At 42.4% G+C, this 51,206-nt stretch carries 48 protein-coding genes (1 of these 48 cut by a window edge); 7 read left to right on the top strand and 41 right to left on the bottom strand.

The window, feature by feature from the left end; genetic code table 11:
• Positions 1–66: 66 nt before the first annotated feature.
• From FU659_RS03545 to FU659_RS03475, 16 genes are all read right to left on the bottom strand, one after another.
• Positions 67–210, bottom strand: a complete 144-nt coding sequence (locus FU659_RS03545) for a glycosyltransferase (protein ID WP_147946272.1) — start codon at positions 208–210, stop codon at positions 67–69.
• Positions 211–214: 4 nt separating this feature from the next.
• Positions 215–1,405 carry a glycosyltransferase family protein gene (locus FU659_RS03540; RefSeq protein WP_147946271.1) on the bottom strand — a complete coding sequence of 397 codons (1,191 nt, stop codon included), beginning with the start codon at positions 1,403–1,405 and terminating at the stop codon, positions 215–217.
• A gap of 55 nt (positions 1,406–1,460) precedes the next feature.
• Entirely contained in the window at positions 1,461–2,600 is a 1,140-nt protein-coding gene (locus FU659_RS03535; RefSeq protein ID WP_187273875.1) for a glycosyltransferase family 4 protein, read from the bottom strand.
• A 104-nt stretch (positions 2,601–2,704) separates the two neighbouring features.
• Positions 2,705–3,046, bottom strand: coding sequence for a glycosyltransferase (locus FU659_RS36790; RefSeq protein WP_261807585.1), 342 nt, complete (start codon positions 3,044–3,046; stop codon positions 2,705–2,707).
• A gap of 2 nt (positions 3,047–3,048) precedes the next feature.
• A complete protein-coding gene (locus FU659_RS03530; protein WP_261807584.1) occupies positions 3,049–3,792 on the bottom strand; it encodes a glycosyltransferase in 744 nt (247 codons plus the stop codon).
• 15 nt (positions 3,793–3,807) lie between these two features.
• Entirely contained in the window at positions 3,808–4,407 is a 600-nt protein-coding gene (locus FU659_RS03525) for a sugar transferase (protein WP_147946291.1), read from the bottom strand.
• A 72-nt stretch (positions 4,408–4,479) separates the two neighbouring features.
• Positions 4,480–6,132 carry a polysaccharide biosynthesis protein gene (locus tag FU659_RS03520; RefSeq protein ID WP_397354982.1) on the bottom strand — a complete coding sequence of 551 codons (1,653 nt, stop codon included), beginning with the start codon at positions 6,130–6,132 and terminating at the stop codon, positions 4,480–4,482.
• Positions 6,133–6,325: 193 nt separating this feature from the next.
• Positions 6,326–7,015, bottom strand: a complete 690-nt coding sequence (locus FU659_RS03515) for a CpsD/CapB family tyrosine-protein kinase (protein ID WP_147946269.1) — start codon at positions 7,013–7,015, stop codon at positions 6,326–6,328.
• 126 nt (positions 7,016–7,141) lie between these two features.
• On the bottom strand, positions 7,142–7,699 hold the full coding sequence (locus FU659_RS03510; RefSeq protein WP_261807583.1) for a YveK family protein: 558 nt from the start codon (positions 7,697–7,699) through the stop codon (positions 7,142–7,144).
• Between the two features lie 141 nt (positions 7,700–7,840).
• Positions 7,841–10,258 carry an S-layer homology domain-containing protein gene (locus FU659_RS03505; RefSeq protein ID WP_187273874.1) on the bottom strand — a complete coding sequence of 806 codons (2,418 nt, stop codon included), beginning with the start codon at positions 10,256–10,258 and terminating at the stop codon, positions 7,841–7,843.
• A 31-nt stretch (positions 10,259–10,289) separates the two neighbouring features.
• Positions 10,290–11,060: a tyrosine-protein phosphatase gene (locus FU659_RS03500; RefSeq protein ID WP_147946267.1), complete on the bottom strand. Its 771-nt coding sequence runs from the start codon at positions 11,058–11,060 to the stop codon at positions 10,290–10,292.
• A gap of 386 nt (positions 11,061–11,446) precedes the next feature.
• The gene (locus FU659_RS35090; RefSeq protein WP_187273873.1) at positions 11,447–11,788 is read right to left on the bottom strand and encodes a hypothetical protein; all 342 of its coding nucleotides are present in this window, start codon (positions 11,786–11,788) and stop codon (positions 11,447–11,449) included.
• 82 nt (positions 11,789–11,870) lie between these two features.
• On the bottom strand, positions 11,871–12,203 hold the full coding sequence (locus tag FU659_RS03490; protein WP_147946266.1) for a hypothetical protein: 333 nt from the start codon (positions 12,201–12,203) through the stop codon (positions 11,871–11,873).
• Positions 12,175–12,396 (bottom strand): hypothetical protein, encoded by a 222-nt coding sequence (locus FU659_RS03485; protein ID WP_147946265.1) that lies wholly within the window; start codon positions 12,394–12,396, stop codon positions 12,175–12,177. Before FU659_RS03485 ends, FU659_RS03490 begins: the two co-directional genes overlap by 29 nt.
• A gap of 151 nt (positions 12,397–12,547) precedes the next feature.
• A complete protein-coding gene (locus FU659_RS03480) occupies positions 12,548–14,443 on the bottom strand; it encodes a PrkA family serine protein kinase (RefSeq protein WP_147946264.1) in 1,896 nt (631 codons plus the stop codon).
• A gap of 114 nt (positions 14,444–14,557) precedes the next feature.
• Positions 14,558–15,868, bottom strand: coding sequence for a sn-glycerol-1-phosphate dehydrogenase (locus FU659_RS03475; RefSeq protein WP_147946263.1), 1,311 nt, complete (start codon positions 15,866–15,868; stop codon positions 14,558–14,560).
• A gap of 174 nt (positions 15,869–16,042) precedes the next feature.
• Between FU659_RS03475 and FU659_RS03470 the strand changes: the two genes are divergently transcribed.
• On the top strand, positions 16,043–16,828 hold the full coding sequence (locus FU659_RS03470; RefSeq protein ID WP_315971266.1) for a DUF2161 domain-containing phosphodiesterase: 786 nt from the start codon (positions 16,043–16,045) through the stop codon (positions 16,826–16,828).
• Between the two features lie 15 nt (positions 16,829–16,843).
• Here FU659_RS03470 and FU659_RS03465 read toward each other — a convergent pair whose 3' ends face one another.
• From FU659_RS03465 to FU659_RS03445, 5 genes are all read right to left on the bottom strand, one after another.
• Positions 16,844–17,791: an NAD(P)/FAD-dependent oxidoreductase gene (locus FU659_RS03465; protein WP_147946261.1), complete on the bottom strand. Its 948-nt coding sequence runs from the start codon at positions 17,789–17,791 to the stop codon at positions 16,844–16,846.
• Between the two features lie 70 nt (positions 17,792–17,861).
• Positions 17,862–19,091, bottom strand: a complete 1,230-nt coding sequence (locus FU659_RS03460) for an MFS transporter (protein ID WP_147946260.1) — start codon at positions 19,089–19,091, stop codon at positions 17,862–17,864.
• A 105-nt stretch (positions 19,092–19,196) separates the two neighbouring features.
• Entirely contained in the window at positions 19,197–20,513 is a 1,317-nt protein-coding gene (locus FU659_RS03455; RefSeq protein WP_147946259.1) for an ABC transporter substrate-binding protein, read from the bottom strand.
• Between the two features lie 172 nt (positions 20,514–20,685).
• A complete protein-coding gene (locus tag FU659_RS03450; protein ID WP_147946258.1) occupies positions 20,686–21,522 on the bottom strand; it encodes a carbohydrate ABC transporter permease in 837 nt (278 codons plus the stop codon).
• Entirely contained in the window at positions 21,522–22,406 is an 885-nt protein-coding gene (locus FU659_RS03445; protein ID WP_147946257.1) for a carbohydrate ABC transporter permease, read from the bottom strand. The genes FU659_RS03450 and FU659_RS03445 overlap by 1 nt, the downstream gene beginning before the upstream one ends.
• A 173-nt stretch (positions 22,407–22,579) precedes the next feature.
• On the opposite strand from FU659_RS03445, the gene FU659_RS03440 reads away from it, so the two are divergent.
• From FU659_RS03440 to FU659_RS03425, 4 genes are read left to right on the top strand one after another with little or no spacing between them, the layout of a single operon-like run.
• Complete coding sequence (locus FU659_RS03440; protein WP_187273872.1) at positions 22,580–24,388, top strand: cache domain-containing sensor histidine kinase; 1,809 nt, start codon at positions 22,580–22,582, stop codon at positions 24,386–24,388.
• On the top strand, positions 24,385–26,013 hold the full coding sequence (locus FU659_RS03435; protein ID WP_147946255.1) for a response regulator: 1,629 nt from the start codon (positions 24,385–24,387) through the stop codon (positions 26,011–26,013). Before FU659_RS03440 ends, FU659_RS03435 begins: the two co-directional genes overlap by 4 nt.
• A 52-nt stretch (positions 26,014–26,065) precedes the next feature.
• Positions 26,066–26,497, top strand: a complete 432-nt coding sequence (locus FU659_RS03430; protein WP_147946254.1) for a hypothetical protein — start codon at positions 26,066–26,068, stop codon at positions 26,495–26,497.
• Complete coding sequence (locus tag FU659_RS03425; protein WP_147946253.1) at positions 26,497–27,564, top strand: phosphodiester glycosidase family protein; 1,068 nt, start codon at positions 26,497–26,499, stop codon at positions 27,562–27,564. The genes FU659_RS03430 and FU659_RS03425 overlap by 1 nt, the downstream gene beginning before the upstream one ends.
• Positions 27,565–27,846: 282 nt before the next feature.
• On the opposite strand, the gene FU659_RS03420 is transcribed toward FU659_RS03425, so the two are convergent.
• Both FU659_RS03420 and trmL read right to left on the bottom strand, forming a co-directional pair.
• Positions 27,847–28,101, bottom strand: a complete 255-nt coding sequence (locus FU659_RS03420; protein WP_147946289.1) for an AbrB/MazE/SpoVT family DNA-binding domain-containing protein — start codon at positions 28,099–28,101, stop codon at positions 27,847–27,849.
• A gap of 183 nt (positions 28,102–28,284) precedes the next feature.
• Positions 28,285–28,749 carry a tRNA (uridine(34)/cytosine(34)/5-carboxymethylaminomethyluridine(34)-2'-O)-methyltransferase TrmL gene (gene trmL / locus FU659_RS03415; protein ID WP_147946288.1) on the bottom strand — a complete coding sequence of 155 codons (465 nt, stop codon included), beginning with the start codon at positions 28,747–28,749 and terminating at the stop codon, positions 28,285–28,287.
• Between the two features lie 144 nt (positions 28,750–28,893).
• Between trmL and FU659_RS03410 the strand changes: the two genes are divergently transcribed.
• A complete protein-coding gene (locus tag FU659_RS03410; RefSeq protein WP_147946252.1) occupies positions 28,894–29,607 on the top strand; it encodes a response regulator transcription factor in 714 nt (237 codons plus the stop codon).
• Between the two features lie 373 nt (positions 29,608–29,980).
• Here the strand turns inward: FU659_RS03410 and nrdF are convergent, their stop codons facing one another.
• The 18 genes from nrdF to liaF all read right to left on the bottom strand — a co-directional run bounded on the left by nrdF (position 29,981) and on the right by liaF (position 50,475).
• The gene (gene nrdF / locus FU659_RS03405; protein WP_147946251.1) at positions 29,981–30,967 is read right to left on the bottom strand and encodes a class 1b ribonucleoside-diphosphate reductase subunit beta; all 987 of its coding nucleotides are present in this window, start codon (positions 30,965–30,967) and stop codon (positions 29,981–29,983) included.
• 22 nt (positions 30,968–30,989) lie between these two features.
• Entirely contained in the window at positions 30,990–33,074 is a 2,085-nt protein-coding gene (gene nrdE, locus FU659_RS03400) for a class 1b ribonucleoside-diphosphate reductase subunit alpha (RefSeq protein WP_147946250.1), read from the bottom strand.
• Complete coding sequence (gene nrdI / locus FU659_RS03395; RefSeq protein ID WP_147946287.1) at positions 33,061–33,420, bottom strand: class Ib ribonucleoside-diphosphate reductase assembly flavoprotein NrdI; 360 nt, start codon at positions 33,418–33,420, stop codon at positions 33,061–33,063. The genes nrdE and nrdI overlap by 14 nt, the downstream gene beginning before the upstream one ends.
• A gap of 595 nt (positions 33,421–34,015) precedes the next feature.
• Entirely contained in the window at positions 34,016–35,104 is a 1,089-nt protein-coding gene (gene serC / locus FU659_RS03390; protein ID WP_147946249.1) for a 3-phosphoserine/phosphohydroxythreonine transaminase, read from the bottom strand.
• Between the two features lie 114 nt (positions 35,105–35,218).
• Positions 35,219–35,743: a mismatch-specific DNA-glycosylase gene (locus FU659_RS03385; protein ID WP_147946248.1), complete on the bottom strand. Its 525-nt coding sequence runs from the start codon at positions 35,741–35,743 to the stop codon at positions 35,219–35,221.
• Between the two features lie 104 nt (positions 35,744–35,847).
• Entirely contained in the window at positions 35,848–37,083 is a 1,236-nt protein-coding gene (locus tag FU659_RS03380; protein ID WP_147946247.1) for a DUF1501 domain-containing protein, read from the bottom strand.
• A gap of 19 nt (positions 37,084–37,102) precedes the next feature.
• The gene (locus FU659_RS03375) at positions 37,103–38,428 is read right to left on the bottom strand and encodes a DUF1800 domain-containing protein (RefSeq protein WP_147946246.1); all 1,326 of its coding nucleotides are present in this window, start codon (positions 38,426–38,428) and stop codon (positions 37,103–37,105) included.
• A gap of 188 nt (positions 38,429–38,616) precedes the next feature.
• The gene (gene glnA / locus FU659_RS03370; protein ID WP_147946245.1) at positions 38,617–40,041 is read right to left on the bottom strand and encodes a type I glutamate--ammonia ligase; all 1,425 of its coding nucleotides are present in this window, start codon (positions 40,039–40,041) and stop codon (positions 38,617–38,619) included.
• Between the two features lie 241 nt (positions 40,042–40,282).
• On the bottom strand, positions 40,283–41,326 hold the full coding sequence (gene aroF / locus FU659_RS03365; RefSeq protein WP_147946244.1) for a 3-deoxy-7-phosphoheptulonate synthase: 1,044 nt from the start codon (positions 41,324–41,326) through the stop codon (positions 40,283–40,285).
• A gap of 144 nt (positions 41,327–41,470) precedes the next feature.
• A complete protein-coding gene (locus FU659_RS03360) occupies positions 41,471–41,983 on the bottom strand; it encodes a DUF2062 domain-containing protein (RefSeq protein ID WP_147946243.1) in 513 nt (170 codons plus the stop codon).
• Positions 41,984–42,048: 65 nt separating this feature from the next.
• Positions 42,049–43,005 (bottom strand): 4-hydroxy-3-methylbut-2-enyl diphosphate reductase, encoded by a 957-nt coding sequence (locus FU659_RS03355; protein WP_147946242.1) that lies wholly within the window; start codon positions 43,003–43,005, stop codon positions 42,049–42,051.
• A 46-nt stretch (positions 43,006–43,051) separates the two neighbouring features.
• On the bottom strand, positions 43,052–44,545 hold the full coding sequence (locus FU659_RS03350; protein WP_147946241.1) for a sensor histidine kinase: 1,494 nt from the start codon (positions 44,543–44,545) through the stop codon (positions 43,052–43,054).
• A 2-nt stretch (positions 44,546–44,547) separates the two neighbouring features.
• Positions 44,548–45,237, bottom strand: a complete 690-nt coding sequence (locus FU659_RS03345; RefSeq protein WP_147946240.1) for a response regulator transcription factor — start codon at positions 45,235–45,237, stop codon at positions 44,548–44,550.
• A gap of 157 nt (positions 45,238–45,394) precedes the next feature.
• Positions 45,395–47,014 (bottom strand): S1C family serine protease, encoded by a 1,620-nt coding sequence (locus FU659_RS03340; RefSeq protein WP_147946239.1) that lies wholly within the window; start codon positions 47,012–47,014, stop codon positions 45,395–45,397.
• Between the two features lie 142 nt (positions 47,015–47,156).
• Positions 47,157–47,570, bottom strand: coding sequence for a YugN family protein (locus FU659_RS03335; RefSeq protein WP_147946238.1), 414 nt, complete (start codon positions 47,568–47,570; stop codon positions 47,157–47,159).
• 65 nt (positions 47,571–47,635) lie between these two features.
• Positions 47,636–48,310 (bottom strand): response regulator transcription factor, encoded by a 675-nt coding sequence (locus tag FU659_RS03330; protein ID WP_147946237.1) that lies wholly within the window; start codon positions 48,308–48,310, stop codon positions 47,636–47,638.
• 14 nt (positions 48,311–48,324) lie between these two features.
• Positions 48,325–49,368, bottom strand: coding sequence for a HAMP domain-containing sensor histidine kinase (locus FU659_RS03325; protein ID WP_147946236.1), 1,044 nt, complete (start codon positions 49,366–49,368; stop codon positions 48,325–48,327).
• Between the two features lie 9 nt (positions 49,369–49,377).
• Entirely contained in the window at positions 49,378–50,475 is a 1,098-nt protein-coding gene (gene liaF / locus FU659_RS03320) for a cell wall-active antibiotics response protein LiaF (protein WP_187273871.1), read from the bottom strand.
• Between the two features lie 271 nt (positions 50,476–50,746).
• Here liaF and FU659_RS03315 point away from each other — a divergent pair, with 271 nt between their 5' ends.
• Positions 50,747–51,206 carry the 5' portion of an ammonium transporter gene (locus FU659_RS03315; RefSeq protein WP_147946234.1) on the top strand. The gene runs 827 nt beyond the window's last position, so 460 of the gene's 1,287 nt are visible here — the first part of the coding sequence; the start codon lies at positions 50,747–50,749; its stop codon lies off the right edge, out of view.

Raw genomic sequence — 51,206 nt, 5'->3', positions numbered from 1 at the left:
AAAATTATAGTACTTAGGTATATCTAATAATGAGGTGAAATACTTGAGGATTCTTTTTATAGCTGCTCAAGCAATAAGATCCAACTCATCAGTAACAATTATTTCTATATTTTCAAGGGTTTGTTTTTTTATACTATAAAGACATCTCTCAATATATTTTTCCAAGTTATATACTGGTACAATAACACTTACTTTAATTTCTTTATTCATAAAGTTATACCCTGATTTTCTTAAGTAAGTCTGCCGCTATTGCAGCAGGTGATAATTCTTCTACAATACGTGTTACATTACTACCATATTCTGAAAAACGAATTCTATTAATTGCATTTTGTATATCTTCTTTTTTGTTTTCGCAAAAAAAATAACGATCAAATTTTTCAAAAAATATCTTTATTTTTTCAGTTTCACCATCTAAAATAAACAATATTGGTTTTTTTGTTCCCGAATAGTAATATACTTTTGCTGGTATTTGAGTACCCTTTGAATTACACAAATGAATAAATACATCAGTTTTTTTCTCAACTTCTTCTAATTCATCTATTGCAACCCTACTTTTTACATCAATTAATGCTTTACTTTTAAAGGGTTTGTCAGAGTTGCCTCTTATTAATAATCTCAACTTTGATTCTACAGCCGCATCATATAATGGTTTTAAATTTCTAATTTCTGTATTGTAATCACCATAATATCCAAAGACCAAATTTTCACCGTGTGTTTGATTTGGTAGAGACTCATCTTTTTTAAAGTAGGGAATAAGTACGTAGTCAATTTTCTCTGCATATTTTGGAAAGATCTTTCTTTGTTCAGTTGCCGTAAATGGAGAAACATAAATAACATTATTTGCCTTACTAATTAAACGTTCCTCTTCTTTATGAAGTCTTCTCCTAAATATCACATCTTGTCGTGTTATATCAAGATACATTGGGTCTCCCCATAATTGCAGCCACTTACCACAGCTCACCTTTTTACTTTTTAATAACTTTTCAGCAAATAAATGTGAGTGTTTAGGATCAGAGGAAGAGATTACAAGGTCATATACTTCCTTATTAGACTTTATATTTTCTACATTTTTTATCCAACTTTTTTGACTATCATAAATTGAATATTTATAAAATGATTTTCGTATTAATCCCTTTATCGCTGAAACAACAGTGTATCTAAGTTCCCTCTTTTTTTGCTTACTACTTAATATGTTAAAAGTGTTGCTAAGAGGATATTCATCTAATTTTATTCCTATTGGCACCTTGAATCCTGTATCTATTGCTACATGCTCATTAGGTAATTTAGCTGTAATTACTTCTACTTCATGCCCCAATTCTATTAGACCATTAATAAATGCCAAATTCATCATTGTTACTGATGAGTTGGATCTTATTGCTTGAGCAGCTATAAAAAGAATCCTCAAGTATTTCACCTCATTATTAGATATACCTAAGTACTATAATTTTGTATAGATTTTTCTATAAATGTACATATAAATCCGTCAATCGTTTATTCATAATTTTCCAAGCAAAGTATTCATCATAAATCACTTGAGTACGTATCTTCATATTACTCCAATCTTCTATATTTTTTATCAACTCCGATACAGCATGCTCAAAAGACTTTCCATTATATTCAATAGATATACCTATCTTAAATCTTTCAACAGTCTCATCAATCCCAGTTCCCTTTGCTACGATTATCGGTTTACCTAGAAGCATAGCCTCATATAGTTTATTAGGTGATGCATATCGGTGATTGGGGATATCAGGATCATATATCGCAAATAGAACATGACATTTTTGTTCTATTTTTATTACTTTTTCATATGAAATCCTTCCGTAGAAAATAATATTAATACTATTTTCTGCTAAAGCTTTTATATGTTCTTCATACGGACCAAATCCACCTATATGCAATTCCCATTCTTGATGTTCTTGAAATACCTCAAGTATTTCTTTAAGTAGACGACCATCGCTTAATATACCTATATAGGCAAATTTTATTTTATTAACATTAAAAATACTTCTTTCATTTTCAATTACTTTTTCAAACGGAATCTCAAAATCTGGTGAATTATGTATAACACATAATTTCTTAGGTCTACTTTTTGATATTTGTAATTCACGACTTTCATTTACAATAATCACAGCATTTGCTGAATTTATCATGAATATATCAATTTTTTCGATTAATGGTTTTAAAAATCTTGGTACATGGAAAGCATCTACATAGTAATCAAATATATCATATACATACTTTTTATTAAGAAGTTTTGAACAAAACCAAGCAGGTATTACTGTGTCAAAATCACAAGCGTGAATGATTTCATACTCTTTTCGATGTTTAATTAGCCAACTCAACAAACATAATTGAAAAAATAAGAGAGGTAAAAGATTTTTCAATCCACTCCCAAAAGAGGAATCTATGTTAAACCATCTTATCGGCAATGATCCATTCTTAACTTTTATTTCACCATAAACTTCCTTCTTATTCACAGCTAATCTATTCCAAGCTAATATTCTAACTTGATATCCGAGCCCAATTAATGTATTGGCTTCTTTTTCAACACGAGGATCTGGTAAAATAGGGTTAGAACGTAAAAAAACGATATTCATATATTCTCCTGACCTACTATGCATCTATAGTTAATTTTATCTTTTCAAAATAAAATTTCGTCGTTGATATTGTTTTACAAGACATTATATCTTACTTACTTTTTTTATATTTGACTCTTATATAATGTAAATGTCTTGTTAAGCATTTTCTCTATAGTAAACATCTCATTGTAGCGTTCATAACTAGCCTTACCCATTTCTTCTCTTAAAGATTTATTATCTATTAATTTTTGTAAGCAATCCACAAGTGCTGAAACATCACCACGATTAATTAAGAAACCATTTTCATTGTCCTGAACTAGTTCATTAACACCACCTACATCAGATGCAACTATTGGCAATTTAGTTTCCATAGCTTCAATAATACTGATTGGCAGACCTTCATAATTTGAGGAAAGCACAAATATATCGGAACTTATTAATAAGTCTCTTACGTCTCTTCTCATACCTAAAACTCTACAAAGTTATCTAGGTTTAAGTCAGATACTTTCTTTTTGGATTCTTCTAATAACTCCCCATCACCAACTAGTAAAACTTTTATAGAGCCTGTTATTTTTTTCAATGCTAAAAACAATGTATTATAATCCTTTTGAGCAGAAAACCTTGCCACCATGATAATTTTTACAGTATTCTCTTTAGTTACCGTTTTAAATGAAATCTCTTCCTTCTTTACTCCATTATGTATTGTTAATAATTTATTTTTATTACCAACCTTGTTTCTCAATGCTAGATTTCTATCGAAATCTGAAACACAAATAATCATGTTTGTGCAGACAGCTCCTAATTTTTCAATTAAAGTAAAAAGGACTCTCTTAGATTTGGATACTCCTTCTGTAAAAGCCCATCCATGAGCTGTAAAAATTACAGGCACTTTACTTATTTTACACGCAACTCTTCCGATTATTCCCATCTTGGAAGAATGTAAATGTACTAAATTAGGCTTTTCTTTATTTATAATCTGCATAAACCTGGTTACTGCCTTTAGATCCTTAATAACATGTATATCACGTATCAATGTATCCAATATTACGACTTTAACTCCAATTTCTCTAACTCGTTCGGTTAACTCTCCTTCTTCCCCTGATACTAGAATACATTCGTATCTTTTCTCTAATGCATGTTTAATTAAATCAAACACATGAACCTGTGCTCCGCCCCATTCTGCTCTTGTTATAGCATAAAGTATTCTCATAAAAACCCCTCTTAATTATTTTATTGATTCTTCGGTGAATCCTTCCTTCACCCCATTGGTTGCTATGACACTAAATATTGTCAAGAAAAAAATCTTAATATCTATCATGTAATTCATTTTTCGATAATAAAATCCATCTAACTCCACTTTTTTAGATATGGCTAGTTCGTCACGACCATTAATCTGAGCCCAGCCGGTAAGTCCAGGGCGTATATCATTTACTTGAAGAAGATCCCTTGCAGAAATTAAATCATATTGATTCCAAAGTGCAGGTCTAGGTCCGACAATACTCATTTCACCCTTTAGAATATTTAATATTTGTGGTAATTCGTCCATGCTTGATTTTCTAAGAAATTTTCCTACCTTAGTAATAAAAGCATCTGGATTTTTCAAAATGTGCGTCGGCATATCCTTTGGTGTATCTATCTTCATAGTTCTAAACTTCAGTATATAAAAATACTTTTTATTTCTCCCCATACGTTTTTGCCTGAAAAATACAGGACCTTTAGAGTCAATTCTAATGAGTATTGCTATTATTAAAAATATAGGCCATAGGATAACTATAGCAAAAAAAGAAAATACAAAATCTATAATTCGTTTTATTATTGGATACAGATTCACACAAACACCCTTCCAAATTATTCATATAAACATGCATAGTTAAAATATACATATTCTTAATACTCTTCACCCAACATTACTAAAACTAGGAACCAAAACCTTCACAGCCTCCCGAACAGTCCCCTGTTCCTCACCAATCGCCTTCTCCAAGCGTTTTATCTCTATCGCTAATTCACTCTGACTTATCTTCAAAGGACTACCTACAAAAATGCGATCATGCGTCGTATTTTGAATGGCTTCTTCATTAAGAAGCAGTTCCTCATATAACTTCTCACCCGGACGAATTCCCGAGAATTCGATTTCCATATCAATACCTGGTTCAAACCCAGACAAGCGAATGAGGTCAATCGCTAGATCTACGATCTTCACAGGCTCGCCCATATCAAGAATGAATATTTCCCCACCCTTAGCAAAAGCGCCAGCTTGAATAACTAGCTGAACAGCCTCAGGAATGGTCATAAAGTACCTCACCATCTCAGGGTGGGTAACGGTTACGGGACCACCTAATGCAATTTGCTCTTTGAAGTGCGGGATGACACTCCCACGACTGCCCAATACATTGCCGAAACGGACAGCGACGAATTTGGTCTCGCTGACACGGTCCAAACTTTGAATAATAAGCTCAGCAATTCGTTTGGTCGCTCCCATAATACTTGTTGGATTGACTGCTTTATCGGATGAGACGAGTACAAATCTTTCTGCTTGAAATTGATTTGCGCATTCTGCAACATTTTTGGTGCCAAATACATTGTTTTTAATAGCTTCAGCAGGATTGCGTTCCATCAAAGGGACATGTTTATGCGCTGCCGCGTGGAAAATAACCTTCGGTTGAAAAATAAGGAAGACTTCTTCCATACGTATTTTATCTTGAACGTCTGCAATCACAGGTTCAATGATCAAACTCGGATATAGTCTTTTCATTTCTTTTTCAATCAAATAAATACTGTTTTCTCCATGCCCGAGCAAAATTAGTTTAGTAGGCTTGAAAGGAGCAATTTGTCTGCACAGCTCGGAACCAATGGAGCCTCCAGCTCCTGTAACTAGTACAACTTTATCTTTGACATAATTGGCAATGCCCTCTAAATCAACGTTTATTGGATCTCTTCCCAACAAGTCTTCTACTTGAACATCTCGAATTGCATTTATTGTAACTTTTCCCTCAATCAAATCGTTAATCCGGGGGATGATTTTCATTCTTGCTTTGGTATGCTTGCATATATCAATAATTTCAGAAATTTCGATTTTGGGTACAGATGGCATAGCTATGATGATTTCATCAATATGATATTGTTCAACAGCTCTAATAATCTCATTACGCCCGCCAAGAACAGGAGTCCCTATAACTTGATGGTTAATTTTGCCCAGGTCGTCATCAATAAAAGCAACCGGATAAATCGGAGAGTTTGGATTAAATTTCAATTCCTTGGCAATCAGTATGCCGCAATCTCCTGCGCCAATAATAAGTGCCTGCTGTTGATTCGTTTTCTTCTTATAATACTTGTCTCTAAACATTCTCCAAACAAATCGGCTTGCTCCGATAATAAGAACCATGTTCTCCAGTATGCGAACAAAGATGGAAATAGGCATTCTTTGTTGAAGAACCAAAGAGACAATAATAAAGGATATTGCACAGGTCACAATTACGGCTTTAACAATCGAGATAACCTCGCCTATACTGGCATACTCCCATATGCGCTTGTACATCTTGAAATAAGACATGCTTGCGGCTCCTACGATCATGGAGATTGCTGCATATTTGAAGCAATTATTCAAATAGACCTGCGGAATATGCCCATCAAACCTCAATAGGTACGCAATGAATACGCTCATCCATATTAATATCATATCAAGTAGAACGAGTATAGACTTTCTGCTGAACAAATTCATCATGATCCCTCACTAGCTGTTCATTCTATTGACTCTCACCATAATAATAGTAGTAGTAGGCCTCTTTATTTTTACGGTCTACGTTATTCAGGACGACGCCGAGTATTCTTGCTCTTACATTTTCTAAGTTTTGCTTTGCTTTAAGCGCTGCATCTCTTTTTACTTTGTCAGAATCGACAACCAAGATAACGCCATCTACACGAGTCGCTATAATTTGTGAATCGGTGACCGCAATAGCTGGCGGAGTATCAATAAGGATGATATCAAACTGCTCTTTAAGCTCATCTAAAGTGCTGATCATTTTCTTGGATGCCAGTATTTCAGACGGATTAGGCGGGATAGGACCAGATGAAATGATTGTCAAATTCGGAATAAATGTCTCTTGCAGCACTTCACGGATGGTTAGTTGATTCGTCAGTAAATTCGTTAATCCCCAGCGGTTAGAAACAATAAAGGTATGATGCATTGTCGGTTTTCTGAGATCAGCGTCAATAACCAATACCTTCTTGTCTGCTTGTGCATAGGCAACCGCAAGGTTGGTAAGTGTTGTTGACTTTCCTTCTCCAGGACCCGCTGAAGTAACCATAATTACTCTCAATTCTTCGTCTATCGAGGAAAATTGAATATTGGTTCTGAGCGTCCTATAAGCCTCGGATATGGGAGACTTGGGATTTTGGTGGGTAATAATCGGCCTTCTATTAGTTGAATTTGACATGCGATGTCTCTCCTACCCTTTGCTCTTGTGTTTGTTTACTCTGATGTTGATAATCTTCCAATCTAATCTTCGTTATCATCGTTAACGTTGGAAGCCCTAAGTATTCCTGAACATCTGCTTCTGTTTTCAACTTATCATTAAATATTCAAGCAAGAAACTAATGCCTAAAGCAATCATCAATGACACAACAAAGCTAATCGCAATATTTAAATTTTTATTCGGCTTCACCGGAACAGGTTTGCTTATTACCTTGGCTTCATTTAATAAGGAAATATTATCCACTTTCATGATCTTCGGAATTTCACTTTGGAACACTTTGGATACCGCATTTACAATGTCGGCCGCTCGATCATATGATTGATCTTGCACAATAAGTGTCATAACTTGTGTATTGTTAACCGAGCTTACTTTGACCTTCTGGACTAACTGCTCAGCAGTAATATTCAAATCCGGGAAATCTACAACCACTTTATCCATAATTCTAGGTGTCTTGATAATTTCCTTATAGGTATCAATTAATCTGATATTCAAGTTAACCGTATTTAAGTCTACTTGCGTTGCGCCTATCTGATCATTAGATTTAATGACAATTAATTTTGTAGAAGCTTCATAAATGGGTTGCAAAAACATGTAACTAACAACGGCTGTTAATCCTGTTGCAAGTAAAACTATGGTCGTTATCATCCACACCCTTTTACGTAATATTCTTAGGTAATCTCTTAAATCCAGTTCCATTACTTTCCCTCCGTATCTATGCTGTCACTAGAAAATATAAGGAATCCCCCCCGATGAAGAGAGGAGGATTCCTCCTGCTTGCTGCTTTTCTTATTTATTCAGCAGACGATAGATCACAACCGCTGCTTGAGCACGCGTGGAGTTGGCATTCGGATTAAACAAATCGCCTTCTTCACCAACAATAATACCTTGGCTCGCTGCAAGAGCAACACCATTTTTCAAAGAAGCATTAATTGTTCCTACATCTTTAAATCCTTTTAGAACATCGTCAATCTTAGTGACTTCAAGTGATGCACCTTTAAGTGCCAGAGCACGGGATGACATAACAGCCATCTCAGCACGTGTAATTTGTCCATTTGGATCAAATGTAGTTGCTGTTTTGCCATTTACAATTCCGCTCTTCACGGCAGAAGCCACATAAGGTTTGAACCAATCGGAATCATTCACATCATCGAAGCTTTGAGTCGCGCTAGCGTTCTCCAAATTGAAAGTTTTTACAATTAATTTAGCGAATTCCGCACGAGTGACAAGTCCATTCGGATCAAATTTTTGCTCACCACGGCCTTCCAGAATTCCTTTGGCTGCGGCTACTTGAATTTGTCTGCCAGCCCATGCTTTAACGGAAGCTGTATCACCGAAGGATACTTGGTTTTCAACGACAGTATACGTGGAGAAGGAGTTACGAACACCTGTTAGAACACCATTTGTATACTTACCACCGTAGAATTCCAATTTTCCATCTACGATTTTGGCAAGAGACAATAACTCAGTATCGAATTGTGTGCCATTTGGAATCGGAATCTTCACTTCAACTGGTGTATTGAAGCTACCTACTTTATTACCACCTGAAGTAAATTCGAATTCGTATACGCCCGACGCTAAAGCAAGCTTAGTGATACTCGATGCAACAGTTGCATCTTGGTTCGTCACTTTTAATGTTGTATCTGAACTGAACTCTGATGGATTTACACTTAATGTCAGTCCGTTTAATCCAACTGCGACTTTTTCGATTCTGCCTGCTACAGCTGCTGCAAGTAAATCTTTAGGGAAAGGAATCTCCGTTGTTTTGGCACTGATTGTTCCAAAATCAAGTGTAAGCTGAACTTTTTCCGTTTTTAAGCTTGAGTTTAAAGCTACTAATTTATCATTGATTAATTTAGTTTGATCAACAATGTCTTTTACTTTAGCTACAAGTCCAGTAACATCTAAATTCGGCTTAGCGGTTCCATTATCAGTCGTCACAATAGATGCAAGATCTAGTGTAGATAATTTGGTAATAGCTGTATTCGCTTTATCTTGAGCATCTTTAAGTATCTCTTGTTTTTTCTCTTCCGTTGCTCCGGCGAAATCTTTGAATAGATTTGTTAATTCGGAGATAGCTTTGTCAGCTACGCTTTGAACGCCGCCTCCACCGCCTCCGCCACCAACATTTGACGAGCTTTCAGTAGATAATGTTATTTTGCTAGGTGAGATATATAGAAGCATTCCGAACTTGAAATCTTTAGCTTGGACGACGCTGCTGCCTGATGTGGTGCTGTTTAGTACGAAAGAATTTCCGTTATAGGAGATAGATGGATCTTGTGCACTCCATGTAATAAAGGTATTAGGTACTAAAAATCCGAAGACCTTTAGACCAGGAGTTACTGAACTCAAAGTACTTGCTGTAGCAGCATATACGATATCATCTTTAAGAAGATAACGAACAGCAGCTGATTCAAGTGCAGTTCTGGCAGTTTTTGCATCTACCGTTGAGTTAGTATCATCATTAATATAGTTCGCAATTCTATTTTGAACGGCATCCAAATCATTTAATGAAATTTTATAGTAGTCCAATAGCTTGCTGATAAGTAACGTATCGGATGTGATAACATCTTTTTTCACGATTGTATTCACTGCATTCTTGATAACTTGCGAATCCACGGAAGTTCCTGTTAGTGCAGCTACTAACGCTTCCTTAAGTGTTGATTTATTTTCAGGCTTATTTAATGCAGCGAGTGCTGCATTTTGGAAATCAACTACATCACTTTTTTTCAATCCATTTGCTTCATCAATCCCAGCAAGACCAGCAGCTGTAAATAAATCATTCAATACTTGACGCTTAGTTGGGTCATTTATCAATGCAGCAAGTGCATCACTAGAGCCGTCATAAAATAAATTTAGACCATTAATAAGATCAAAAAGCGTGCTAGCGGCAATACCAGGTGCTTTGGCATGAACTCGGTCTACAATTTCTTGAGCTAACTCTTCTTTTTTAGAGTCGCCTAGTAAATCTAAATTTAAAGCTACATAATCTCTAACCGCAGCTACCTGCGCAGCGCCTTGTGTATCTCTTGCAAGTTCAGCTTTCAAAGCATTCAATTGATCGAAAGCAGATGAAGCAGAAGCGACACCAGCCGTGATTCCTAGTTTGCCAGCCAGACCTTTCTCGCTTAATGGAAGTCCTGCAATAGATGCAAACAGCATGCTAGCTGCCAGCGTTGTTACGGTTAATTTTTTCTTCATCGTCATGCTAACTTTCACCTCATTCAATTTAGTTTCTTTATTTTGATTTCCAAAACTGAAACCATTTTGGTTTCGTCCAAACAGGCTCGTAAGTTTCGATAGGTAAATCATGGATGATGCTGTTGGCATGGTTTTGGAAAGAATCCACAATGTCGGTTCCAAGTCTTTTCTGCAAAAGCTCATAGGCTTCTGCGAGTGCGAAAGCTCGGGTTGTTGAGTTATGGGCATCAGAAGCTACGAAATGGGCCAGATGATTATTACACATATCAAGAGAAATTTGCTGAATTTGTTTACCGAAGTCACCAAGTAGAGAATGGGCTGTTATCTGAGACAAGGCTCCCAAGTTAACTAACTCTATGAGTTTTGTCGGATTTTCGTAAATTTCACTATTTCGCTCAGGATGAGCGATAATAGGCACCAAATTTAATAAACGGAGTTCATGCACCATATCCTTCATCCCAGAAGGAATGCGATCGGATGGAAATTCCAACAAAATATACCGAGATTTATGTAAGGTGGATGACTTGTTTGCTTCAATATCTTCAATTAACCTGCGATACACGCGAATTTCCTGTCCCGTATGTATGCTGAGAGGGATGTTCCTATTATCCAATTCTTGTTGGAAAGCTTTAACGCGCTCCTTGACGAACTCTGTCTCATTAGAAAATCTTCCATTCTCATGATGAGGGGTTGCTATAACTTTCTGTATGCCCTGTCTTACAGCCTGACGTGCCATTTCTAAGGATTTCTCTAAATCAATAGCCCCGTCATCAATCCCTGGCAGTATATGACTGTGAATATCAATCATGGGAAACTCCATTTCTCATTCTTATGACGCTGACACCATACTACGATTTTCAGCAATTTTTGCATATGTGTTCCCTTGAAGTTTAGCATATATGTAAAATCTTGCCTACGTCCCAACCTACTAAATGAGCAAATATACCTAAATTTAATCAGAACTTTATGAAAAAAGTGTGAACGTAATAATTCTATTTTTTCAGAAAATTCATAACACATAATTTGTTAGTTCATCATATATAATTTCCAGCAAATATTCTGTTTGTTTAGACACAAAACGTGAAATTTCGACTATATTTCTCATCAAAAACAAAAGCCTCCTTTTCAAAAATAGAAAAGAGGCTTGTATATAAACTCACTTGGTTTATCTGACTGGTATCATCCTGTTGTTATTTAAATACCATCAACCGGTGAATAATAAGGACATGGATATGGGTAATCCTGGTAAGGATAAGGATAAGGATAGGGATAGGGATATGGATATGGATAATACGGTTGCGTTGCACCTATCAAGTAAGGAGCTACAACCCATGGAAACAAATTATTTACTCCTCCGAAGCCAGGGCCAAATCCATGACCATGACCATGCTCGAAGCCGTGGCCAAATCCATGACCATGACCATGCTCGAACCCGGGACCGCCATGACCTATGCCTCCTCCACCATGGCCAAACCCACCGCCACCATGACCCCCTCCAACAGGTGGTCGAAATTGTTGTTCTTCTTGTTCTGTCATCTTCTAGATCACTCACATTCTGTATGGTTTATTTACCTACCATACTCTATGTGTGCGAATGCCTAGTTGGTGATTATTTCTCCTATATATAGGCGGTATTTATTTTTTTTCTGTCTTTCCAAACCTCACAAAGACCGACGAAAAAAACAACAATCGTAGTCATGACAATAAATCGAAAATCCCACGGATTAGGAAAATCATTAACCTGCGTATCCGATACTCGTAAAACAAGAACGAACAAGAGCAAGACCAGATCAAAAAACATACAGTATGCCATACGAGCTGAAAGTTTATAGAGAGGCAGCTTATCCATCATTTTTCCAAAACCAAAAATATCTGACCATTTTTCATTAGGTTTTTTCTGGGGGGATTTGTCCTCTTCTCGATCAGTGATCGATTTCTGCTCGTTTTGCATGTTGGTTGACTGCTCTCTGTAGGGACTCATTGAAATCTAGCCACATTAATATGGCTCCTCCGAAGCTGATTCCCACAATGAATATCCCCCCCAACGGTGACAACAGCTTCACCTCCCAAGTCATCATAAAAGCTAGAAAACTCATTGTAAATAAAAAAATCGAACCTGCCTTCTTCATCGAATTTACTACCATGATCGCCTGCACCTCCCTCGCACTTTGATAACACAGTATATGAGAGTTTGCTAGATTCGGCATGGACAAAAGATCAGGTTGACAAGCACAATGAAAAGGACTGGAGGCTATGTCCTAGTCCTCTAGTCCTTTGGTTTTATCCTTACTGCACTTACCGATTGAGCAAGCTTCCGACATAACGCAGCAGTTCATTAGCGCATACTGGACAATAACCATGCTCATCAATTAATTGTTTGGTCACGTCATTGATTTTCTTTAATTGCTTCTCATCCGGCGTTTTGGATGACGTCGTGATCTTGACGATATCCTTAAGATCGGCAAATAGCTTTTTCTCTATAGCTTCCCGGAGCCGTTCATGGCTGCTGTAATCGAATTTCCGCCCTTTGCGGGAGTAGGAGGATATGCGAATAAGAATCTCTTCTCGGAATGCTTTTTTGGCATTTTCCGAAATGCCAATTTGCTCTTCAATGGAACGCATCAGACGCTCATCGGGATCCATTTCTTCCCCTGTCAGAGGATCCTTAATTTTAGCCCAATTGCAGTAAGCTTCAATGTTGTCGAGATAGTTATCGAAAATCGTTTTAGCCGATTCCTCGAAGGAATAAACAAAGGCTTTCTGCACTTCTTTCTTCGCAATATCATCATACTCTTTGCGGGCTACGGAAATGAAGTTGAGGAAGCGCTCGCGTTCATCCTTAGTAATAGACGGATGTTGATCGAGGCCGTCTTTCAATGCACGCAGCACATCCAACGCATTAATGCATTGAAGATCTTGACGAATTAATGCACTTGATATGCGGTTAATGACATATCGCGGATCAATGCCGCTCATGCCTTCTTCCAGGAATTCATTTTGCATTTCTTTTAAATCAGCTTCTTTGTAGCCCTCCACAACTTCACCATCGTACATTCGCATTTTTTTCACAAGGTCCATACCCTGTTTCTTTGTTTCTTTAAGTCTTGTTAGGATAGAGAAAATAGCGGCCACTCGAAGGGCATGAGGGGCTATATGCACATGCGACATGTCGCTTTGACCGATAAGTTTATAATAAATTTTCTCTTCATCCGACACGCGAAGGTTATACGGGATGGGCATGACAATCATCCGTGATTGCAAAGCCTCATTTTTCTTATTGGCAATGAATGACTTATATTCTGTTTCATTCGTGTGAGCGATGATAAGCTCATCCGCGCTAATTAATGCGAATCTGCCCGCCTTGAAGTTGCCTTCTTGCGTAAGCGAAAGTAGGTTCCAAAGGAATTTCTCATCACATTTCAACATTTCTTGGAACTCCATAATGCCCCGATTCGCTTTATTCAATTCTCCGTCGAAACGGTAGGCGCGCGGATCCGATTCCGAGCCAAACTCCGTGATCGTAGAGAAATCAATACTTCCTGTCAAATCGGCAATATCCTGGGATTTCGGATCGGAAGGACTGAATGTACCAATACCTACACGCGCCTCTTCAGAAATGAACACACGCTCGACAAACACATCTTCGATACAGCCTTTATACTCCGTTTTCAGACGCATTTGGCAAGATGGGCATAATGTGCCTTCAATCTTCACTCCCAGCTCTCGCTCAATCTCAGGACGCAGCTCCATTGGAATGAGGTGAAGCGGGTCCTCATGCATCGGACACCCTTTAATCGCGTAAACAGCCCCTAGTTCAGTTTTGGCGAATTGCTCCAACCCACGTTTCAGCATGGTCACAATGGTGGATTTACCACCACTTACTGGGCCCATTAGCAGTAAAATGCGTTTGCGAACATCCAATCGACGAGCAGCGGAGTGAAAATATTCTTCTACCAGCTTTTCGATCGCACGATCTAAACCGAATATCTCCTGGTTGAAAAATTTGTAGGATTTATGCCCGCTTTGGTCATTAATTCCTTGCGAGGCAATCATATCATAGACTCTTGAATGCGCTGTTCTCGCAAGGCCGGGATTTTTGCGAAGCAATTCTATGTACTCCGCGAACGTACCGGTCCAGCTCAATGAATCCTTCTCCGTACGATGCTCTGTTATCCTCTTGAATATGTCCATGGGTACCTCCTTTCACTGCTGCCGTTCAAAATCAGGTCAGCTCGTGATGGTGAATTGTGTATTACAATCCTATGCGCCCATGAAGGATAACTTGCCCGAAATTTTAAAGACAGTTCAATTTCCCAACTGCCGCTGTAAGCGCAAGATCGTGAAACGGTTGCGCACAAAAAGCGCATCCTGCAGGGACGCCTCTACGAGCGCTGGCTCAACGCCGAGCTGCTCAGGCGTTACCGGTCCCTGCACCGCCTTGAGCCAGGCCATCAGCTGCTCAGGTGTAGGAACTGCTCGGGCGGTGGCCTGCACATCGCCCCATTTCTCGACGATGCGAGCCTTCAAGGCGTACGCATCAAGGGCAGTGCCACTCGCCGGAAAATTCTCGGCGATGACCTGCTCCGCCATGTCCCCATAGGCTTGCCGGATGCGTTCCGCATCCGTAAGCCGACTGGGGACCTCGCTTTGCGCGAGGCGCACAGCGGCCTCGTCGGCCGTGATGCCCAGCAGCGCCTGATAGCGCTGTGCCATGAGCACGGTCGCGACGCCGACCTTCGCGCCGTGCAGCAGCGCCCGGCGGCGCTGCTGCAGAAGCACCATCTCCCAGTAGTGGGAGAGATGGTGCTCAGCCCCGGAGGCCGGCCGTGAGTGGCCGACCAGGAGCATGGAAAGGCCTGACAGGATCAGGCCTTCCATTAGCCTAAGCAAGCCGAGATCGGTGCGCTGCGCGATCTCGGAAAGATGGGCTGTGCACAGTTCCACAGCCTCCAGTGTCAAACGAGCGCTCAGCTCGCAGTAATGCTCGCTGAGCAGAACGCGGCCGAGCGACCAGTCGGCCAGCGAGGTATGCTTGCCGAGCATGTCGCCAAGCCCGGCCGCGATCATCGCTTGCGGCGCCTCCGCCAGCAGCGCAAGATCGGCGAAGATCGCCTGCGGTGCGCTAGCAGGGATCGTCTGCTTGAAGCCGCGGACGATAAGCGGCGCCCCAACAGACGCGAAACCGTCGACGGACGGCGCTGTCGGCACAGATAAAAACGGCCGCTTCGTGCGGTGCGCGACGAAACGTACGATATCGTGCACCGTGCCGGCGCCAACAGCCACCAACATCTGCGACGAAAGCGGCGTATCGAGCAGTACCTGCACGATAGCCTCTTCATCCGCAGCCACTTCACCCATCGCATTCTCACGAATGACGCTGACGGATACCTTCACCTGCGCGGCTTTCAGCAGCGCGCACAATTTTTCTCCCGCCGCATGATTTGTCCTATCGTCCGCAACCAGCGTCACTTCTCCATAGCCGGCCTCCTTCACATAACCGGCAACCTGATCTATAGCTCCCCGTTCAATAACGATACGCCGTATAGGCACCTCATGCCGATTTCCACACTCGCATTCAAAGCTTTTTCTAAGCCATGCATTCAACTTATCACTCATCTTCTTTTCCTCCTTAGATTCTGCCACTGGCCTTTACTATTTCCGTATCTTTTTCTATGATCAAGGGATGTTGAACACCTTGCCGTTAATCCATTTAACGGTCTTATCTGCCTGTCTCATTTAACATGTACGTACAAGTTACTTCTCCCCTATTCTAGCAAAACCTATGCTATAATGAAACACATTCTGACTATGCTCATCGCCAAGGAGACGGAGGACGCTTATCTCATGCCCATCCACACAGAAACCGAGCTATACGCACCGATTAAACAGTATTTTGAACAACGTGGCTACACCGTTAAAGGCGAAGTCAAACATTGTGACTTGGTGGCTATTCGCGGTGAAGAGCCCCCCGTTGTTGTCGAGCTGAAGAAGAGTTTCAACATACCGCTTCTCGTACAAGGAATCGATCGTCTGCGCTTAACACAAGAGGTGTATGTGGCATTCGAGCTTCCAAACAAAGGCCGTGCTCCTCACAGGCTGCAGTGGGAGGAAATTCGACGACTCTGCCGCATGCTGGGCTTAGGCGTCATTACTGTACAATTTTACCAACGCAAACAACCCGCAGTAAATATCGTCTGCGAGCCCACACCTTATGTCTTACGTGCTAATAAACGAGCTGCCTTGCAAGTCGTTCATGAGTTTCATGAACGCAGCGGCGACTATAATGTCGGTGGAAGTACCCAGCAGAAGCTGATGACCGCCTATCGTGAAAAATCACTTCATTGTGCCTACCTACTGCGTGAGCATGGCCCCTTGAGCCCTCGTCGGCTTCGCGAGTTCACTAGCAATAAAGCCGTTAGCTCGCTTTTGCAAAAAAATTATTACCGCTGGTTTATACGACAAAGCCGCGGCATTTATTATCTTACTCCAAGCGGTGAGCAAGCATTAACGGAATATGCCCATGTACTTACGGCTTTCACATTCCAAACATCCTCCGAACAACTCGTTGATGTTTAGATTATCATTCCCTTCTTAAATGCGAACGGCGACCTCACGGATGTTGGCTTCTTTCATCAATATCAACGCCTTATTCATCCAGATGGCCGCTTGCGCCCCTTCGCCCATGGCAATGGTCACTTGTTCAGCATGAACGCCTACATCCCCAGCTGCCCATACGAACGGAACACTCGTCATTTTACTTCGCGAATCGGTCATAATATGACGATTCTCCATGCGTTCAGCGCCCAGCTGGCGCGCCAAATCTGACTTAACTTCATTCCTACCGAAGGCAATGAACCCCCGTTCCGCATCGATTTGTTGGCCATTCGTTAAATAAACGCCGCCGAAACGACCAAGACTTTGAGTAATAACTTCATGAATATCTTCCGCTATGTAAGTAATTCCTGATTTCATGATATCGGCAAGAAGCTCGCTGCCGATCGCTTGCTGCTGATGGTTTATATAAATCAGCCTATTGGTTCTATTCCTAAGCAATAAGGCCATCCTCGCCCCAGCTTCTCCAGAACCCATGACAATGGTTTGCTTGTCTTTAATTTCATAGCCGTCACAATCGGGACAAACATAAACCGTAAGTCCTAGACAATCCTTCAGCCCCGGCAGCTCAGGCATACGATCAAGCAGTCCTGTTGCGAGGAGAAGCGTAGAGGCTTCATACCCATTTCCTGACTTCCCCCACAGCTCAAAGCCATGACCAGGCTTCCCCTTGCTGGCCGCATGGACAACTTCATCGCTCACAAAACGAATACCTAGCTTCTCTGCTTGTTGTCTCCCTACTCGGCGCAGTTCTTCGCCTGAGATGCCTTCTGGCCACCCCAATATATTATGATAGCTTTTGCAGAGCGTAGATCGCCCATAGCCCCTATCAATGACAAGTACATGGTGCTCGTATCTTCCCAACTGGATCGCTGCTTGCAACCCAGCAATGCCGCCCCCAATAATGATGCTGTCAAACTGCTCCATTTGCTTTTGGCCCTCTTTTCCTAAGATCCTCTTCCTAGGATAACCGGGTTATTGCTCATTCATGCTCATATTACTTATTCTTGACGGACCATACTAAAGCGATCTGTGTCAAGGAAGCCGACATTAGAATCCAAGGAATCCATCCACCGTCTAAATCACTCCCAAACGTAATTAAACAAATAATAGAAATAATCCTTCCCACGTTTAGAAAAAACTCTCTGACAACAACGCTCTCTACTTTCAGTTCTCCTTTTAACGGCAGCTTGGAAATGAGTCCATAATAATAGCCGGTCATCGTATTCCCTTGTAGAGGTGAAAAGATCGAGTACAGAATCATAAAACCTACAACAGACCATACATTAATGCTCCCTAATAAGAGAGACACACCGACTAAATAACCAAGCGTCGAGAAGGCCAAATATTTTCTGGCTTTGCTGGAGTCCGCATATTTGGATATAAAAATACCTGTCACGATGCTTAAACTGGAGTACAGAACGCCCAAATAACCGACGATATCTTCTCGGGGCATGACCTTAAATAAAAGGATGTTAGGCAAAAACAACATCGTCCCCTGAAGCAATCCGATCCCCAAAAAACCAAAAAGCGCTTTCAACCAATCGCGTTCTTTCTTCATGAGAAGACCGGTTAATTTCAAGTAGTATACTTTGTGATGGCCACTTGAAGCCTTGATTTTCAATGAAATGATAGCAGCTAGCAAAAACATACAGAAAGCAATGGAAAAGACGATCGTATATCCGCGAAGTCCCTCTTGCAAACGAATAATGAACCCTGCCAAAGCAGGTCCCGCTAACGTTGCCGCAGTGAAAAAGATCATATTAAATGCCAAATACCGAATCCGATTTTGCTCTGTGGAAACGTCATACATCAACGTTAAATAACCGACCCAATAGAAGGCGGCTGCAAGTCCGTTGAAGATGGCAAAAAGGAAATAATATTCGACCAATCTTTCTTGGGCGATAATAACGCTCAAATAAAATAGACCAACCAGCATAATCCCTAGTCTATATGAGACCATCCGATCTTTCTTCTTAATCATCAAACCGCCAATAGCAAAGCCAATCGGAGTTAATATGTAAACAATCATACTGTAAATCCCATTTACAGCGACACTGTGTGTCAGACGCCATAAATATAAGTTTAAAAATACCCCCGACATGGAAGCGCCAAACTGAAAGGTAGAATGAATAATTAATGAAATAATTGCTTCACGGGATAGCTGCTTCTCTCGTGGAAGCGCATTTTTTTTACTTTGCAGCCAAGTCCTGATACCTGTTTTCATCTTAGCCCTCCAGTCTTTCTTCATTGTAACAGGCTATTCCTATCCTGTTAAACGGCAAAAAGCCTCAGCATTGACGCTGAGGCTTTGTTACAGCTGATTAGGGAGTTACTTCTTAAGGCTATCCCACGTTTTCTGGAATTCATCCAGCATTTGGTCCTTCGTATACTTTTTCGCAACATAACCTTGCATAATGTCACCGAATTTTTTACTGGAAGCTTCGCCACCTGGGAATTTAAACCAGTTCCAGCTCAATGTTTTGTTGTCTTTGCTGTATTTGATAATATCAGCAGCTAACGGTCCAAGTACTTTTTCATCAGCAGGAATCGTAGTGAACGCTGGGATGAATTTGAATTCTTCTGTGATATATTTCTTACCGATATCTGAACTTACCATCCAGTTCAGGAATTTCTTCGCTTCATCTTTCACAGCAGAGTTTTTGTTGATAACCCAGTTATTCGGTACGCCAACGAAAAGTTTGTCATTTGCAGTGGCATCATCGCTAATAGGCATTGGCAAGAAACCGATTTTGATATCTGGATTTGTCTTGGAGATTTGTACTTGCGTCCAGTTACCTTGTTGTGTCATAGCCGCTTTACCTGTTGCAAAGTCAGTTACTTGCGTATTGTAGTCTGTTTGCAGCGGGTTTTTGTTGCCGTATTTCAACTGTAGATCAAATAGATTGGCCCATTTGTTAAATACTTCGTTACCCGGAATTTTCGCAGTTCCTTTGTTCAAACCATCAATGAACGCATTTGGATCTGGTTGGTAAGCGAACGGCAAGTTGACGAAATGGTTGCCAAGCACCCACCATTCTCCATATCCTGTTTCGAAAGGAGTAACACCGCTATCTTGCAGTTTTTTTGCTGCTGCTTCAAGCTGTGAGTACGTTTTTGGCAGCTCAGTAATGCCTGCTTTAGTAAACAAATCTTTATTGTAAATGAAACCGTAACCTTCCAAGTTCAACGGTTGGCCATACAATTTACCATTTTTGGTCATTGGCTCTTTGGAAACCGCTACAAGATCTTTTACCCATGGTTGATCGGATAGATCTTCCAAGTTGTCGATCCATTTATCCAGATCCGAGAAACCGCCATTGTTGAAAATATCCGGTTTGTCGCCCGAGTTAAACTTCGCCAGTAATGCTGCGCCGTAATCCGCGCCACCGCCAACGGTGTCCACTTGAATTTTCACGTTTGGATTCAATTTTTGGTATTCCGCCACCAATTTCCCTAATTGATCTGCGATCTCTACTTTAAATTGAAACATTTTAATGGTAACTGGCTTACCAGCAGCAGGTGCTGCTGTTGTTCCAGTTGAAGCTGCCGGAGCCGGACTTGCTGTATTGTCTTTTTTAGCGCACCCTGCTGCTACCATCGATAAAGTAAGCACAGCAGCCATACTGATCATCGTCATTTTTTTCATAAAAGTAAAGCCTCCCTTTTTATCAACATCTATTGCTTGCTCTGACAACGAACATGTTGAATTTGCTTGTTTGTTATCAGCTTATACCTTTATTGTAAACACTTACTTCTTACTGGAACACAGATAATATTGAACATAAAAGTGGAATATCTTGAACATATTAGAAATTTTGTTAACCTTTTACTGAACCTGCTGTAATTCCTTCCACAATATGCCTTTGCATGGCCAAGAAGAAAAGCACGATCGGCAATACCCCAAGTGTTAAGCCAGCAAGAGCTAGATCCCACTGTTTCGTATATTGGCCAAAGAATGAAAATGTAGCAAGCGGAATTGTTCTTAGATCCGGATTATTTAAGACTAGAGAAGGCAGCAAGTAATCGTTCCATATCCACAAGCTGTTCAGAATAATAATCGTTGTTGACATCGGCTTAAGAAGCGGGAAAACGATTCTCCAGAACACACCATAAGGTGAACAACCGTCTACCGTCGCCGATTCTTCAATTTCAAGCGGAATCGACTTGATAAATCCGTGATACAAGAAAACATTCAGTGAAACTCCGAATCCGAAATAACAAACGACGAGACCCAGCTTGCTGTCCATGAGTCCGACTTGGCTCGCAACACGCACCAACGGAATCATTATCGATTGAAAAGGAATAACCATGGCAGCAACGAATGCAAGAAAGACGAGATTATTGAATTTACTTGCTTTGCGCACCATTCGGTAAGAAGCCATTGAGCTGATGATCACAAGTCCAAGATTACTAAGAATGGTTATGATCAAAGAGTTCATAAAAGCCGTAGGGAACTTCATGATCGTCCATACTTTCGTATAGTTTTCCAAGTATAAGGCTTTCGGCAACTTAGCCGTATTAGCGGCAAGTTCCGGGAATGTCTTGAGCGAGTTAACGACAACGAAATAAAATGGAACCAGGAATAAAAGTGCTATCACGATACCTAGTACTTCTAGCGTAAACAAACGTGCTGTATATTTTTTGGCGGTTTCCATTAGACTTCAACCTCCTTGCGTTTCGTGTACATGACTTGGATGGTCGAAATAATGGCAACGACAATAAAGAAGATAAATGCTTTCGCTGTTCCCAGACCATAACGATTGTTGCGGAACGCTTCTTGATAAATGTTAATAGCAAGCGATTCTGTGGAGTTGAAAGGGCCTCCGCGAGTTAAGGAGAAGTTCAAGTCAAACATTTTGAATGACCAAGAAATGGTTAGGAAAAGACAAACCGTAACAGCCGGCATAATGAGTGGAATAATAATGCTTCGCAGCACTTGCGTACGGCTTGCACCGTCAATATAAGCAGCTTCTATCATATCCTTAGGAACATTAGACAAGGCCGCAATATAGATAATCATGAGATATCCGGCGCCTTGCCACACACTAACGATCACGATCGCCCAGAATGAGGTAGTCGCATCCCCTAGCCATGGAAGCTCGAAGAAACCAATATGCGTCAGGCTCCCCAATGTAGCAAAGCCTTTAACAAAAATGAACTGCCAGATGAAACCAAGCAACAGCCCGCCAATTACATTGGGCATGAAAAAGATCGTACGCAGCACATTGCGGCTTTTCAAAGCTTGCGTCAGCAGTAAGGCAAGTAAAAAACCAACTAAATTGGTAAGTATGACGTTTGTAACGGTCATACGAGTTGTGAACCAGAATGCATTCCGGTAATCTTGGTCTTCAAATAAAATGTGTTTGAAATTATCCAATCCATTGAACTTTACGTTTGTGGTAACGCCGTTCCATTCAGTAAATGAATAATAAATGCTCATGAAAAAAGGAATGAGGACGATCAGGGTAAAGAAGATAAGTGCAGGGCCAACGAAGACCCATTGCTGCATAACGCCTGAGATCCCTTTGTTTGTTTTCATGGGAATATTCCCCCTTACGAATATGTAACTGATTTTATTTAGTATAAATCTCTTATTGCTTATGAAACACTGAATATCGTGACCCATTAGGTGGAATTTGTTGACCTCTCCTGCTACAATGTAGGGGAAAAACTAATAGGAAACCGAGTTGATGTAGCTTGATCCGCAATAGCATGCGCAATAAATTAATTCTCTTTCTACTTGTTGCAACATTGGTTCCTTTTATTACTTCTATAGTGGTTTCTTATTATTTCACGAAACAAAGAGTGACGGAAGACACCATTACGAACAACACAGCACTCATTTCTCAGGCCAAAACGAATTTACTCAATTACTTGAATAGCGTTGTTCAGACCTCCTTGACCATTTATACAGGGCAGCATCTGAGTGAAACCGGACAACTATACGATATTTTGCAAAGGGAGAAGGATATTGATTACATCAATGAGAGAGTGATTTACAATGGCCTTCAGGTCATGTCTCATTCCGTTAAGGAAATTAAACAAATTTACCTTTATTCAAACGTCAGCAACCTTTCTTTTTTAACGGTGAATGACTTTACGCCACCGAGTAGGATCGGCAAATATGAACGTCTATATCCTTTTCCTGATCACAAAACCGTTTATTTCGAAACAACCCATCAAAGTTCCAGCTATGGCTTCCCGCTTAATGTTTATTCTGCACCTACACCTGTCCTATCTATGCATCGCAAAATTATGTACTCACCCAATAACACATCTATTGGTGAACTGATCATCGACTTGCAGCTCGATCTTATTTCGGCCATTTCGCAAAGCTTGTATACACATGATCAAGAAGAACTATATATATTGGATGAAAATGGTCATATCGTTTTTGGTCCTGACGCAGCCAAATGGGGTCAACCACTTCAAGACAACTGGGGCGATGAAGCTATACACAGCCTGACTGACGGGAACTACGAGTGGACCAAAGGCGATTACGCGGGAATGAATGTTTATGCCAAAATGCAAACCGACTATGTGAATTGGACGATTGTCAAACGTCTGCCCTATGAACAATTAACCAAAAATGCTCGTCAATTAACATTGATTAACTCTTTTGTCTTGACTCTTTTTCTTCTCATCGTCATTGCCGGAACCGTATATATCAGTATTCGTTTTACAGCGCCAATTAAACAACTCATTCGTTACATCACTCGCATTCAGACTGGTCAAATTCAAGCCGGACAGAAGAATGCTGATATTGAGCTCGCCCGAACGGATGAAATGGGCATTCTTGCCAATCGGTTTCATAGTCTTATGCAGGATCTCAATCAAATGGTGATGCGCGAGTACCGCTTAGAGCTTGCGAATAAATCCAATCAACTCATGGCCCTGCAAGCTCAAATTAATCCGCACTTCTTGAATAATGCACTACAATCCATTGGTACACTAGCCTTGCAGCATGATGCGCCGAAAATCTATGGATTGATTTCATCTCTTGCCAAAATGATGCATTACAGCATGAATACGAACGAGTCCGTTGTCCCTTTAAGCAAAGAAATCGATCACATTAAAGCGTATCTGGAGCTGCAAAAACAGCGATTTGAGCACCAATTCGAGATCATCTATGATATCGAGGCTAGCACGAAGTCCGTCTCCATACCAAAAATGATTCTTCAGCCGCTTGTCGAAAATTATTTTAAACATGGCTTTAAACCTAGCCTATCGACGGGCTTACTCCATCTTCGCGCGACGAAAATTATAGAGGGCGGTCAGCCCTTTTTAATTCTCGAGATAGAAGATAACGGAATTGGGCTAACAGAGGAGCGTATGCGAGAAGTCAGAGGACGTCTGCATGCTCCCTCTATATCGGATCATGGCTGCATTGGGCTCAGTAATGTTCTTACCCGCGTACAATTATATTTCACAGATCAGGCAACATTAGAGCTCGAACATGCCAACCCACACGGACTGCGAATTGTGATTCACATTCCTATGGAGAAGGGAACCAACGAATGAAAGTATTAATTGTCGATGATGAGAAACATGTGAGGGATGCCATACGTCTACTTGTTAACTGGCAGCAGTTTGGTATCAGCACGATTTTGGAGGCTCAAGACGGTGAGGAAGCGATTAAGGCCATTCAACAAGAGCATCCGGCTATTATAATGACCGATATGATGATGCCCATTATGAATGGCGTTAAATTATTGGAATGGCTGCAAACCCATGCCCCGGATACGAAAACAATCGTCATCAGCGGACATGACGACTTCTCGCTGCTCCGCCATACTTTGAAGTTCGGAGGAACCGACTATATCCTGAAGCCCGTTGATCCCGATCAATTAAATGAAGCACTGGATAAAGCGATTCAGGCTTGGAACAAGGACGAAGAAACACGCCAAACCAATCGTGAGCTGAATATGGAAATGAACCAAATAAAACCTGTTTATTGGGACAAGTTGCTTTCTAACCTCATCGCTGAACCGTCCGCCTATGATTATTCAGCTGAGCAGATGGAGAGAGAATTGGGTCTGTCCAGGCAAGTGAATGAATGCCGCGTTGCTATCCTTTCCATGGATACGATGGAACGCAGCTTGAAAAACAAATTCAGTCATAATCTGGATCTTCTGCTATTTTCCCTCATTAATATTTGTAATGAGTTTCTCATTAGCGATCAGCGCGGTTACGCCTTCCGTCATTGGAACAGCGATAATGAGATTGTGCTGCTTCTATGGAAAGATCAGCCTGGAGCAGAGGCGCTTCTTACGAAAATTAATGAAGGAATGCGTACTACGCTGCGAAGTCGTGTTGATTTTGGCATCGGTAGCTCTCATCTTTTTCCTATGGATTTGCCTGTTTCTTATCAAGAAGCTAGGAACGCCCTTAGACAGCGAAATTTGTTAGCCAAAGATACTTGGATACACAGAAATCAGAAACCAATTTCATCATCGCAGCTGGTTCTTACGTTCAGCCGTTATGAAGAGCAGATTCATCTGGCTATCCGCAGCGGCAGCATGGATAAGATTCAAGAAGCTGTTAAACAGTGGATTGATGCGGTTAAACAAAGCGAATCCATCACCTTGGAACAGCTCGACCATTGGTGGAGAGAGTATAGTGTGATGAAACGCCGTTGGGTGCAGCAGTTCTTCTCCAACAAAAGTGAGGAAGAGATTAAACAAATGCTGCTTGATGAACCTTCCAGTTTAATCGTTCCGCTGGACGAGTACGGCATCCTTTCTCTGTCACTTTGGCAGCAGGAACTCACTAGGAGTATGCTCCACTTGTCTAAACGTTTGCTGGAGCATCAACAGAAGGATAAAAATGTTATTTTCGAAATTTCTGCTTACTTAGAAAAAAACTATCACGAAGATATCACGCTTCAAGATATTGCCAATCGGTTTTATTTGAGCCGTGAATATATTTCGCGAAAGTTCAAACAGGAGTTCGAGGTCAATCTGTCCGACTATTTAGGGCAAATTCGCATGAACAAAGCAAAGGTTCTGCTCCGCAATCCTCATCTTCGCATTTCTCAAGTCGCAGAAATGGTCGGATATCAGGATGAGAAATATTTCAGCAAAGTTTTCAAGAAGCAAGAAGGCATCTCCCCCAATGAATATCGAAAAACAGCGAATTCTATCTAAATGACTGTAAAAAATATGGAATATGCTATACTAATAGACAGAGGTGATTTTCATGAACATGCCCATTGAGACGACGACTGCGAATTCTTTCCCTCGGACTTCGAAGACTGCCAAGGTAAGGAAGAAGACGTATGTGATCTTGTTTGTGGGTTGGGTCATGCTGATCGCAATCGGAGTGACAGCGGCAATGTTGTACACTGAGCATTTGAAACAAGAAATAGCAACCGATATCGCACAGCAAACCCAGCAACAACTGCAAGTCATTCAACAGGATTATCAAAAGCAAGTAACGCAATTGAAAGACAGTGTCACAACCGACATGAAAGCTCTTCAGACCAAAGTCGATTCGCTCAACGAATTGCTGGCATTTACGAAGGATAGCGCCAACAGCAAAACGGATAATAGCAATCAGCTCTATACGCAGCTTGCCGATGTCAAGAAAAAGTTGGATGAGCTGCAAAAGAATTTGGATGTGTTAAAGTAATGACAGCTATTCAACAAATCAATCGCGTCTTTTTACTGGCCTGTGCTCCCTTTCTGGGGATGCTCATTTGGCTGCTGTTCGTAACGGCCAATGTACATATTGCGCCTTGGACGACTGAGGCTTCAGTGCCCATTTCATTTCAACAAGATACCACGCTGCTGAACGCCAAACTAACCAAAGCAAATAGTGATGCCATTCAGACCAAGTCCATCATTCAGCAATACTTCGATTTATATGAGAAGAGTACCGCACAGGTCACAGCACTGCTCCAGAACACCGCGGCGCAAGCTGCGAAACCAAGCATGATCTATGATGCGCGCATTACAGCTAAGCTTGGAAGCCCTATTAAAACTGCCTCTTCCGGCAATATTGATTTAAAATTATTTTCATTGAATGAAAGCAACTACAAAGGATATGCTCTTAAAGTAAACCTGAAAAGTGACAAAGCGATAAAGCTGGTACTCGGTAAAGATAAAATAGGCTCGAGCGAATCCACTTTAGATGCTGCAGCGCGTTATGGCGCTGTAGCCGGCGTGAATGCAGGCGGCTTTGCCGATGACAATAAGGGCAAGCGATATCCACTCGATACGACGATTATGAACGGAAAATATGTGAATGGTTTCTTTCCCACCAATAATGATACGACTTTCATTGGTTTGAACAAAGACCGTAAGCTGATTGGCGGCAAGTTCAGCTCTCAGTCAGAGCTTGATAAGCTGAATCCCTTAATGGGTTCCACTTTTGTTCCTGTCCTATTGAAGAATGGCAGCAAGATGTCCATACCGTATCAGTGGCAGAGTTCACCGGCAAGAGCAGCGCGAACGATTATGGCTAACTACAAACATGATCAATTATTGTTTATTGTCACAGACGGTTACGATGAGAGTGGAAATTCCGGAGCAACCCTTGCTGAACTGCAAGATAAGCTGCAGCAACTAGGTGTTGTAGATGCGTATAACCTTGATGGTGGAGGCTCTTCCACCTTAGTCATGAATGGCAGCGTCATTAATCGTCCATCGGATGGTAAGCTTAGACCGCTTGCTACCCACTTTTTATTCTTTAAGTAATCCAAATTATTCACACTTTATTCGTTTCTTTTTTCATTATGGTTGGGTATAATAAGCTTTAACTATGTGTATTTACGTTCTTTAACCCTATAGGAGGTGCAGCAATGTTTGGTTTATCAACAACATTTTGGCTCGTCAACACAGTTTTTGTATTATTTATCGTCGCCATGATGACGGCTTCCTATAACGAAGATAAGACAAAAGGACTGTAAATGTGGTAAACAAAAAAGCATCGGCTTTCTCTAAAGAGAAGCCGATGCTTTTTTGTTTATCTTCCGCTTATTAGGCTCTAGCTTTCAGCAAGTTCATTTCTGCTACGCAAACACCACAGATATACCGATCTTTGAATTCACTGACACTTTCCATACTTCCACAGAACACACATTTGGGACGATATCTCTCCAATATAATGTGGTCACCCTGCACCAAAATTTCTACAGGATCACCTTCATTCATTTGGTATCGCTTTCTCAGCGATTTAGGCAGCACAATGCGTCCCAATTGATCGACTTTACGAACTACCCCGGCTGGCTTCATCATAGGACTTCACCTCTCTTCCGCTCACATTTCTATGCTTTTTAGGCCTAATCCAGCATATCTGAACGGACTAATATCGTAGTTATTCGCCGTGATTTTAAAAAATCCTTCTAATAAGAAGCTGAAACTTTCTTTTCCTGTCAAATCGTGCAGATATGGCCTAAATACACCTAATTGCTTCCTTTAATCAAGTCCCACAAACCCTGTTTGCCGCAAGCCTTCGTACAGCATAATTGCTGCGGAGTTCGATAAATTCAAGGAACGGACCGCATCGGACATCGGTAATCGCAGCAGTGTCTCCGGATGCTGACGTAATAATTCCTCAGGCAGACCTTTGGTCTCTTTGCCAAATACGAAGAAATCCCCATCTTGGAATGTAAAATCTGTGTAACGTTTGTCCGCCTTTGTCGTGGCGAAAAAAAAGCGGTGCCCTTGATACGCCTCTAATACCTCTTCAAACGAGTCATGGTATTCTAGCTTAACGGAATGCCAGTAATCCAAACCAGCTCGTTTGAGCGTCTTGTCATCGGTTTGAAAGCCTAGTGGTCTAACCAAATGCAGATAGGTTCCGGTTGCAGCGCAAGTTCTTGATATGTTCCCTGTATTGGCGGGAATTTCTGGTTCAACTAATACAATATGAAAAGCCATTGTTGTCATGCTCACCTCATTCTCTATCCTATTATAAGCCAAAAAGGATTGCAATTTTACACAGGGTTAACTTTATCTTAATATGTCGATGATAGAGTCTTGTCATAATAGAGTTATCCTTCGATAAAAGGAGCCAACCGACTAATGAAAAAAAAGATTCTTGTTGTAGATGACGAACCTTCCATTTCCATGCTTATAGAGTTTAACCTGAAGCTCGTGGGCTTTGAGGTACACTGCGTTTTCGACGGCGAAGCCGTGTTCGATGCTATCCAAACATTTCGTCCTGATTTAATCGTTCTTGATTTGATGCTGCCCAAAATGGACGGCTTCCAAGTATGCCGCAAACTAAGAAACCAAAACAACCTCGTCCCTATAATTATGCTGACTGCCATGCAGGACCTCACGGATAAAATTGCTGGACTCGATAACGGTGCCGACGACTATATGACGAAACCATTCTCTCCGCAAGAACTTATTTCCCGGATTCAGGCTATCATGCGCCGCATTCAGACTCTACCTTCCTTAACAGAGAATGCAGCCATTACCATTGGCCAAATTGCCATAAAAGCCGATCAACGCGAAGTCATGGTCAATGGTTCCCCGATCGAGCTTACTCCGAAAGAATTCGAACTTCTGCTCTTCCTCTGCAAGCACCGCGGCAAAGTGCTGAGCAGACAGCAGCTTTTGCATGGCGTATGGGACTATCACTTCCTTGGCGATACCCGTATCGTCGATGTGCATATCTCACATTTGCGAGATAAAATTGAGAACAATGCTCGGAATCCAGAGTATATCATGACCATCCGTAATGTTGGCTACAAATTAACGGAGCCAGTCGTAAAGGAATCCCTCGCTTAAAGTAAAGGCTGTCCGACAAGTCGCTTCTGACCTGTCAGACAGTCTCTTTGCGTATTTGCAAGCTATTTACTGGCAAACATGAGAAAACCACCTGAAAATCCTGAGGATCCATCTGTAAGCACGTTTCTCAGCGTTATAGTGGAGTTGTTGCTTTGACTGACTGCTGTAACACTGAAAAACAGTGTTATCTTTCTAGACATACCGTTATCGGAGCCATTTCCTATCCCATGATTACGTTCATTGCCTGACTCCTCGTATTAACAAAAAAATAAGGATTAAGCTCTCGCTTAACCCAAACCAAACATTAAATTCTTATCTCAAAAGAAAGGACCCGACGAATCGCTAGGTCCTTTGTGTATCGCAGCCATCGAACTTAATCACCGAATAAAAAATCATCATCCGTCAGCGCTTCAACATGAATCGTGCGCACATACCCATTTCCCTTTTTCGAGAAAAAGTCATGCTGCTTCGTCTTCGTGCTCAACCCGTTAAGTACAATCGGATTAATGTCCTCATCTTCAAATATCGGCTCCACGCCGAGATTCATAAATGCTTTATTGGCATTGTAGCGCAGGAAAGCCTTCACTTCTTCTGCAAGTCCAAGAGTGCCGTATAAACTTTCCGTGTAACGTTCCTCATTGGCATGAAGCTCTCTGAGCAAGGCACATAACGTTGTATAGGCCTCTTCTTGTTCAGCTGCACTTAGCTCAGCATAGACCTCTTGCGCCAGTACACCGATATATAGACCATGAATACTCTCATCCCGCAAAATCAGATCAATAATTTCTCCACTGCTCGTCATCTTCCCTTGTCCGGCCAAATAAAGCGGGTAATAGAAACCGCTATAAAACAAGTAGCTTTCCAACAAAACGGATGCAGCCATAGCCAGATATAGCTCTTTTGGCGTACCGATGTTTTCATAGTAGTGTGAGATCTTCGATGCCTTGAATTGCAAGTAAGGATTACGTTCTACCCAAAGGAAGAGTTCATTAATTTCCTCTGTCGTAGACAACGTAGTGAAAATGCTGCTGTAGGACTTGGCATGAATCTGCTCCATCATCCCCATAAAACTAAGCACGGCTTTGCGTTGAAGTCCCTCTACATGTTCAAGAATTTTCGGCATCCCAACGCCGCCTTGCATCGTATCAAGCAGCGTAAGACCGCCAAGCACTTTCATGTAAAGCTCGCGTTCTGCGCCACTAAGCGTGATCCAGGACATTTTATCATCAGACAACGGAATTTCCTCGTCTGTCCAGAATTGCATAATATTTTGATTCCAGAAAGTGATGGTGAAATCATCATCAGGACGATTCCAGTTCACAGCTTTCTTGGCATGATTGATCGTGGTAGCCGTACTCATCTCTGTTCAATCCCCTTCCAAATTACACCGAGCAGCTGACGCATTCCTCAACGGATAGCTGATTTGTTCGCGTGTAGTAGAGCGATTTAAGTCCTTTATGTGCGGCATAGAGGTATAATTTAGCCAGCTGTCTCGTCGAAACATCGCTGTTTACGTGTAAAATGGTTGAAATCCCTTGATCCACATGGGTTTGAATTTCGGCAATAAGATCCAGAATCTTAAATTGGTCCATTTGATACGCAGATTTATAATAAAAGAAGTTTTCACGTTCCATGAAAGGCATCGGGTAATAGGTTGTTGAGTTCGCGTAGGTACGTGTCTCAATCGGTTCCACAATCGGCATTACACTTGAAGTCGCATTCTGTATGTACGAAATGCTTTGCGTTGGAGCAACAGCTAAACGATAAGCGTGGTACAAGCCATGTTTGCGAACATTTTCTTTTAATTCGTTCCAGTCGCTTGGCGATGGAATTGGCATGCCTTCAAACAGCGACTTTACCTTATCCGTAAGCGGCCGGTAATCCGTTTCGGTATATCGATTGAAATAGGCTCCGGTCGCATATTCCGAAAGCTCAAAACCATCAAAGGTTTCACCCTTGGCTTTAGCAATCTCCATGCTCTGTTCAATCGAATAGTAGTTCATTGCCATAAAGAACGTTCGGGCAAAATCTTTGGCTTCGTCGCTCTCATAGCTAATTTTGTTCTTGGATAAATAGCCGTGTAGATTCATAACCCCCAGGCCGACGGAATGCAGCTCACGGTTCGCCTTGGCAACACCCGGCGCATTGCTGATCGTTGTCATATCACTGACAGCCGTTAGAGCGATCATACCTTCATGAACGGTCTCTCTCAGCTTCTTACGATCCATGACATTGGCAATGTTCATAGAAGCCAGGTTGCAACTTATATCTCTAAGGATTAGATCATCTTGACCATAATCATTAATTTCGGAAGTTTCTTGCAGTTGGAAAATCTCTGTGCACAGATTGGACATCTTAATGGTGCCAATCCCTTTCAAAGCGTGATCTTTATTCGCGTTCGTGCGGTTCATCATATATGGATAACCGGACTCCAGCTGGGTTGTCGCAATTTTGACCAGCATATCACGTGCACTCATAACCACTTTCTTCTTTACCTTCGGATTAGCCAGAAGCTCATCGTACATCTCATCGAGATTGATATCATCCAAATGCTTGCCATAGGCTTGAAGAACCGTGTAAGGAGCAAATACGTGCAATGGCTTATTCTCTTCGGCCAATTTATAAAATTTGTTCGGAACAATCAGCCCAATCGATAAGGTTTTCAAACGGGATTTTTCATCCGCGTTAATTTTTTTACTGTCAAGGAACTCCATAACGTCCCAGCCGAAAATATTGTAGTAAGCAGCTCCGGAGCCCTTGCGTTGACCCATTTGATCCGCATAGGAAAAAGCATCTTCCATCAATTTCAGAACAGGCATAATGCCTTTGGCCGCGTTCTCGACACCTTTGATCGATTCTCCGCGTCCGCGAAGCTTAGACAAGTTCACAGCGACACCGCCGCCAATTTTGGAAAGCTGCATGCACGTAGCCAGTACGTAGTTAATGGAGTTGAGCGAGTCGTCCATCTCCAGCAAGAAACAAGAAACCATTTCGCCTCTGCGACTTTTGCCGGCATTCAGAAATGTTGGTGTCGCTGGTTGCAAACGTTGTTCCATCATAGAGACAGCTAGTACACGTGCTGTTGCCGCATCACCGCGTCCCAAGTATAGGGCAACAATGGCTACACGGTCAGCGAAATGTTCCAAGTACAAAGATTTATCATCACTGCGTAACGCGTAATCGGTATAAAATTTGGAAGCTGCCATGTAGGATGCGAACTTGAATTCATTATCGTGTGCAACTTGATAAACATCTTCTACTTCAGCGGGTGTGTAGTGCTCATAGACGTTCTCGTAGTAGTTATGATCGATCATATAACGAACCTTCGAAGAGGTATCGGGGAAAGTAAGACTGTTCTTGTGGACTTCCTGCATAAACACGTCAACGGCTTCTTTATCCTTCTCTAATTGAAAAAAGCCATCCGCTCCGCGTTGCATTAATAAGTTATTAAGCTCAATGTGCCGCAATTGCATGTACCTCCTGAACAAAACGTTCTACGTCATTTTTGGTGCCGGACAGTTCAAACTTCGTTAACACTGGCACATCGTACAACTCAGAAATCGTATCTGCGCTTTTGGCAAAGCCGTCACCCCAATTACGATTTCCACTTGCTGCCACTCCGATGAGTTGAGAGGAATTCGTTTCTAGGAAAGAAGCGACCTTCGCTGGAATTTGACCAAAACCAGTTGTATAAGTAACAAGCACGAAAGGCTCGTCCATCTTCATTGCATCTTCGATCTGAACGGCAGGCATTTTAAGCTTAGCAATAAACCTGCGAACATTCCCAGTCTTTGAGTCATAGGCAATCAACATAGGTTTCATCTACCAACTTTCTCTCTATTTCTCTATCTTGTATGGCTTATGTCAACATCTATGCATGTCACAAATAAAAATGACGCTCTCGGTACAACCAAAACCGAAGACGCCAACATTCTTTCTTACAAAACCAGCCGAATTTCGAGTGCCCGTATTCGCTCAAAACCAGCATGAATACGGCACTTTTGCCTCCTAATTCCATAGGAGGCAGCCGAGTATCTATCACATGCGTGTACGCTTTTTATCACGATATGTAGTTGATAGATTCAAATTTATATCAATATATTGTGTTTGTCAACGAGTAAAAACCGACAAATCTACCCCTTAAATGCCTAAACCTAGATAGGACGCGGGTCGGGGGCTGTATAAAATTTTTTTTATAATTAAACTTGAAATTGTTGATTTGTCGAATATTGGATTCTAGCATTAGCCTGTTAAAAACAAGAGTCAGCGCTACCCAAATCAGCCTCTTTGAACGCTCCCAGAGAGCATCTAAGGACCCTAAAAGCGAAGAAGTTGCCCTTATGCCTAACGAACAAAAAAGCTATCCATGGGCACATGAGGGTGCCATGAATAGCTGCAGATAAATTTCTTAACCGTTGCGTTTTTGAAAGTCATTCATGAAATCGGCCAAAGCTTTGCAGGAAGCATAAGGAACAGCATTATAGGTTGAGGCGCGTAAGCCACCGACACTGCGATGTCCTTTTAAACCAACAAAACCGTTTTGTTCGGTTTCCTTGATGAATTTCTTTTCCAGCTCTTCGTCCTGTAAACGGAACGTAATATTCATCATCGAGCGGCTGCCTGGGTCAACAGGCCCGCGATAAAAGCCACCGCTTTGATCAATTGCCTGATAGATCAAGCCCGATTTCTCGATGTTGTTTTTCTCGATAACGGCTAGTCCGCCTTGCTCTTGAATCCATTTCAACACCAGATTCACCATATAGATGGAATACACTGGTGGAGTATTGTACAAGGAATTGTTTTTGCCATGAATTTCGTAACGAAGCATCGTTGGAATCGTCTTAGGCAGATCTTGCAACAGATCTTCTTTGACAATAACAACAGTTACTCCTGATGGCCCTAGATTTTTCTGTGCGCCTGCATAGATCATGCCGAATTTCGAAACATCCACAGGACGACTCAAAATATCGCTGGACATATCTCCGATTAGCGGCACATTGCCTGTATCCGGGAAGCTTTGGAATTGCGCGCCTTCAATCGTTTCATTCGAAGTCACGTGAAGGTAAGCGGATTCCGGGTGAATGTTAATTTCGCTTAAGTCCGGAATTTTCATGAATTTTTGTTCTTTGGAGCTGGCTGCAATAGCAACTTCACCAAAAAGGCCTGCTTCTTGTATCGCTTTTTCGGCCCAAGCGCCTGTAAGCACATAGCTGCCTACTTTACCTGGCTTCAAAAAATTAAGCGGGATCATTGCAAACTGTGTGCTTGCGCCACCTTGCAAGAATTGAATTTGATAGCCGTCAGGGATACTGAAAATCTGTTTAAGCAATTGCTGCGTTTCGTTATGTACTTGCTCATATTCCGCGCTGCGGTGAGAAATTTCCATAATCGACATGCCGATTCCCTTGAATTCGACAAGCTCTTCTTGTGCTTTCTTTAAAACCTCGAGCGGTAAAGCCGCAGGCCCTGCGTTAAAGTTATAGGCCCTATTTCCCATGAGTGACCACACCTTTGCTTGTTGTATTATGGCTATGATAGCAATATTCTCCCCTTGCAGCAAGTAAAACCTCTGTGAACAACAAGGTGATCCGTTAATCGAGAAGCACTATATTCATCCATTTCCCTCCGTCTCGACATACATCTTTATCCCTTTATAGATAGCTACCATTTCTTCAAGCTTCATTCTGACAAGACCACTGGATGAGGGAGCTACATATTCAATAAGGCCCGGCAGAACAGGATCATCTTGAACGCCCCAGTTTATCCCTTTTCGACCACTGTACTGCTCATAGACACCTTTTCCTACAAAGCAAACGACTCTAGGTCGATATACCTGTATCTTTTCTTTTAAAATAATGCGACCCACACGGTATTCGTTCGGCGTGATTTCAGCAGCTGTTAATGTAGGTCGTGATACGATATTCGTAAATCCATAACCTAGCTGCAGCAAGTCCCCGTCTTCTTCAGGCTTATACAGGCGCGGCGTTAATTCGGTTTGGAACAAAATACGATAGAAGCGGTTGCTCGGATTCGCATAATGATGCCCGGTCTCACCTGAGCGAATGCTCGGGTTGTAGCCCACAAACAGGATACGTAAGTTAGGTTTTAGATGATCCGAAATGGCATGTAATTCCAATTCCCCCACTCCTTCTTAACATATTCGTTACGAGTTGTCTATAGCTATATATTACCATTTGCAGCTGCATACCAAAAGCCGGGGAATGAATCCCCGGCTTTGTTTTAAATAAACTTCAACTGTTCATAGGTTTTCCCAAGTACAGCAGCCGTGTCGCCTTTTAGCCACTTATCGATTAATGTGCTGTATACAGAGCGGAAGTCCACTTGATACTTCAAATCCCCATTATCCAGATTGCTAAGACTTGGGTAAGCTCCGTAAAGTCCTCCCTTTATTTTACCGCCAAGCAAAAACATAGGGGCTGCGGTTCCATGATCGGTTCCTCCGCTGCCATTTTCCTTCACCCTCCGGCCAAACTCAGAGAACATCATCACGACTACACGATCTTGCAGTCCTTGTGCTTCCAAATCTTTATAAAAAGCAGTCAATCCCTCATCTACCTGCGTCAATACTTTAGCATGCTGCACCTTTTCATCGGCATGATCATCGAAGCCTCCGACTTGAACATTGAAAACCCGAGTCCCTGATTTGCCAGCCAGAAGCTTGGATACGAGTTGGAGATCTTTGGCGAAGTTCGATTTCGGATACTCTATTTTATTCGCATAAGTCGCTGTTAACGCTTGAATCGCTTCCACGCTCCGATAAGCGTCATTGCCCCGCCCCGATATGACACGTAACTGTTCCATTTGACTTGATGCGCCATACATGTCCAAGAACGCTTTATTTAAACGATTTTTGTCTAGCATCGCTGTTTTCGGATCAAACAGCTGATAGGTTTCGAGCGATTGGATAACCGGAAAACTGAGTTTCTCCGAAGCAAATGCCTTGCTCCCTGAACCTCCTATTTGCACAGCCTTGAGCGGATTACTGCTTTTCTGCAAAGAAGACTCTGCGTATCTGGCAATCCAGCCGCTTCGGCTTATCTTTTCCGGCTCCGCCGTCTGCCAAATTTCCATCGATCGGAAATGAGAGTGGTCCGGTTCAGGATAACCAACACCCTGTACGACGGCCAGCTTACCCAGCTTATACAATCCGGCGAGACCAGCTAGACTGGGGTGAAGGCCGACTTGATTATCAAGGGAAAGAACATCCTTTTGTTGGTAGGCCAAAGTCGGCCTTGCATCATAATAAATTCCTTGTCCATAAGGAATCAATGTATTGATACCGTCATTGCCGCCACTTAACTGAACAACCACAAGTACAGGCTCTTCAACGTCCTCTTCTATACCATTCGCAAATATTGATTTTCCCTCTGGGCTAAACAATAAGCCGCCGCCTAGTCCTAAAGTCGCAAATAGCGCCGTGCCTTTGACCAAAAAATCCCTTCTTGATAATTTCATGATCCCACTCCTTAAACGGCTATTTCATTTGTGCTTCCGGACTTATTAACATTAAGTGAAGCAACCCCCGCAAACCCGCACTCTTTTGCTTGGTGTGAATGATAGTATCGTCAGCGTATGCGGTTAAGCTTTGAATGGTCTTGTCCGACAACACGGACATCCCGAGATTCTGAGTCCAAAGGTTCACCCACTCCTCAGGTCTATCTGTCTGCTTGGGCGTATAGGAAGGTGAAGTGAGCGTTTTTCCATTCATTTGCTTGGCGACAGATTCTGCGAACTGGTACCTCGCTAACAAGGAGTTGGTATTTAACCAAGAAGCTCCCCCTCTCCAACCTGCGACATCAGGAGGTGAATACAGCTCCTGCCCCATCTTTCGCATCGCCTGCGCATGTCCTTTCGTGACAGGTAGACGACAGGCTTTCAGGATACCCGCTACATAATCCACCGGTGTTTTGATGAGGGATAGACGCAGCTTCTCATCATAGAATTCATCGGATAGAAAGAGCGCTTGAAGTACTTCTCCCACTGATGGTTTCGTCGCAATATCTTCAGCAACTTTTGTTATCCAGCTTTCCGAAGGATGATCTGCAGCAAAATAAGTAAGAAGCTTTTTAGCCAGAAAAACAGGCAATGCTTTTTGATGAAATATAATATCTATGGCACTTTGGGCATCCAGCTTTCCTGTTTCAGCAAGCAATGTCTTATTATCGCTGTCATGTTGCTTGAAATTATAGGCTACTTTGTTTTCTTTCTTATCATAGGTCCAACCTGTAAAAGCACGCGCAGCTTCCTTCACATCCTGCTCTGTATAATGACCGATGCCAAGGGTGAACAGTTCCATAGCTTCGCGAGCGTAATTCTCGTTGGGCTTGCCTTTTTTGTTCTTATTCACATCAAGCCATATCATCATAGCGGGGTCTTGGCCTACGGCAAGGACCAGCTCTTTAAAATTGCCGAGCGCATATTTACGAAATAATTTATTTTGTTGAACCATTAACGCAACATCGCCAACTTTGTAATTCGCTGTGGCAAAATGTCCATGCCAGAATAGCGTCATTTTTTCAATTAGGGGTGCTCCGGAATTGACCATCTGATATAACCAATACATCTGTTGATCCCCTAGCTGCAAGGGATCCAGCACTTTATTGCCTTCAGACAATTGTTCGAATGGCGTGAGCGGTTTACTATCACTCATTAAAGCTTCGCCGGCTATGAGCCGTCTGACGGTTTCCTCCCGGCCAAGTTTGACGCAAGCATCAATTTCTTCTTCATTCGAACCGAATCCAGCTCGATTCAATAAATGAACAACTTCCTTGTTAGTCCATGGTACAAGCAAAAGGCCCATGATCTCCCCCCTCACCTTGATTTCCATACTCTACCACACAAATATGTCATAAGTATGAGGAGCGACAAAGAAACCAAGGACCAGGTCCAAGGTTTCTTCACATCAAATGTTTATGGATAGTAAAAGCTGTCTCTTCCATTATAGCAAAGGAAGAGACAGCCTATGATACATGTATAAGTGCTAAAGAATTAGCAATCGAAGTACAAGTTGTACTCGTGTGGGTGAATACGGATTGCAACAGATTTCGCTTCTCCACGTTTCAATTCGATATAGTTATCGATGAAATCTTGTGTGAATACGCCGCCCTCGATCAAGAAGTCGGAATCAGCTGCAAGAGCATCTAAAGCTTCATCTAATGTACCAGGAACGCTGCGGATTTCAGCTTTCTCAGCGTCGGACATTTCATAGATGTTTGTATCGAAAGGACCGTATCCAAGCGCGCGTGGATCGATTTTCTTTTTGATACCGTCAAGACCTGCCATCAGCATAGCTGCGAATGCAAGGTATGGGTTAGCTGTGCTATCCGGTGTACGGAATTCGATACGACAACCTTTAGGTGTCACAGCTGCAATCGGAATACGAACTGCCGCGGAGCGGTTACCTTTGGAGAATACAAGGTTAACCGGTGCTTCGTAACCTGGAACCAGACGTTTGAAGGAGTTTGTACTTGGGTTAGTCAATGCAATCAAAGCTGGTGCGTGATACAGAATACCACCGATATAGTTGATTGCCATTTCACTCAGGTTTGCATAAGCTCCTTTTTCATAGAACAAAGGCTCTCCTTCGTTGAAGATGGACATGTGTACGTGCATACCGCTACCATTGTCACCAAACAGTGGTTTCGGCATGAAAGTAGCTACTTTGCCATATTCTCTAGCTGTGTTAGCAACGATATATTTGTATTTGAGCAGGTTGTCTGCTGTTTTAGTCAATGTATCAAAACGGAAGTTGATTTCAGCTTGACCCGCTGTAGCCACTTCATGATGATGACGCTCAATGCGCAAGCCTGCATCAGCAAGTCGGTTACACATTTCGGAGCGAATATCTTGTTGAGAGTCAACTGGAGCTACTGGAACGTAACCGCCTTTAACAGGAACTTTATAAGCTAGGTTCCCGCCTTCTTCTTTACGGCCTGTGTTCCAACCTGCTTCTTCGGAGTCAACTTCGAAGTAGGATTTGTTCATTCCGTTCTCATAACGAACATCGTCAAAAATGAAGAACTCGGACTCAGGAGCGAAGAATGCTGTTGTACCAACACCTGTTGTTTGCAAATATTCTTCTGCTTTTTGAGCAATACTGCGTGGATCGCGATCATAACGTTCGCCTTCTGGCGTATGGATGTTGCTCATAATAACCAAAGTAGGGTGAGCGGTGAAAGGATCTACGTAAGCAGTTTCTGTATCTGGCATCATAACCATGTCAGATTGTTCAATACCACGGAATCCCGCGATGGAAGAACCATCAAAAGCTACCCCATTTACGAAAGTTTCTTCATCTACTTCTGTTGAAGGCAAAGAAATATGGTGCGCTTTACCGGAAAGACCTACGAAACGAAAATCTACCCACTCGATGTTTTTTTCCTTGATAAGGTTCAACACATTTTGAACTGACATTTAAAAATACCTCCCATTTCCGTACATTCAACGTACTTTACACGATTATTGTTCATCTTTTTGGTTGTTATCTTGCACATATTATATAGCTTTTCAGCTTTCGCAGTCAATACTTATGTCAGGTATTTTTTATTTATGTGTAAGCTAATCTTACACAATTTCACAGATTTGTCCCATCTGCACAAAAAGAAGACTAGCTTCTTCATGTCGAAGAAACCAGTCTCTATCTAAAAATCACTCATTAGGCCAAAATCGCTTCTTTTTTTGTATCAAATTTTTTATCAAGAAGAGGAGCAAGCTTCTCCAGATCAACTAGCAATTTGGCAAATTGATCTGGGAACAAGGACTGAACGCCGTCGCCTGTCATTGAGTTGTCCGGATCCGTATGCATTTCGATAATCAGACCGTCTGCTCCCGCAGCAACGGAAGCTTTGGTCATCGGAACAACCAACTCTCTGCGTCCGGTACCGTGACTTGGATCGGAAATGACTGGAAGGTGGCTTAATTGTTTCAGAACAGGAATCGCAGACAAATCTAGCGTATTCCGTGTGTACGTTTCAAATGTACGGATTCCGCGCTCACAGAGCATCACATTCGGATTGCCGCCGGCAAGGATATACTCTGCCGCGTTCAAGAACTCATCGTAGGTGGAGCTGAAACCACGCTTAAGCAGAACCGGCGTTTGAATCGTCCCCAATTTGCGCAGCAAATCGAAGTTTTGCATATTGCGTGTGCCTACTTGTAGAATATCGGCATATTGCGCACACACATCTACGTATTCAGGTGTCATTACTTCTGTAATCGTGAGAAGACCATGCTTCTTACCCGCTTCCGCCATCATGATTAAACCTTCAACGCCAACGCCTTGGAAGCTGTAAGGACCTGTTCTTGGCTTAAACGCGCCGCCGCGGAGAACTTGACCGCCTGCTGCTTTAACCAAGCGAGCGATCTCGTCAATTTGTTCCGGTGTTTCTACAGCACAAGGCCCACCCATTACTACTAATTGCTCGCCACCAATTTCTACACCTTTAATTTTGATAACGGTATCTGCCGGATGAAAGTCACGACTTGCTAATTTGTAAGATTTCGAAATTTTCACGACTTGCTCAACTCCTGACATTTGACGCAGATGCTCTGCTAATTTCGGGTCTGCTTGACCAATAATACCAATAACGGTGCGATCTTCACCTTTAGAGACATGAGCTTGAACACCTTGCTTTTCAATAAATTGTACGATTTCTTGAATACGCTCATCAGAAGTTTTGTTGGATGTAATTGCGATCATGGTACGCACGCTCCTCATTTATGGGTTAAAACACTTATTCACATCAACGCTTGTTCGCTTTTAAGCTTTTATGCTGTTACGCTTTTAATCACTAAAGTAAATATACAACGCCTGACGAATTTTCGTCAAGCGTTAATTTATTTACTATTCATTTGCTTTTGGGGCAGCGAGTTCATCTTTACGAATTCTGCGCTTCTCTTTGCGACGATTAGAATGATATTGAAGCAGCAGCATAACTGGGAAGTAAACAATGAGTCCAAGTGCAGTACCCACTACCATCCCCCCGACAATCAGGTCCAGTCCACTTCTTATAATATTAGACAGCATATGGGGCAGATGGTGAATCAGATAATACTTAAAATGTTTCGGCACCAACCAATCGCCAACCTGCTTGTTAAGAATGGAGAAAGGAATATAAATAATTTTGCCAAAAACAAAACCAATTAATGCACCTGGTAAATTCGCTCTTAATAAATAAACCAAAGGGAATATTAGAACAAAGGCAAACCCAGCAGTAGGTAAGGTAAACATCTCTACAAATAAGCCAATCGAGAAGCCGCGTGCTACCTTGGAAGGACCACCTTTGGCACGTAAAAGAAGCAAGTATTTATACTTAAACCAACGCTTGGTGCTTTTCCAGTCGTAGCGAGCTTTCATAGGTTTCACCTTCTGTGCACTTTGCATGCTGTTTCTCAATCCCGTCGAGTGGAATAAGTGTGTCGTTACTCACTACTAGCCGCTTTAGTTTTGGCGGTAGGAATGAGTTTCTTCATATTAATAGTACGTTTAATTTCCCAACTGGTTTCATTTTTCGCATCATAGCTTTCCAAATAGGTAATCACCTCTTTGGTAATGGGAGTAGGCGTCGAAGCCCCCGATGTCACACCGACCTTGCGTACATGGGTTAACCAATTACGGTCCAATTCGGAGACATCAGATATTCTATACGCCTTCACGCCGGCAATATCCTCTGAAACTTGCGCTAAGCGATTGGAATTGTTACTTTTGGGGTCTCCCACTACGATGACAAGGTCGACTTCTTTGGCTTGTTCAGCTACAGCTTCTTGTCTGACTTGGGTCGCAAGGCAAATTTCGTTATGAATTTCAGCCTTAGGAAAAAGCTCTAACAAACGATTCATAATGTGACGAATATCCCATTGGCTCATCGTTGTTTGATTGGTAATAATGACGCGTTTATCCTGTAGGTTGAGATTCTCAGCTTCTTCCAGCTTTTCAATCAGGTGAACATGCTCCGGAGCAACACCTATAGCACCTTCAGGTTCAGGGTGACCCTTTTTACCAATATATATAATTTCGTAACCATCGGCCACTTTCTCACGAATCAAATCATGGGTGCGTGTTACATCCGGGCAAGTAGCGTCAACGACGGTCAAACCTTTGTCTCTGGCTCTGCGGCGAACTTCGGGAGATACACCATGGGCGGTGAAAATAACAGTCCCCTTCTCGACTTGCTCCAAAATTTCAAGGCGATTATCGCCATCTAACGTAATAACGCCTTCTTCTTTGAAAAAATCAGTCACATGAGCATTATGAACAATCATACCTAATATATAAATAGGTCTGGGAAGATTTAAGTTTTTAGCGGTTTGCATAGCTAACGCCATAGCATCAACAACACCATAACAGTAGCCTCTTGGTGATATTCGGAGAACTTCCATTTCTTCCACCTGCCTAAGTCATCTTATTTCCTCTTATTATAGCGGATTATACTGACATAAGAAAGTTAGCAGGAAGCCAAATCATAAAGGTACTGCCTTCATCCTTACGGGTCGTTACCTCCACAGATCCATCGTGCTCATCTATAATCCATTTGGCTATAGAAAGACCCAATCCTGTACCTGTCGTTAAGCCTCGAGATAAATCTGCGCGATAAAACCGGTCAAATATATGAGGGACGTCTTCCTTGTCCATGCCAATTCCCGTGTCGGAAATCCGGATCCCAATAAATGTATCGGTTCGTAGCGTTTCAAGCGTTACCGATCCCACCGGTGTATACTTAAACGCATTCTCAATGAAAATAAATAATAGCTGCTGCAAATAGTCGCGATTCCCTAGCACAGTCGCTTGTTCTAGAGCAGTCAGATCACCTAACCGCCACTCCGCCGTATGGTCAAGCAATTGGGCTCTTCTTGCCACTTCTTGAACGAGCGGCAGCATCTCCACTTGCTTTTTCTCCATTTGAATACCTGCATCTGCTCTAGCAAGAGCCAGAAGATCATTCACCAGTCTGCTCATCCGCTGTGCTTCACCGGCAATATCATGCATCGCTTCAAGCGAGAGCTCCATCTGATCAGGTGTGGCTAGTTCTGTACTGCCTGAGGTCATCTTCCACATCTTCTCAAGCAGATCCACATTCCCGCGAATCGTAGTGAGAGGTGTACGCAGCTCATGCGAAGCATCCGAGACGAATCTCCTCTGCGCACGATAGGCTTCATCCAGCTCCATATAGGTAACCTGAATACGGGAGAGCATGCCGTTGATCGTATCGGTTAAACGGCCAATTTCATCTCTGGGTCCGTCGTACAAAATACGTTTTTCTAAATCATCGCTGCTTCCGATCTGATTGGCGGCATCAATGACGCGTTCAATGGGGCGAAGCGCCTTCCTAGCTAGGAACCAACCTAATGAGGCTGCTACGATAATCGTTAACAGCGCCCAAATTTCGAGCGTATAGCGCAGTGTCACGGATGTTTTCTCATAATTGCCGATAGGAACCGCGGCTTGAAGGATACCAATGAGCTTTTGTTCCCCATTTTGCTGACCGTAGATTCCTTTATGATAAACGAGTAAATTTTGCCCTTGTCCCTGACCTTGAGCTACCGTCGTTTTTTCAAAAAAACCGTCGGTCGTTTGGAGCTTATCAATAGCTTCCTTTGTTAAGGGAATTGTGACATCATAACGCTGCAGGTTTGCTGAACGGCTTAGACTCTTAAGCGTTACATTATACAATTGCAAAAAAGTATTCGTGGAATAGAAATCCCTGCTCTCTAATTCTAAATCGACAACTAATCCTTTCTGGGAAAGAGCAAAGCTCTTCTGAATACGAGAAGAGGTACTCTCCGCATTATCCATTAAGTCCTGACGAATCTGATCATAGAGAAAGTAGTTCAAGAAAAAATAGAGCACAATACCGAAAAACAGCATTGTAAGAGCTAATATGCCTGAATACCAAAGCGTTAGCCGAAGCCTGACCGACATGATTAAGACTCTCCTCTCAGCACATACCCCGCTCCCCGTACCGTTTGAATTAAGCGTTTATGTCCGAATTCTTCTGTCTTCTGACGAAGCAGCGCAATATAAACCTCAAGGACATTGGATTCCCCACTGTAGTCGTAGCCCCATATTTTTTCCATAATAATATCTCTGGACAATACCCGTTTCGGATTTTGCATGAATAAGTGCAATAGATCAAACTCTTTCGTCGTCAACTCTATCAGCTTCTGATCGCGGAAAACTTCACGTGTATCTAGATCTAGAGTCGTATTGTCATACGTCAACCTGTTCGTCTGCTGCTCAGGTCTTTCTGTTCTGCGGCGCAGCAATACACGAACCCTAGCCATCAACTCTTCAAGCGCAAACGGCTTGACCAGATAATCATCGGCTCCAAGATCCAAACCTTTGACGCGGTCATCGATCTCATCTTTGGCTGTAAGCATAAGAATGGGCACTTCACTTCCGCTTTCACGAACACGACGCACTACTTCCCAGCCGTCTATATGAGGCATCATGACATCCAGAATGATTAAATTTGGTTCTGTCGCGAGCATTTGTTTGAGCCCATCCAGCCCATTGCCAGCCGTTATGACCGAATATCCTTCAAAAGCAAGTGCACGTCTTAACATCGACGTGATTTTCTCGTCATCATCAATGACCATAATGTTCTCTCTCATCCTCGAAAAACCCCCTCTACACTACCATAATACCATTGTATCCAAAATTGCCGCTATGCAAAAAAGAAGTAGAGCCTGCAAGCTTGCGGCCCGCGGGTCTCCACTTCCTTTTATCTTAAACAAACCATCTTCTATCTCTAGTTGTTTTACTAAATCCTTATTTGGCAGTTGCGTCAGTTAAGGTATTTTTGTCCCCAACTGTAATGGGCACTTCCAACCGCTTGCCGTCGCGAATCAGACCTAATGTTACTTTGCTGCCAACTTTGGTAGCCTGTACTTTGGTAATCAGCTCCTGCGAATTTTTCACCTTTGTCCCATTGATATCTACGATAACATCATATTGACGCAGACCTGCCTGGAATGCTGGACTTTTCCGCTGAACGCTGCCGACCAAAGCCCCATCTGTATTAGACAGTTTTAATTCCGAAACCCAATCTTGACCAATATCTTGTAGACCTACGCCTAGGTAAGGTACAGGTTCTTTAGGAATCTGAACATTGTTTTTGAGATTTTCAAGAACGGATGAAATCGTACTTGTCGGAATCGCGAACCCGATACCTTGCGCTTGGGAGCTAACAGCGGTATTAATACCAATGACTTCCCCATTCAGGTTGAGCAGCGGTCCTCCGGAATTACCAGGGTTGATCGATGCGTCAGTTTGCAGTAAATGTTTGTATTCGCGGGTACCTTTCGTATCCGGAATGCTGATCGGACGCTCCTTGGCACTCAGCACACCTACTGTTACCGTATGATCGAATCCATAAGGATTACCGATCGCAACAACCCAATCCCCAACACTTACATCCTCAGCTTTGCCTAGCGGAAGAATCGGAAATTCTTTATCTCCTTCGATTTTGAGTACCGCTAAGTCCAAATCGTAGCTGTTACCGAGCAATTTGGCTTTAAATGGCTTATCGTAGCCTTCAACCGTAATTTGAATTTCATCGGCACCATCCACGACGTGTTCATTCGTTAGGATGTACCCTGTTTTCTCGAAAATAAAGCCGGTTCCCATCCCAGCAGGCTGCAGTTCGCCGCTGCCGGAACCTTGTTGGTTATTCGGAGTCGTGCTTCCGCCACCGCCATTATCGCCAAAGAATTGACGGAAAAATGGGTCGTCGAAGAGCGAATTGCCGCCACTTCCGCGCGTAGATTGCTTCGTTTTTACCAAAGATTCAACTTTGACGATAGCAGGACCTGCATTTTGAGCTATCGCTGCAATATTGTTCGGGCGAGCCACATCCAGACCTACATTTTTAACTTCGCCGCCGTTGCCGCTGGTGTTATTAACGGTAGTAGCTGTTGGCGAGCCGCCAGATGCAAGATGTTGACCACCTGTAAACCAGTTATACTTATCAGCACTGAACATTAGCCCACCTATGACTAATGCGCCTGCCATGAAGGCCGCGAATATGCTCTTCATCGATGAACGTTTCTTCGTATGAGGATCCCACGAACCTGGCTTTTGAGGAGCACCTGTCTCAGGTTGAAAACTAAAAGGCCTTAAATTTTTAGGTGGCGTCACTTCAACACTGGACAACCCTTCTGATCCAGATGCCGAAGTTGTAAGTGCTTCTTGTTCATTATTTTCATTGGATCCAGATTTGTATGGGCCATAAGAATAGTAGTAGGAAGGTCTTTCTTTATTAGGCTCTTGAGCTTCTTCCTGCTTAGGTTCGTTCTCATTATTGCTATCGTTGTTCTGCGGCTTAAAAAAGTCGCTGTAGTCTTTTTTATTATCATCATCTTTGTTACCTCCATTTTTAGATAAAGTTATAAGTGCATGTTCGCGAGGGCTAATGTCTTGCTGTCTATGTTCCTATCATGCACTGACAACCTTAAACGAATATTAAAAAACAATAAAATGGAGGTAAAAAAGAGGCAAAAAGAACCATATCCCCAATAAAAAAGACACGTTCTTATTCAACCCAGGCTTGTTCTACCTTTTTGAGCACACCTGCTGCTTCTTGTACCCATTTGTTTTCTATCTCTGCATCCGGGTCGAGAGGTGTTTGAAATTGATCGATTAATGCACCGTAAGTTTCCGCTTCCGCTGCATAATCAAGCCCTTCATTATAAACGTGCTTAAGAACAAAAGGAGTCCCTACCTGGACAATGGCATCGGTTGCTTCCGTGTCTCCATCGATTCTTCCGGTAATCACATGAAAAGGAATTCGCAGCCAAACCTTGTTGGCTTCATCCAAATTGCGATCAAAAAAACCATGGTCGTACTCCCAATTACCGCCAAGGGAAAAATTAAATTCGTGTAATTGGTCACGTACTTTATCGAAAGACTCTTGCACTTGCTCTAATGATGAGGTAATTGGTTTCATATCGGACACTCCCTAGGCGCTCATAGTAATGTTGCTTACGCATAGAATGTGCCAAAATATCATTTTTATGTGTCGGATACTCCTGCTTGTCGAGCCCATCCTTTGCGGTGTGCATAAATGGCCAGCTGCGTGCGATCATATAGCTCGCACTTCATTAGAAGATTGCTTACGTGCGTCTTTACCGTTTTGATGCTTATAAAAAGGTCTTCTGATATTTCTTTATTGCTCTTTCCTTCTGCAATGAGCAGGAGCACTTCCTTCTCCCTTGACGTTAAGCCGTCCTCTTCCGGTACGACACTGCGCTGCCGAATCCCCCTTGTAAGAGCCAACGATACCTCGGAGTTCATCACTGGCATACCGCGGTAAGCACTCTGAATGGCATGAATAAGTTGGTCGGACGAAACCGTTTTGAGCATATAACTAATGGCACCAGATTCCACCGCTTCAACCACCTTGGCTTCTTCAAGAAAACTGGTTAGCATAATGACACGGATTTGAGGAAACTTAGCGCAAATAAGCTTCGTTGCAGCAATACCATCAAGAACCGGCATGGTAAGGTCCATGAGGACAACATCCGGTAAATTAGTAAAGAGCTCTTGGTTCAGCTTCTCGAACGCTTCTTGCCCATTGCAGGCTTCTCCAACCACTTCCAAACCCGGTTCTAATGAAATATAAGTTCTTAGCCCGACGCGTACCATATCGTGATCATCCACAATCATTACTTTAATATCGCTATTCATGGGATATATCCTCTCTATCTTTGGTTAGCAAACTCGACTGGCCCAGTAAAACGGGGAATACGAACACGCACTCGCGTTCCTGAGCCTAGCTTGCTGTCGATCTCGACCTCTCCCCCCAGCTTCTGCGCCCGTTCTCTCATTGTTGACAAACCGTGAGAAGCAGATGGGATGTCGCTACGCTCAAAGCCTTGTCCATCGTCCTGTAATTGAAGCACATATTGATGCTCTCTTTCGTAGATCGTCAGTCGAACCTCTTTGGCTGAGGCATGCTTCACAACATTCGCAAGTCCTTCTTGAATAATAAGAAAGAACTGATGTTCGATCGCTTCCGAAATAGCGCCATGAAGAGAAACATCAAGCTGACCCTGAAGTTCATGGGCCCGGCAATATTCCGGAAACCATTTCTCCAGGGCTTCTTGTAAGCTCATATCGTTGAGTTCAATCGGTCTTAATTGGGAAATAAGTCCCCGCATTTGCTTCTGGGCATGATGCGACATTTGAATCAGCTGATTCATGACAGCCGGGGCAGCATCGGGTTTCCTCTCCAAGATTTTGGGTAGCGAGGATGCTGACATATGAATGGCAAAAAGCTCTTGTGACACCGTATCATGCAAGTCGCGCGCCAAGCGGCGGCGTTCCTCCATGACGGCATTTTCCGTAAGCTCCTGATCACGAACAGCTTCTGCTTCTCCTAATTGTTGAAGCAATTGCACGCGCTTCTCTACTGCTGTAGCCATATTATTAAAAGCATCGTACAGATATAAGAAGGGTTCAACAGGCTCCATCTCAATTCGGCTGGAGAAGTTCCCTTTGCTCAATTCCAGCATAGCCAGATACAGTTCATCCACTTTACGCTGCCATCTTCGGGTCGCAACATATCCAACCGATAAACAGACCACAAGGATGGCAATAAGGAACCACATTCTGAAATCCCAGGAATTCAATTGTTCTTTATAATATTCAAGCACGATATAAATGCTTGAAACCGTCAGTAAACTGGAAATAAAAAAGTAACCCAGCAGCTGCCACTTCATATTGAACATTCGCAATTTATGCATGCTCCGTCCTTAACCTATCTTTTTAATGGTGATGTCGCCGATAAACATACTCGTCGTTACAATGATTTTACGTTCAGCCGTATCATACTGTGAAGTTTGCGTTCTTACACTGCGCAGAAACCCGCTCTCGCGGCGGTCAAGCACTTTCATGTCTCCGATAAAGGAGCTTGCCATTACACGCACCTCAACGTCGAAGTCGTTGGGGATAAATATTTTCACATCTCCGATAAAAGCGGTAACATGGATTGTCGTTTCTCCTAGCGGAATGGTGGCCCGAGTAAGATCAATAATGGAGTCTCCAATAAAATGGGATACTTGAATCGGTTTTAATTCCCATGCTTCCTGCCCAAGATGCACATCTCCAATAAAGCCATGTCTGTGAACTACATCACCCATACCGAAATTAGGGATATAATCATGATACTTATGACCTTGTGATTGATGCGTTTGAGGCTGGGGCTCTGGATTTTGTCGTTTAGTCTCATCAGATTTGCCTAGCAAATCCCAGTCGCCCAGTTGCTGATTAGGAGCAAACTCACCATGAATATCTTTTAGCACAGCCTTTTCCTCATCACTAAGCTCGTGTTTCGGCTCATTCGTGCTCCTGTTCTCCTGCTTAGGTGCGGACACGATCGGATCTGTCCACTTCGGTTGATCCCAAGGGTTTCTGTATCTTTCATGCTGTGCTCTTCTCGCTTCTCTTCTCACACGTTTGGCTTCATGCTTGGCATCTTTAAAAGCTTGCCAGTCCGGTGATTCTCGCTTATTCGGTTTAAAAATAACATTCAGACCAAACAAGATTAAAGCAACAGGAGCAAGAAACTTAAACATATCCCCGATGGATAAGTCTGTCATACGCAAATTTTTCAGAAGGAATATAGTACCAACCCCACAAAGAAGTAAGCTCCAGATCGAGCTCCCCCAATTGTACTTGCGCTGCCAGACAAATCCAATAAGACCATAAACAATGAGAATAACCGGCCAATAGGTAGAAAATACATAAGCAAGATTAATCTCGATCAACCCCATTTGATTAAGTAGAAATAATACGCCTACCGTTACGAGGACAAGTCCCCAAATAACTCGTTGGAACATATGCGGATTCATATTGACTTCCTCCATCTGTATACTTCGTTGTTAACATAGTTATAGTCTATAAGATAGGGACGGGATTGAAAAGAGACGAAGGATTGAAGTGTCCTCGGTCTAGAGACTGAATTTTTCAGGCCTCTTTAAGAATAACTGACATGGAATTCTAAAATAACGAACAATCGCCATTACATGTTATGTAATCTTACGCATATCGTTGACATGCCTATCATCAGAACCGTATAATGGGTGCAAATGAGGGCTTATCAACGTAAGGGGAGATCTAGGCATGGATGCATTTGAGCAGCTTTCCAGCGGGGTGGACACGATCTGGGTCGTCCTTACTGCCGCTATGATTTTATTGATGGAAGGCGGTTTCGCCTTACTGGAAGCAGGCTTCGTCAGGCAAAAAAACGCGGTTAGCATTATTATGAAAGTATTTGTTGATATTGCTTTCGGAGCACTTATTTTTTACTTTCTCGGCTTCGGATTGATGTATGGCAAAGATGCAGCAGGACTCATTGGAACATCAGGCTTCTTTATGAGCGGAGATTTGTCACATATCTCATTATCCATCTCCCACGAAACGTATTGGTTATTTCAATGCGCCTTCGTTATTGCCGTTATCTCCATTGTATCCGGTGCTGTAGCTGAGCGCATCAATTTTAGAGCCTACATCTTATATACAATTGCAATGACAGGATTCATTTATCCGATTGCCGGGCATTGGGTATGGTCAGCGCATGGAT

This window comes from Paenibacillus sp. N3.4 (assembly GCF_008017805.1).
GTDB lineage: Bacteria > Bacillota > Bacilli > Paenibacillales > NBRC-103111 > Paenibacillus_E.
This window is presented reverse-complemented; position numbering and strand designations above follow the sequence as displayed.

Coding starts and splice junctions, on each gene's coding strand:
- FU659_RS03545 (WP_147946272.1), bottom strand. CDS start 210: ATGAATAAAGAAATTAAAGTAAGTGTTATTGTACCAGTATATAACTTG.
- FU659_RS03535 (WP_187273875.1), bottom strand. CDS start 2,600: ATGAATATCGTTTTTTTACGTTCTAACCCTATTTTACCAGATCCTCGT.
- FU659_RS36790 (WP_261807585.1), bottom strand. CDS start 3,046: ATGAGAAGAGACGTAAGAGACTTATTAATAAGTTCCGATATATTTGTG.
- FU659_RS03530 (WP_261807584.1), bottom strand. CDS start 3,792: ATGAGAATACTTTATGCTATAACAAGAGCAGAATGGGGCGGAGCACAG.
- FU659_RS03520 (WP_397354982.1), bottom strand. CDS start 6,132: ATGTCTTATTTCAAGATGTACAAGCGCATATGGGAGTATGCCAGTATA.
- FU659_RS03515 (WP_147946269.1), bottom strand. CDS start 7,015: ATGTCAAATTCAACTAATAGAAGGCCGATTATTACCCACCAAAATCCC.
- FU659_RS03510 (WP_261807583.1), bottom strand. CDS start 7,699: ATGATAACGACCATAGTTTTACTTGCAACAGGATTAACAGCCGTTGTT.
- FU659_RS03505 (WP_187273874.1), bottom strand. CDS start 10,258: ATGACGATGAAGAAAAAATTAACCGTAACAACGCTGGCAGCTAGCATG.
- FU659_RS03500 (WP_147946267.1), bottom strand. CDS start 11,060: ATGATTGATATTCACAGTCATATACTGCCAGGGATTGATGACGGGGCT.
- FU659_RS35090 (WP_187273873.1), bottom strand. CDS start 11,788: ATGACAGAACAAGAAGAACAACAATTTCGACCACCTGTTGGAGGGGGT.
- FU659_RS03490 (WP_147946266.1), bottom strand. CDS start 12,203: ATGCAAAACGAGCAGAAATCGATCACTGATCGAGAAGAGGACAAATCC.
- FU659_RS03485 (WP_147946265.1), bottom strand. CDS start 12,396: ATGGTAGTAAATTCGATGAAGAAGGCAGGTTCGATTTTTTTATTTACA.
- FU659_RS03480 (WP_147946264.1), bottom strand. CDS start 14,443: ATGGACATATTCAAGAGGATAACAGAGCATCGTACGGAGAAGGATTCA.
- FU659_RS03475 (WP_147946263.1), bottom strand. CDS start 15,868: ATGAGTGATAAGTTGAATGCATGGCTTAGAAAAAGCTTTGAATGCGAG.
- FU659_RS03470 (WP_315971266.1), top strand. CDS start 16,043: ATGAAACACATTCTGACTATGCTCATCGCCAAGGAGACGGAGGACGCT.
- FU659_RS03465 (WP_147946261.1), bottom strand. CDS start 17,791: ATGGAGCAGTTTGACAGCATCATTATTGGGGGCGGCATTGCTGGGTTG.
- FU659_RS03460 (WP_147946260.1), bottom strand. CDS start 19,091: ATGAAAACAGGTATCAGGACTTGGCTGCAAAGTAAAAAAAATGCGCTT.
- FU659_RS03455 (WP_147946259.1), bottom strand. CDS start 20,513: ATGAAAAAAATGACGATGATCAGTATGGCTGCTGTGCTTACTTTATCG.
- FU659_RS03450 (WP_147946258.1), bottom strand. CDS start 21,522: ATGGAAACCGCCAAAAAATATACAGCACGTTTGTTTACGCTAGAAGTA.
- FU659_RS03445 (WP_147946257.1), bottom strand. CDS start 22,406: ATGAAAACAAACAAAGGGATCTCAGGCGTTATGCAGCAATGGGTCTTC.
- FU659_RS03440 (WP_187273872.1), top strand. CDS start 22,580: ATGCGCAATAAATTAATTCTCTTTCTACTTGTTGCAACATTGGTTCCT.
- FU659_RS03435 (WP_147946255.1), top strand. CDS start 24,385: ATGAAAGTATTAATTGTCGATGATGAGAAACATGTGAGGGATGCCATA.
- FU659_RS03430 (WP_147946254.1), top strand. CDS start 26,066: ATGAACATGCCCATTGAGACGACGACTGCGAATTCTTTCCCTCGGACT.
- FU659_RS03425 (WP_147946253.1), top strand. CDS start 26,497: ATGACAGCTATTCAACAAATCAATCGCGTCTTTTTACTGGCCTGTGCT.
- FU659_RS03420 (WP_147946289.1), bottom strand. CDS start 28,101: ATGAAGCCAGCCGGGGTAGTTCGTAAAGTCGATCAATTGGGACGCATT.
- trmL (WP_147946288.1), bottom strand. CDS start 28,749: ATGGCTTTTCATATTGTATTAGTTGAACCAGAAATTCCCGCCAATACA.
- FU659_RS03410 (WP_147946252.1), top strand. CDS start 28,894: ATGAAAAAAAAGATTCTTGTTGTAGATGACGAACCTTCCATTTCCATG.
- nrdF (WP_147946251.1), bottom strand. CDS start 30,967: ATGAGTACGGCTACCACGATCAATCATGCCAAGAAAGCTGTGAACTGG.
- nrdI (WP_147946287.1), bottom strand. CDS start 33,420: ATGTTGATTGCCTATGACTCAAAGACTGGGAATGTTCGCAGGTTTATT.
- serC (WP_147946249.1), bottom strand. CDS start 35,104: ATGGGAAATAGGGCCTATAACTTTAACGCAGGGCCTGCGGCTTTACCG.
- FU659_RS03380 (WP_147946247.1), bottom strand. CDS start 37,083: ATGAAATTATCAAGAAGGGATTTTTTGGTCAAAGGCACGGCGCTATTT.
- FU659_RS03375 (WP_147946246.1), bottom strand. CDS start 38,428: ATGGGCCTTTTGCTTGTACCATGGACTAACAAGGAAGTTGTTCATTTA.
- glnA (WP_147946245.1), bottom strand. CDS start 40,041: ATGTCAGTTCAAAATGTGTTGAACCTTATCAAGGAAAAAAACATCGAG.
- aroF (WP_147946244.1), bottom strand. CDS start 41,326: ATGATCGCAATTACATCCAACAAAACTTCTGATGAGCGTATTCAAGAA.
- FU659_RS03360 (WP_147946243.1), bottom strand. CDS start 41,983: ATGAAAGCTCGCTACGACTGGAAAAGCACCAAGCGTTGGTTTAAGTAT.
- FU659_RS03355 (WP_147946242.1), bottom strand. CDS start 43,005: ATGGAAGTTCTCCGAATATCACCAAGAGGCTACTGTTATGGTGTTGTT.
- FU659_RS03350 (WP_147946241.1), bottom strand. CDS start 44,545: ATGTCGGTCAGGCTTCGGCTAACGCTTTGGTATTCAGGCATATTAGCT.
- FU659_RS03345 (WP_147946240.1), bottom strand. CDS start 45,237: ATGAGAGAGAACATTATGGTCATTGATGATGACGAGAAAATCACGTCG.
- FU659_RS03335 (WP_147946238.1), bottom strand. CDS start 47,570: ATGAAACCAATTACCTCATCATTAGAGCAAGTGCAAGAGTCTTTCGAT.
- FU659_RS03330 (WP_147946237.1), bottom strand. CDS start 48,310: ATGAATAGCGATATTAAAGTAATGATTGTGGATGATCACGATATGGTA.
- FU659_RS03325 (WP_147946236.1), bottom strand. CDS start 49,368: ATGCATAAATTGCGAATGTTCAATATGAAGTGGCAGCTGCTGGGTTAC.
- liaF (WP_187273871.1), bottom strand. CDS start 50,475: ATGAATCCGCATATGTTCCAACGAGTTATTTGGGGACTTGTCCTCGTA.